Annotated in this window: 35 protein-coding genes (1 of these 35 running past the window's edge); 23 read left to right on the top strand and 12 right to left on the bottom strand. The window is 58.3% G+C overall.

Annotated elements, in window-relative coordinates:
- The 3 genes from E6C55_RS19600 to E6C55_RS19590 form a co-directional block, all read right to left on the bottom strand.
- On the bottom strand, positions 1 to 574 hold the 5' portion of the coding sequence (locus tag E6C55_RS19600) for an S-layer homology domain-containing protein (protein WP_136371510.1). The gene continues 2,039 nt to the left of window position 1, outside the view; the window shows 574 of its 2,613 coding nt (coding positions 1-574); its start codon is at positions 572 to 574; the stop codon falls past the left edge of the window.
- Entirely contained in the window at positions 571 to 2,592 is a 2,022-nt protein-coding gene (locus E6C55_RS19595) for a dockerin type I domain-containing protein (RefSeq protein WP_136371509.1), read from the bottom strand. Before E6C55_RS19595 ends, E6C55_RS19600 begins: the two co-directional genes overlap by 4 nt.
- 149 nt (positions 2,593 to 2,741) lie before the next feature.
- Positions 2,742 to 4,814 carry a sensor histidine kinase gene (locus tag E6C55_RS19590; RefSeq protein WP_136371508.1) on the bottom strand — a complete coding sequence of 691 codons (2,073 nt, stop codon included), beginning with the start codon at positions 4,812 to 4,814 and terminating at the stop codon, positions 2,742 to 2,744.
- Positions 4,815 to 4,919: 105 nt separating this feature from the next.
- On the opposite strand from E6C55_RS19590, the gene E6C55_RS19585 reads away from it, so the two are divergent.
- Positions 4,920 to 5,582 carry a response regulator transcription factor gene (locus E6C55_RS19585; RefSeq protein ID WP_168735755.1) on the top strand — a complete coding sequence of 221 codons (663 nt, stop codon included), beginning with the start codon at positions 4,920 to 4,922 and terminating at the stop codon, positions 5,580 to 5,582.
- 171 nt (positions 5,583 to 5,753) lie between these two features.
- Here the strand turns inward: E6C55_RS19585 and E6C55_RS19580 are convergent, their stop codons facing one another.
- From E6C55_RS19580 to E6C55_RS19565, 4 genes are read right to left on the bottom strand one after another with little or no spacing between them, the layout of a single operon-like run.
- Entirely contained in the window at positions 5,754 to 6,125 is a 372-nt protein-coding gene (locus E6C55_RS19580) for a LytTR family DNA-binding domain-containing protein (RefSeq protein WP_136371506.1), read from the bottom strand.
- 15 nt (positions 6,126 to 6,140) lie between these two features.
- Positions 6,141 to 6,263: a cyclic lactone autoinducer peptide gene (locus E6C55_RS19575; protein WP_136371505.1), complete on the bottom strand. Its 123-nt coding sequence runs from the start codon at positions 6,261 to 6,263 to the stop codon at positions 6,141 to 6,143.
- Positions 6,260 to 6,706 carry an accessory gene regulator B family protein gene (locus E6C55_RS35450; RefSeq protein WP_407923755.1) on the bottom strand — a complete coding sequence of 149 codons (447 nt, stop codon included), beginning with the start codon at positions 6,704 to 6,706 and terminating at the stop codon, positions 6,260 to 6,262. Before E6C55_RS35450 ends, E6C55_RS19575 begins: the two co-directional genes overlap by 4 nt.
- 37 nt (positions 6,707 to 6,743) lie before the next feature.
- On the bottom strand, positions 6,744 to 7,406 hold the full coding sequence (locus E6C55_RS19565; RefSeq protein WP_136371503.1) for a hypothetical protein: 663 nt from the start codon (positions 7,404 to 7,406) through the stop codon (positions 6,744 to 6,746).
- Positions 7,407 to 7,766: 360 nt separating this feature from the next.
- Between E6C55_RS19565 and E6C55_RS19560 the strand changes: the two genes are divergently transcribed.
- From E6C55_RS19560 to E6C55_RS19550, 3 genes are all read left to right on the top strand, one after another.
- The gene (locus tag E6C55_RS19560) at positions 7,767 to 8,996 is read left to right on the top strand and encodes a Fic family protein (RefSeq protein WP_136371502.1); all 1,230 of its coding nucleotides are present in this window, start codon (positions 7,767 to 7,769) and stop codon (positions 8,994 to 8,996) included.
- Positions 8,997 to 9,129: 133 nt separating this feature from the next.
- Positions 9,130 to 10,134: an ABC transporter substrate-binding protein gene (locus E6C55_RS19555; RefSeq protein ID WP_136371501.1), complete on the top strand. Its 1,005-nt coding sequence runs from the start codon at positions 9,130 to 9,132 to the stop codon at positions 10,132 to 10,134.
- On the top strand, positions 10,127 to 11,776 hold the full coding sequence (locus E6C55_RS19550) for an AraC family transcriptional regulator (protein ID WP_136371500.1): 1,650 nt from the start codon (positions 10,127 to 10,129) through the stop codon (positions 11,774 to 11,776). Before E6C55_RS19555 ends, E6C55_RS19550 begins: the two co-directional genes overlap by 8 nt.
- A gap of 27 nt (positions 11,777 to 11,803) precedes the next feature.
- On the opposite strand, the gene E6C55_RS19545 is transcribed toward E6C55_RS19550, so the two are convergent.
- Positions 11,804 to 12,700, bottom strand: coding sequence for a helix-turn-helix domain-containing protein (locus tag E6C55_RS19545; protein ID WP_136371499.1), 897 nt, complete (start codon positions 12,698 to 12,700; stop codon positions 11,804 to 11,806).
- A gap of 134 nt (positions 12,701 to 12,834) precedes the next feature.
- On the opposite strand from E6C55_RS19545, the gene E6C55_RS19540 reads away from it, so the two are divergent.
- From E6C55_RS19540 to E6C55_RS19470, 15 genes are all read left to right on the top strand, one after another.
- Complete coding sequence (locus tag E6C55_RS19540) at positions 12,835 to 14,811, top strand: beta-galactosidase trimerization domain-containing protein (RefSeq protein ID WP_136371498.1); 1,977 nt, start codon at positions 12,835 to 12,837, stop codon at positions 14,809 to 14,811.
- 178 nt (positions 14,812 to 14,989) lie between these two features.
- Entirely contained in the window at positions 14,990 to 17,341 is a 2,352-nt protein-coding gene (locus E6C55_RS19535; RefSeq protein WP_136371497.1) for an AraC family transcriptional regulator, read from the top strand.
- A gap of 114 nt (positions 17,342 to 17,455) precedes the next feature.
- Positions 17,456 to 23,239 carry an S-layer homology domain-containing protein gene (locus E6C55_RS19530; RefSeq protein ID WP_136371496.1) on the top strand — a complete coding sequence of 1,928 codons (5,784 nt, stop codon included), beginning with the start codon at positions 17,456 to 17,458 and terminating at the stop codon, positions 23,237 to 23,239.
- A gap of 96 nt (positions 23,240 to 23,335) precedes the next feature.
- Entirely contained in the window at positions 23,336 to 25,018 is a 1,683-nt protein-coding gene (locus E6C55_RS19525) for an extracellular solute-binding protein (RefSeq protein ID WP_136371495.1), read from the top strand.
- A gap of 69 nt (positions 25,019 to 25,087) precedes the next feature.
- Positions 25,088 to 26,002: an ABC transporter permease gene (locus E6C55_RS19520; RefSeq protein ID WP_136371494.1), complete on the top strand. Its 915-nt coding sequence runs from the start codon at positions 25,088 to 25,090 to the stop codon at positions 26,000 to 26,002.
- A gap of 10 nt (positions 26,003 to 26,012) precedes the next feature.
- Positions 26,013 to 26,894: a carbohydrate ABC transporter permease gene (locus E6C55_RS19515; protein ID WP_136371493.1), complete on the top strand. Its 882-nt coding sequence runs from the start codon at positions 26,013 to 26,015 to the stop codon at positions 26,892 to 26,894.
- A 22-nt stretch (positions 26,895 to 26,916) separates the two neighbouring features.
- Entirely contained in the window at positions 26,917 to 27,813 is an 897-nt protein-coding gene (locus E6C55_RS19510) for a nucleoside hydrolase (protein ID WP_136371492.1), read from the top strand.
- Between the two features lie 21 nt (positions 27,814 to 27,834).
- Positions 27,835 to 29,613: a sensor histidine kinase gene (locus E6C55_RS19505; RefSeq protein ID WP_136371491.1), complete on the top strand. Its 1,779-nt coding sequence runs from the start codon at positions 27,835 to 27,837 to the stop codon at positions 29,611 to 29,613.
- Positions 29,525 to 30,904 (top strand): response regulator, encoded by a 1,380-nt coding sequence (locus E6C55_RS33900; RefSeq protein WP_330999640.1) that lies wholly within the window; start codon positions 29,525 to 29,527, stop codon positions 30,902 to 30,904. The genes E6C55_RS19505 and E6C55_RS33900 overlap by 89 nt, the downstream gene beginning before the upstream one ends.
- A gap of 341 nt (positions 30,905 to 31,245) precedes the next feature.
- Positions 31,246 to 32,277, top strand: coding sequence for an ABC transporter permease (locus E6C55_RS19495; protein ID WP_136371489.1), 1,032 nt, complete (start codon positions 31,246 to 31,248; stop codon positions 32,275 to 32,277).
- 13 nt (positions 32,278 to 32,290) lie between these two features.
- On the top strand, positions 32,291 to 33,175 hold the full coding sequence (locus E6C55_RS19490; protein WP_136371488.1) for a carbohydrate ABC transporter permease: 885 nt from the start codon (positions 32,291 to 32,293) through the stop codon (positions 33,173 to 33,175).
- Positions 33,176 to 33,211: 36 nt separating this feature from the next.
- A complete protein-coding gene (locus E6C55_RS19485) occupies positions 33,212 to 34,738 on the top strand; it encodes an ABC transporter substrate-binding protein (RefSeq protein ID WP_136371487.1) in 1,527 nt (508 codons plus the stop codon).
- A gap of 109 nt (positions 34,739 to 34,847) precedes the next feature.
- Positions 34,848 to 38,663 carry an Ig-like domain-containing protein gene (locus E6C55_RS19480; protein WP_230986764.1) on the top strand — a complete coding sequence of 1,272 codons (3,816 nt, stop codon included), beginning with the start codon at positions 34,848 to 34,850 and terminating at the stop codon, positions 38,661 to 38,663.
- A 382-nt stretch (positions 38,664 to 39,045) separates the two neighbouring features.
- Entirely contained in the window at positions 39,046 to 39,771 is a 726-nt protein-coding gene (locus E6C55_RS19475) for a hypothetical protein (protein WP_230986763.1), read from the top strand.
- Positions 39,771 to 43,868 (top strand): glycoside hydrolase family 2 protein, encoded by a 4,098-nt coding sequence (locus E6C55_RS19470; protein WP_230986762.1) that lies wholly within the window; start codon positions 39,771 to 39,773, stop codon positions 43,866 to 43,868. The genes E6C55_RS19475 and E6C55_RS19470 overlap by 1 nt, the downstream gene beginning before the upstream one ends.
- Positions 43,869 to 43,926: 58 nt before the next feature.
- On the opposite strand, the gene E6C55_RS19465 is transcribed toward E6C55_RS19470, so the two are convergent.
- On the bottom strand, positions 43,927 to 44,784 hold the full coding sequence (locus tag E6C55_RS19465; RefSeq protein WP_168735753.1) for a helix-turn-helix transcriptional regulator: 858 nt from the start codon (positions 44,782 to 44,784) through the stop codon (positions 43,927 to 43,929).
- A 201-nt stretch (positions 44,785 to 44,985) separates the two neighbouring features.
- Here E6C55_RS19465 and E6C55_RS33895 point away from each other — a divergent pair, with 201 nt between their 5' ends.
- The 4 genes from E6C55_RS33895 to E6C55_RS19440 all read left to right on the top strand — a co-directional run bounded on the left by E6C55_RS33895 (position 44,986) and on the right by E6C55_RS19440 (position 52,022).
- A complete protein-coding gene (locus E6C55_RS33895; protein ID WP_168735752.1) occupies positions 44,986 to 45,978 on the top strand; it encodes an AraC family transcriptional regulator in 993 nt (330 codons plus the stop codon).
- A 173-nt stretch (positions 45,979 to 46,151) separates the two neighbouring features.
- Complete coding sequence (locus tag E6C55_RS19450; RefSeq protein ID WP_168735751.1) at positions 46,152 to 48,965, top strand: glycosyl hydrolase; 2,814 nt, start codon at positions 46,152 to 46,154, stop codon at positions 48,963 to 48,965.
- On the top strand, positions 48,958 to 51,306 hold the full coding sequence (locus E6C55_RS19445) for an alpha-L-rhamnosidase-related protein (protein ID WP_136371483.1): 2,349 nt from the start codon (positions 48,958 to 48,960) through the stop codon (positions 51,304 to 51,306). Before E6C55_RS19450 ends, E6C55_RS19445 begins: the two co-directional genes overlap by 8 nt.
- A 173-nt stretch (positions 51,307 to 51,479) precedes the next feature.
- Positions 51,480 to 52,022, top strand: coding sequence for a glutathione peroxidase (locus E6C55_RS19440; RefSeq protein WP_136371482.1), 543 nt, complete (start codon positions 51,480 to 51,482; stop codon positions 52,020 to 52,022).
- A 59-nt stretch (positions 52,023 to 52,081) separates the two neighbouring features.
- Here E6C55_RS19440 and E6C55_RS19435 read toward each other — a convergent pair whose 3' ends face one another.
- From E6C55_RS19435 to E6C55_RS19425, 3 genes are all read right to left on the bottom strand, one after another.
- The gene (locus tag E6C55_RS19435; protein WP_136371481.1) at positions 52,082 to 53,215 is read right to left on the bottom strand and encodes a glycoside hydrolase family 88 protein; all 1,134 of its coding nucleotides are present in this window, start codon (positions 53,213 to 53,215) and stop codon (positions 52,082 to 52,084) included.
- A gap of 144 nt (positions 53,216 to 53,359) precedes the next feature.
- Positions 53,360 to 54,859, bottom strand: a complete 1,500-nt coding sequence (locus E6C55_RS19430) for an NTTRR-F1 domain (protein WP_168735750.1) — start codon at positions 54,857 to 54,859, stop codon at positions 53,360 to 53,362.
- Between the two features lie 233 nt (positions 54,860 to 55,092).
- Entirely contained in the window at positions 55,093 to 57,531 is a 2,439-nt protein-coding gene (locus E6C55_RS19425) for a DUF7507 domain-containing protein (RefSeq protein WP_136371479.1), read from the bottom strand.
- Between the last annotated feature and the right edge of the window lie 140 nt (positions 57,532 to 57,671).

Genomic DNA, 57,671 nt, shown 5'->3' with positions numbered 1-57,671 from the left:
CGTTGGCGCTACCGACCGTGACGGTTGCACTCCCCGTCGTTGGCAACGTCGAGGTCACGGTAACGGATCCGGCCGTTAGAGCGGAAGACTCGAGGGAGATCGGGGCCGTGTCCTCCGTATAGGCGAAGTCGCGAATGGAGACGACGGAGTCTCCGGGCGCCGCACTCTCTTTGATTCGAAAGTGAATCGTGAACAGAGTTTGCGGGGAGGGTTCGAAGAACAAGGCATAGTGCGAATTCACGTATATCGTTCCTTCGCTATCCGTGTCCACATCGAAGGAGTCGGGCGTCCCGAGGCTGGTCACCGGACTGTTGGCCACCAGCTCAAGGATATTGGAGTCGTATTCAAGCTCCACAGCATATTTCCAGAAGTAGTTGTTTTGCGGGTCGAACGATACCTCTACATTGACCGTGTCACCCGGCGCTCCCGAGACGCTGCCGACTTCCGCCTTGGCGGACGAATACGGCTCCGCGAAGGTCGCCGTATGCCCGGAGAGAATGAGGCAGATGACCGCGAGCAGGACGAATGTCTTCTTGATGGCTTGCACGAGACGGCTCCTTGTTGCATTAATCATATGGAAACCCCCAAATAAATGTTCATGATCATCTGAACGTCTTCGGAATTAAGCTCGCCGTCGCCGTTCATATCCAAGACTTCAAACTGCTCGTCCGTCAGGTCGATTTTGCCTTGCATGTACTTCGTAATATACAGCGCATCCGCCGGAGTGACGAGGCCGTCATGGTTGATGTCTCCCTTCAGGGATCGCACGACCTGGGTCACCGTGAACGAGACGCTTGTCATGTGGTCGGCCGATACCGTTATGGTGGCGGTATAGGTACCTGCGGACAACCCGTCTGCCGCCCTCACGGTGAACCAAGTCGAAGGTGCTGCGTCGTCGAGCGCAGTCGCTTCGGGCGGCGCAACGACGAAGTCCTCTGCGTTCTGGCCGCTCAGTGCGACCGTCAAGTTAGTCAGGTCTCCCGTGCCCGTGCGGGTCAGCGTAATATATTTCTCTTCCTGCATTCCGCTTGTGTAGCCGACGCTCAAGGGGTTCGCGGTCTGGTTCGCGATCGGCTCGATCGTGTACGTATTTGAAGGTTGGGGTGTTCCCGCGCCGATCGTCGAGGCCTGCATGAAGAGCGGGCTGGCGCTCTCGAAGTAGGCGACGTACGGCTGGTTATCCGTCCCGATAGCCAGTCGGGCAAGGCTGACCGTATTGATGGCGAACGAGTTGTCTCCGATGATGCTCCACTCGTCATCCTGGTACTTCTCGACGTAGCTTTGCTGGTCGGCATTGCTCTTGACCACCGCATAGAGCGTGTCATCCGCTCCTAACCGGACGGAGATGTTCTCACTGGAGCCGACGGTGTCGAAGGATCCCGGTTGCGACCACTCGGTTCCGTCGAACTTGGCGATCTCGCTATAGCTGGGAGAATCGTAGTTGGTGTACGCCATATAAATAGCCCCGTTTGCGGTGGATACGGAGATCGGAGCCAAGTAGCTTACCTTGTTCGGCAAGAAGTCTTCGATGCCGTCGACCAGCTCCCAGCTATCTGAGGTGTCGTCATACGTCTTCAATTTTACCTTTAGCTCCTTGTCCCGATAGCCGAAGTAGAGCCGATCTTCGGGTCCGACCGCTAGTGAACTGTAATACAAATCACCTTCATAGACGCCATGTTCATCGCCAACGAGTACCCATTCGGATCCGTCGAAGCGTCTGACCTCCGTCTTGCTCGTGTAGCCGTAAGTTGTATAGTTAAACCCTGTATGAATGTACGACAGGTAAGGCGTGCCGTCCGACCCGATAGTCAGCGAATTGCTCGACAAGTTGGGGTAAGGAATTCCGTCTGATGATAGAGATTCCCATTCCCCGCTGGTTGGATCGTAAGTCTTCACTTGGAAGGAATTGTTGTAACTCAGGTAACTTAAATAAAGCTTGCCGTTCGGAGCGGTAATCAGACTAATATAAAGCCCGTTCTCGCTAATCGAGTCGAAGATGCTCACCCATTCTTCCCCGTCAAATTTGAGAACGTTCACCTTCAAGCTGCCCAAGTCGCGGAAGGCGACATACGGCGTCTCGTCGGCGCCCAGTACAAGCTGGAAGGAATCGGCTGAGCCCGTCAGCGTATAGCCTTCCGCGCCTAAGGATTCCCACAGCCCTCTGTCCAGCGGCGTAATCGTAAAGGTGAACGAATCCGACGCGCTGCCTTCTGCGCTGCCCTCGACTCCGCTGTAGACCGCCGTAACCGTGTGGTCGCCTTCGCTTAATTCCGAGACGTTGAAGGTAGCTGTCGGCGACAGCGATAACGAGACCGTGTCCAGTGTCACTCCATCTTCTACGAAGGCGACCGAGCCCAGATAATAGTTCATGGGAAAGCCATAGTTAATCGTTTGATAGGGAGCGTCCGTCACGGTCGCACTCAGATAGGCAGCCACCCCGGCCATGGACGAGGTCGGTCCGGTTAGTGCGGTTGAAGTGGCGGTCAATCCCTCCGCGTAGGCGGAGGTGTCCCCCTTATCCACCGGCAAGGGGAGAATCGTCAGCGCAAGCGCTATGCCTAATAAGAATTTGCCAATTACACTGGAAGTCACGTGTATAGCCTCCTTGTTGTCTTAGTCAGGCCTAATTATAAAGGCATGCTCTTCTGCGAATTAGTGACGAAAGGTCATATTGTGACGTTAAATGGAAAAAACCCGTTCTCCCATTAAGGAACGGGCCAATCCTATATACCTCATGGCGTCTATTCATGGCCCGGCGGCGCCGCCGGATATGCGGGAAGCGAGAAGAAGAACAAGCTTCCCTCCCCGGCGCGGCTTACGACACCGACACGGCCCCCATGCCGCTCGACGATCTCTCTGACGATGGTCAATCCCAGTCCGCTGCCGTTCGCATTCCCTTCCGCCTTGCGGTAGAAGCGATCGAATACATAGGGCAGATCCTCCTCCGCGATTCCCGGCCCGCAGTCCTGCACTTCGACGATAACGTCATAGGAGTGCGTTCCATGGGTATTCTCACTGGAAGCAATGCGACAATTGACGATGACTGCCGAACCGGGAACGCGGCTGAACTTGACCGCATTCTCGACATAGTTGTTAAGCGCCTGCATGATCCGCGTCGGGTCCGCCCGAACCCATGCCTCTTCGTCTTCCACCTTCGTGTCCATGACGCCAACTTGCAAGTCCGTGCCGAGTCCGACCAGGTTCGCCTTCAGCTTGCGAACGAGCTCGTCCATGCAGCCTCTCCATTCCATTCGCCTGAATCGAAAGCCAAGCTGTCCGGATTCAAGCAGGGACAATTCGAATAAGTCATCGTTCAGGCGCTTGATATATGCGGCTTTGTCCAGCATGGACTGGACGAACTCCGGCTGCTGATCTGCCTTCACCAGACCCTGCTTCATCAATTGCATGTTCATTTGAATTCCCGTTAACGGCGATCCCATATCGTGCGAGATATTCGCCAGCATCTCGGTGCGGCTGCGGTGCATCCGGGCCAGTTCCGCATTATTCCGGTTCAAATCCGCCGTTCGGTCTGCAACCTTGTGCTCCAAGGTTGAATTCAACAGCCGCAGGTCGTTGGACAACGCGACGTTCCGATCGAACAGCCGGGAATGCCGGTAAGAGACAAGGACCGCTTGAAGCAGAACGAACAGGAAGATCGCCTCGTACAGCATCTCCGTCGTTTGAATAACCCGCTGATACAGCAGCACATCGTTGATGCACGCGATCGCGATACCGATATAGCCGACGATATTGACCCAAGCGCCATCTCTTCGTCTGCGAGCGGCGAGGATGCAGACGTAACCGATCGTGTACAGAGAGAACAGAAACATGGTCGCGAACTGATAAGTAAGCGTCTTCGTGTAAACCTCGGCAGGTGTTGCCGCAATATAGAGAGCGAACAGCACTGTGAAGGCATGCGACAGGTTCGCCGCCATGCGATTCATCTCGCGAGGGAACATCTGCTTGATAATAAGCACCAGGATCAGGTAAGCGGCGTATCCGGTCATGTAATCGAGCTTGACAATCGATTCCCAACTCAAGAACGGCGCGACGAGATCAACGAGATACGTGTCCTTGATCCAGCCGCGCAGACCGATATCGACGGCGAACAGGCCTACGAATAGGGTCGAGAGGTCTCGTCTTCGGGTGCCGAATATGATCAAGTGATACAGTCCGATAACCAGAAGGCCTCCGATTGTGAGCGTTGCGGACAGCTTGTTCATGATCAAGCGATTCTCAAGATAATCGGCATCGCCGAACGTGACCGCCCGGAACGAGCCTTCGCTTCGGAATGTAAAATTCGAGAATTGGACGACTACGATCGCTTGGGTGCTCGACGGCTCGAAGAAGAGCAACTTCGTGCGGGACTGCGGGGTCTCTCCTTCCTTCGACGCGCCTACGGCGCCGATGCCTCCGAGCAGCTTGCCGTCGATCCATACCTTGTATGCGCTGGCGATATCGTCAATGTACAGCGCCTTCTGGCGTCCGATCTCGACGGGCAAGAGGGCAAGCTTCAAGGAATACGTCCCGTATTTGAAGCGGGACGCCTTCTCCTCGGGCACATGAATATAGCTCGGTTTGCCCGTCTGAAGGGCCAGTTGATCGGGATTCAGCAGCTCATTCGCGTACCATTCCCACTCTCCCTCAAGAGATACGGATTGGATGGGGGCGTCGGCGAAGGTCAAATCCGCCGTGCCATAACGGACGTACGAAGGCTGAGCGGAAGTCATCGGCACGCCGAGAACGGAGCAACAAGCGGCAAGCAAGAAGAGGAGGCAGAGAAGGAAGGGAGAGATACGTATGATGACGTTCACCTGCTATCTTTAGCGTAGAGTATCCATGATTTGCTCCGGGGTTCGTGCTATGATTGAAGGGTGCCGCGCAAGCGAGCGATACTTCAATCCGGAGGTTCCAGGGAATTGGCTGCTTACCGAATATTCATTATCGATGACGAACCACTCATCAGCCATGCGCTCCGAATCGTGATCGAGGCGGAAGCCGACATGGAAGTCGCGGGCGTTGCCGACAGTGGCATCGAAGGCTTGGCGGCGATCGATCGACTCCGGCCCGATCTTGTCCTGATGGACGTACGGATGCCGGCGATGGACGGGATCGAATGTACGCGAAGGATCAAGCTGCGTTACCCCGACATGCTTGTCCTCATTCTAACGACATATAACGAAGAGGCTTATATTATCGACGGTCTGGCACACGGCGCGAACGGCTATTTGCTTAAGGGACTAGACTTTGCATTGCTGGTATCCACCATCAGAAGCACACTCCGAGGGCAGTACGTGTTGCCGGCGGAAGTCGCGGCGAAGCTATCGGCCTACTTGATGAACAACAAGCCCGGCCTCCAGGAGTTAAACGCTCTTCCCGCATTCATCACCGAGCGCCATACCCTTACGAATCGCGAGAAGGATATTCTGCTGCTGCTGGGCAACCGCCTGTCGGTTCGCGAGATAGCCGCCGAATTGAATATCGGCGAAGGGACGACCAAGAATTATTTAACGATCATCTACGAGAAGCTGAACGTAGCCAACCGCTACGAGGCCATCGATCTGGTGCGCAACGGCCGCTGACGATCCTGCGCTCCGTTGAATTGCTCTCATTATAATACAGGGAAGCTCTTGCGGTAAGTGACGTTAAGTCATAGACCCGGGCCGCTGTGTCGACGAGTTGGCCGGTGGTCGGAACGTTCGTTTAACATCCGTGACATATAAGGAGAAGGGGCCCTGGGGGCCCCTTCTCCGTTAAAACAAAACAATTCCTTCATTGAACCCTGCAGCGAGCTTCTCTATTCTCTTATAATTTTGTTCCGACAGCTCAACCTTGATAGCTTTGGGTGTCAGAGCAAAATAGGCACAACAAAATGGCCTGCGCGACATGGATTTGATCTTCGAAATCTGTATAATCAGATTTCGATCTCCCCGTTCGAAGCCGTAAGCCTTTAATGCATCCGCCCAGAAATTCAGCGGACCGGGCAAGTAATATTTATCAATGTCGGTGAAGGCATATACCTTGCGGTCGCTTATATCGTGTTCGATATATAGCGTGTCCTCAACAGGTATATTAATCATGGAGTCAAGGCCCGTTGTTGTGCTTGTAACCGAAAGCCAAGCCATCAAGCCATCTCCTTCTTACTTCAAAAGTTCGGCCGGCGTTTCTTCTTGGTGGATGTAAATCCAGCTCGCCGTAGACACGATCGCCGTAGCAATGACTCCGAGACTTACGGCAATTCGGTAGGCAATCCTCTTTGTCATGTCCGTTCACCTCCTTTCATATGGATTAATGTTAATGCTTGTACGAAGAACGAGGCGACCAGCGGCGGCGAGTCGACAAGGAGTGCCGTACTGACAAGAAGCATGGCTGCGGCTCTCATAATAGGATAATGGTTCTTCTTGACTCGGGTAATCGTTACAAGGTAAGGTGCGAAAATAAGGATCAGGAGAAGACTGGCCACTGTTACGATTACTTCGATCCTATAGCTGAACTCTGCCAGAGACAATGCGGTTGCTCCGGCTGTCGACACTACGATACATAAAGTGCCTGATTTTAAATGGACACCGCCGGTAAGCTGTCTGAGTATCGCGTACGAGATAAGCACAATGACAGCCTCCGTGAATCTGCCAGTGAATACGGATATCATTAAGGTTATGCCGATAATAAAAAATGCATTTAGCAGGAAAGAGAGCGAGTAGCGCATAACTTCAATACTTGTGGGAGCCTCCGGCGCTGCCTTCTTAATACGAATCGCGAGCTTGTTCGCCAAGTGATGGATCATGCGCCTCAAGATCCTTTCGTAAGTAGTATGCAACAAGTAAAGCGGAAGACACAACGAAAATAATGAGGTTCGTAAATATGGATTCGAAGGAAATCATGAGTCCAAGGACAACAATTATAGCCGATATCAATGAGACGACGAAGATTCGTTCCCCTTTAAACCTCAGCTTTTCCAACTCGAACGTAAATCCTTTGCCCAGCTTATAAAATCCCCAGCCGATGGACATACCGATTAGACCGGAAAGGGCTTGGACGGTATATCCTTTCCAAGCTATGTCCTGAACTTCATGAAGAGAGAAGTACCCAAGTGAGGAATAAATGATTACAGTCTGGATGGCTCCGACATATAAAGCCCCGCTTAATGTTATTAGGATAGACCAAATGAGCGGAATGCGGAGGTAGGCAATGAAGAAAATCGTTGTCAGCACAACGTTAATAATTGTAGAGAGTCCGCTTAACGACAGCTCTTCCCGAATAAAGAAATTCTGAATGTTAATCAGGGTTGAAACAAGAACGACTACCCCCATGATCTTGAAAAGGTTGATCCGAAATAAAAAGAGAATGGAAAATACCGCGAAGCTCTCGATTAGTGAAAAGCTCATGTATCCCAAAAAATCTTCCACGTCTATAACCCCTCACCTTCAATATCGTACGCGGGCAAATCGGAGACAAGAGATCACGCGGGAATAATATATCCCGACTAGAAAAACGTGTCAATATAAGTTGAGAGGTTTAACTGCTTTTATATGTCCCCATAATGGGAGTATATAGGAGCGGTTCCTGGGAGGTTTAACGATGATCGTAGTCTGTCCTTCTTGCCACAAAGAAGTTAAAGTGAAGAGCAACGGGCATGCAGTGTGCGAATGTGGAGCTCGAATTAAAGTTGTAAATTAAAAAAAGGCCTTCGGATCTACACTTTCCCCTGGACTTGGGATACCCTATGTGTAAAAATTAGCTTAAATTATCACATAGGACGTGTTGGGATGAGGTATTTACATAAATATTATCATGATTTGAACACATCCGATTTCGAAGCGTTATATCAGGATCGGCTCTCATCCGATGTATCCGTTCGTCTGGGCTTGCATATACGCCCCATGAATCAAGCGCGGCACTATGAGCTTTATTTAGTGCCGACCCTCAAGATGATCTCGCTCACGAGTCGAATCTATCGAACATCTGCCCAATTTGAGAACGTTTTCCGTGGGCTTCCGCCCATCGCACAGAGACAATTCATCAACGAATGCATTGCAGAAGAATTGTTCCATACCAACGATTTGGAAGGGATAAAGAGCAACAAGGAGGAGCTTATCCGAAGTACTCGAGACATTTTCTTGAATAAGAACACGAAGAAGAGATTCGATAGCATGATTAAATCCTACTTCAGTCTGCTTAATCAGGATGTTGATTTTCCACGGAGCGCAAGCAATTATCGAGCAATTTATGACGACATCACCAAGGGAGAGATCGAAGCGGATGAACTGCCGGATGGCCGCTGGTTCCGCAAAGAGATCACCTACATTCTGAAGAAGTCCGGTACGGGGAAGGTCGTTCATCAGGGAATGACGCCCGAGAGTGCTATCATCGAAGCAATGGAGCGATTGTCCGAATTTATGGGCAATGAGGAAGACGGGGTGGAATCTCTTATCAAGGTTGCCGTCGGACATTATTTTTTCGGATATGTTCACCCCTTCTACGACGGCAATGGACGGACGTCAAGATTTATTAGCAGTCTGTATTTGTCCCGCAGTATCGGCACTATTCCGGCTCTCTCTCTATCCCGGGGATGCAACAAGTATCGAAACAACTATTTGAATTCCTTCGAGATCACGAATAGTCTCCGCAATTGCGGAGAGATGAATCTCTTTATCGAAGTGTTCCTGGGCATCATCAGTGACACACTGGAGTCGATGTTAAACGAACTGAAGGAGAAGAGTCAGCTTCTTAAACTTGCAAGCGACAAGCTCGCCGCGGATGACCGGCTCAGCGTTCAGGATCGGAAGGACATCATGTTCATTCTGGCGCAGAACCACTTCTTCGATGCGAACAGCGGGCTAACTGTCCAGGAGCTTGCCTCCATATGCGAGAAGTCTGAGGTTACCATCCGAAAAATAATGAAGGAACTCGTTGGACTGTCCGTAGTGGATTCCAGAGGGGAGCGTCCTATTTATTATTTGATTCACAAGCCATACTTAGAGAGCCTGGAATCCTAGGGCGCTCGCCTCCTTCGCGATAATGCGGCCCCTTGTTCCATAAACAGCACGATTCGTTATTCACTTTCGCGGCGAATCGCTCTATACTAACGTGGATAATGATAATCAATATCAATGTTAGGGGTTATTGCACATGTTAATCGTTAAACGCTTGTTGCCATTAGCGTCAATCGTGCTGCTTATGCTGCTGCTCGCCGCCTGCGGGAGCTCCGATAAGACAGAGAACGGGGCTTCCGCTTCCTCGCCGGCCGCGTCTTCCTCCGCAGAAGCTTCCGCGGACGCTTCTCCATCCTCGTCGCCGGCCGCATCCGCCGAATCGGGCGTCCGCACGTTGACCGATGCGATGGGGCATACCGTGGAGGTTCCGGCCCATCCGGAACGGATCATCGCGCCGTTCCTGGAGGACCCGCTTGCCGCGCTCGGCCTGAAGCCCGTTGCACAATGGGGCGCCGCCGGCCAGCCGCAGCAGTACCTGCAGGACAAGCTCGCCGACGTCCCGGTGCTGAATATGGACGAAGGGCTGACGGCGGAGGAGACGCTCTCCTATACGCCCGACCTGATCATCTTCGCTTCGCCGGCTTACATGGCGAAGATCGATTACGATCAATTCTCGAAGATTGCGCCGACGTACGTTCTTGCGGAAGACGGAGCGGACTGGCAGACAAGCCTCGAGAATCTCGGCGCTCTGCTGGGCGAAGAGGACGCCGTCAAGACGGCGCTCGAGCAATACGACAGCAAGCTCGAAGCGGCGAAGGCCCAGCTCGGCTCGCTGCCGTCCGAGAAGACGGCGGTTCTCCTGCTGCCGCAGGACGACAAGAGCTTCAAGCTGTTCGGGCCGAACTTCTACGGCGGCAAGATGCTCTATCAGACGCTCGGCTTCCAGCAGCCTGCGGTGCTTAATGGAGACTTCGAGGCTTATTCGATGGAATCGCTCGCCGACCTGAAGGACGTCGACTATATCTTCGTCATCTCCGGCACCGGCCGTCCGAAGCCGCCGACCGACAACGCCTTGTGGCAGGCGCTCGGAGCCGTGAAGGCCGGCCATGTCTTCGAAGCGGACTCCGGACACTGGTTCAACGACAACCTCGTCGCGAACGAATTGATCGTTCAGGACGTAGTGAGCGCCGTCCATGAATAGGAAGCGGCAAGACCCGGACCTGCGGCAGGATGCCGCGGGTCTTCTTGGATTTAAGCTGCAGGATGTGCGCGTGCTAAGGGATGCTCCCCGGGCCTCGCTTGCGGAGAGAGCCTTCCTCGAGGCCCGTTCCCATCTGCTCATCGTCGCGAATTGCCCCGGCGGCCGGCTGGTCGTCGACGGGCATCCGCACGTCCTCCGGCCGGGGCTGCTGCTCGTCTGCGCCCCGGGACAATTGATCGAATGGACGAATTACTCCGGTCATTCGCTGGAGCTGCTGCTGCTCGACTTCGCGACCTTCGCCGCAGCGCCTGCAATCGCCGAGTCCGCTTCGTCCCCCGCAGCCGCACCGCCGCAGCCGTCTCCGGCCGAGGCCGAATTCCCGTTCCGCGGGGAGGCGTCGCTGCCCTCCGGCATGTCCGCGGCCTCCCTCATCGCGGAGATGGCCGACGGATGGAGCCGGAATACGGCATCCGCCCGGCTGCGCTGCGAAGCTCGCCTGCTTGAGCTGCTGAGCGTTGCGCTCGACCACCAGGAGCGGCAGACGGAATTCGCGCTGGAGGCGTGCCGATTGGAGCTGGAGCGCCATTATGCTTCCGACATTACCGTCGATTCGCTGGCTTCCGTCGCGGGGCTCAGCCGCTTCCACTTCATGCGGCTGTTCAAGGAGCGGTTCGGCAAGGGAGCGATGGAATACCGGACCGAGCTGCGGCTGCAGGAAGCGAAGCGGCTGATGAGAGAAGGGGACCTGCCGCTCGCGGAGATCGTCTACCGGATCGGCTACTCAAGCGAGAGCTACTTCAGCACCTTGTTCAAGAAGCAGACAGGCATCGCGCCCGTCGTCTATCAGCGCAACCAGAGGCGGCGGATCGCAGCCTACAGTTGGGCCAACATCGGGCAACTGCTCGCGCTGCGAATGATCCCTTGCGCGGCTCCGCTGGACCAGTTCTGGACCGACCGCTACCGTTCCCGGTATTCGTACGAGATCGCGACTCCGCTCAGCCATCGCTACGACTTCAACCTGCAGGCGCTGAGCGAAGCCCGTCCCGACTTCATCCTCGGCTTCGACGGGCTCATTCCTGCCGAGGAGCAGGTCAAGCTGAGGGAGCTCGCGCCCTCCCTGTTCCTGAACTGGGAGGACGACTGGCGCGCGCACTTGCGGCAGACGGCCGCCTTCCTTGATCGCGAAGACGAGGCGGAAGAGTGGCTGAGCCATTACGAGGCGAGAGCCGCTTCCATTCGCGAGCGGATGGGGGCCGCGGCGATACGCGGCTCGCTGCTCGTCCTGCTCGTCGGTCGGGACCGGATCATGGTGCTGGGCCGGCGATCGGGCACGGTTCTGTACGACGATCTCGGCTTGGCGATGCCGAGAGGAGTCGGGGCGGCCCCATGGTTCCTTCCGGTCGAGGCTTCCGAGCTGGCGGCGATGGAAGCGGACCGGATGCTTGTCCATGTGGATCGGAACCCGGCGGCGGAGGCCCGGTGGACCGAATTGACCGAGACGCTCGGCTGGCGGCGGCTTCCCGCCGTGCAGGCGGGCAAGGTGAAGCTCGTCTCCGGCACCGACTTCATCGCGGCTCCCTGGAACGAGTACGCCGCGGAGCCGATTGGCCGCTTCCTCGAGAGCTGCGCGGAGCTGCTCTAGCGCGGTTCTCCGGCGGCCGCCTTCCTGCTAGAACCCGCCGCCGCGGCGAAGGCTCCGGTACTTCGTCGGCGATTGCCCGTGGAAGTCGGAGAATTGTTTGGAGAAGTAGTGGACGGTGTCGTAGCCGAGCTGCTCGGAGATTCGGGTGACCGATTGGTCGCTCTCGAGCAGAAGGGCTGCGGCTTTTTTCATTTTCAACCGGAGCTGGCAGGCCTTCGGCGTCATCCCCGTCGCGCTCTTGAACAGGGCGTAGAAGCGGGACTTCTCCAGTCCGCACTCCCGGCTCATCTCTTCATGGGAGAAGCGAGCTTCCGGCTCCCACTCCATCCTCTCGAGGAGGCGGGCGATGCGGCGGTCCGCCGAAGCCTCCGTCCGCAGCTCGCGATGCGCCTGCAGCAGCCAGGCCTTCATGAGGGTGGAGACGAGAGCTTCGGCGTTATCGTCCTCCTGGCCGTGCCAGCCGCAGATGCGGGCGAACCAGTCCGTCAGCGGCGAATGGGCCGGAATGCGGGCGTGCGCGGGCAGCTCGTCCAGCTCCGGACACTTCGCCTGCGGCGGCATAAGCTGCGGATCGGGCCGGTCCGTCTGGAAGGAGAAGCGGGAGAAGAGGGGCTCCGGCTTCCCCCACAGGTCGCAGTAAATATTGTAGGCTTCCAGCGGTGCGGAAGGGGCGGACAGATGGAACGAGTGGGGCTCGCCCGGACGGATGAATACGAGCGAACCGACGCCGACCGGATGCGGGTGTCCGTTCACCGCAATCGTGCCCTGTCCGCGGGCGACCAGATGGAACGCGTACGTATAGCCGACGCGGGTCTCCTCGTGGTAGCCGCCCCGATAGATGTAGCGATGGGCCTCCCGGACATAAATATCGGTCTCGGCCAGCCTTCCCGAAGTTGTCGCCAGCTCGCTTCTGTTTCGTAACATGCTCAACACCGCCGGAATATTCTATAAATGATGGAATGCCGTTTAAAGACGTTGCTCACACCTCATTATACACTAATGACAACGCTTAACAGAATAACGGGAACCGCAATTCCCCCGTAGAGGAGCCGAAGATCATGCGCTTCAGACAGGTCCATCTGGACTTCCACACCTCGGAAAAAATTCAAAGGATCGGCCAAAGCTTCTCCAAAGCCCAGTTCCAGGAGATGCTGAAGGTCGGCCATGTCGATTCGATCACGGTATTCGCCAAGTGCCACCACGGCTGGGCGTACTTCCCTTCGGAGGAGAACGAGATTCACCCGCATCTCGCCTTCGACCTGCTCGGAGCGCAGATCGAGGCCGCGCACGAGATCGGCGTCAAGACTCCGGTGTATCTGTCGGCCGGGCTGGACGAGCGGCTTGCCCGCCTGCATCCGGAATGGCTCATTCGCAGCGAAGATGACCGGATGAATTGGGTGAAGACGTTCATGGAGCCGGGTTACCACCAATTCTGCATGAACTCGCCCTATCTCGACGTCCTGATCCGCCAGATCGAGGAGGCGACGCGCAAGTACGATGCGGACGGCATCTTCCTCGATATCGTCGGCGTGCGGAAGTGCTACTGCCATACGTGCACCAATCAACTGCTCGGCGAAGGCAAGGACCCTCGGGATAAGAAGAACATTGCCGAGCTCGGGGAAAAGGTGTATGCGAACTATACGAGGAGGGTAGAGGAGGCCATTCATGCGATCAAGCCGGAGATGCCGATCTTCCACAACTCCGGCCATATTACCCGCGGGCGGCGCGACCTGGCGGCGATGAACACCCACCTCGAGCTGGAGTCGCTGCCGACCGGCGGCTGGGGATACGATCACTTCCCGCTCTCCGCCCGCTATGCCCAGCAGCTCGGCTATGACTTCCTTGGCATGACCGGCAAGTTCCACACGTCCTGGGGCGAGTTCGGCGGCTTCAAGCATCCGAACGCGCTGCGCTACGAGGCGGCGCTCAGCCTCGCCAACGGAGCGCGCTGCTCGATCGGCGACCAGTTGCATCCCGAGGGGCTGATGGACCCGGCCACTTACCGTCTGATCGGTGCGGCTTACGCGGAGGTCGAGCGGAAGGAAGCGTGGTGTGCGGGAACGAGCAACGTGGCGGATGTCGGCCTGCTGTCGGTCGAAGCGGCGCTCGGCGCGGCGGCGGCTCACGGCGGAGGCGGCGATTCCGACGCGGGAGCGGTGCGAATCCTGCTGGAGAATCATATTCTGTTCGACGTCTTGGACCTGGACTCCGACTTCTCCGCGTACAAGGTGCTGATCCTGCCGGATCGGGTGACCGTGGACGAGGCGCTCGCGGCGAAGCTGAACGAGTACGTGAAGAGCGGCGGCCGCCTGCTCGCGACCGGAGCGTCCGGCCTGAATCCGGAGCTGACGGCGTTCGCGATTGATCTCGGGGTTCGTTATGCCGGTCCGAATCCGTTCAAGCCGGATTACCTGAAGCCTTCGTTCGAGCTTCCGTCCCTCGGGGACGCGACCTTCGTGCTCTATGCGGACGGACAGCGGGTGGAACTGGCGATCGGAGGCGAAGAACTTGGACGCCGCGAGGACTCGTACTTCAATCGGGACGTCTACTCCTTCTGCTCGCACCAGCACACGCCGAACGATCCGGCGACCGGCTCGTCGGGCATCGTGAAGAGCGCAGCCGGCGTCTATATCGCCTGGAACGTCTTCGCGGATTACGCCGAGAAGGGGTCGATCACCGTCAAGGAGACGGTGGCCCATGCGCTGAACCTGCTGCTCGATCGTCCGTCGCTGGAGACGACGCTTCCGGCCCAGGGCGTGGCGACGCTGCAGCATCAAGCGGCGGAGAAGCGGTTCATTCAGCACTCTCTGTACGCAAGCCCGGTGCGCCGGGGGAAGAATGTCGAGGTCATCGAAGACATCGTGCCGCTGTACGATATCGACGTGACGGTGCGGCTGCCGGGCAAGGAGATCGCCCGCGTCTATCTGGCACCGGAGGGCGAGGATCTGGCTTACGAGACGGACGGCGACCAGGTTCGCTACCGACTCGGCAAGCTGCACAACCACCAGATGGTCGTGCTCGATTACAACAATTAACATAGGCAGCCCGCCACCAGGTGCTTCCCGAGAGGGGAGCGCCTTGTTGCCGCTGCGAGGTCGCTCGGGCGAGTCCGGAAGAACGCCGCGGCCCCTCTGCAATTGACTTTTTTTCCGCAGAGCCCTTATAGTAGAGGCACCAATCGGCAAGACGACCTGGACGACGGGAGGAATCGCCATGAATCTGTTACGGACCTTCCGGGGACGGAAGTATCTCCAGCGGACGCTGCTCAGCTTCATCCTCGTCGTGGTCCTGCTGGCGATCGCCTCCACCCTTCTGAACGCCAACGCCCGCGACAAAATGCTGCGTCTCCAGAACGAAGCCGATCTGAAGCTGCTGACGCAGATCAACTATAACATCGAGAACATGAACGGGATCGTGAAGAACCTGGCCGTGTCCCTCTATAACGACGACGAGCTGATCTCGCTGAAGGCCGGCGGGGACTACAAGCAAAGTCTTCTCAAGATTTACCGCCTGGATCGGACCGTCGCCGATTCCCCTTATCTCCATGCGATCGTGTTCTACAATCCGACCCAGAAGCGCTACTTCTCCTCGCTTAATCATAGCATGAACAGCGACTTGCTCTACTCGGAGCTCAGCCGGTACACGAACGAGCATCCGAACGTGCCGAAGCTGCAGCTCATCCCGCTCGATCTGGACGGCGGCGAAGGCATCGACGTGTTCGCGTTCTTCCTGTACGACGGTCCGACGCTCGGCTCGGTCAACGACAATGTGCTTATTCTGACGGTGAAGCCGGATTGGATGCTCGACAATGTGAAGGCGCTTAACAAGCTGGCCGAGAGGGAGAACGACGGCTTGTTCATCGCGGACGGGAACGGCAAGATTCTGATCTCAAGCGAGAATGCGGAGTCGGACGTGCTCGGGATGAAGAATGCGCTGCTCGGCCGCATCGGCGAATCGTCCAGCACGCTGGACGACTTCACGTACACCTACGAGGGCACGAAGTATAAGGTCACTTACCTGAGCAAGGGATTGAACAATTGGAAAATCGTCAGCGTAAGGGATTACGACGCCGTGCTCGGAGGCGTTCGGCAGTTGCAGGCGACGGAGCTTATCGTGACGGTATCGGTCGTTCTGCTCGCCGTTCTGCTGTCGGTCTTCTTCTCGCTGCGGCTGTATAAGCCGGTCGGCCAGCTGTACAGCCTCGTGCGACCGGACGGGCGGGAGCTGCCGAAGGCGAACGACGAGATGTCGGTGATCGCCGCCACGTACAAGGGAATGCTCGACAAGCTGTCGACGCTTGAGCAGGAGCAGGCATCGCAGGTCAACATCGCCAAGGCATATCAATTGAGGAGCCTGATCTCGGGAAGCGAGGGTGTGTCGGAGGGCGACCTGCAGCAGCTCCAGTCCCAGTACGGACTCAGCCTTGCCGTGCCGGGGGAGATCGTCGTCGCGGTGGCGAAGCTGGATGGGCTGGAGGCGCTTGTCGCGGAGCAGGGGGCGCAGGCCGAGTCGCTATACAGCTTCGCGATCGCGAACATCGGCCAGGAGCTGCTCGGCGGGGCGTATTGCTGCGAGGCGGCGGACATGCGCAGCGGCCATCTTGTCTTCCTTGTCAGCGGTGCGGAAAAGGCGGGTGCGAGTGCGGGCGCAGGCGCGGGAACGGGGGCGGGGATCGCGCTTGCGGGCCTGAAGGAACGGTTCGCCGAGCTTCAGCGGACGGTCGGGGATTATTACCGGGTCTCGTTCACGGTGGCGTTAAGCCGCCCGTTCTCCCGTTACCGGGAGATTACGCAGCACTACAAGCAAGCGCTCCGCCATGCCGACTACCGGCTGCTGCTCGGCAAGGGCTCGATTATCGAGCCGGAGGCGATCGCGGCGAACGAGCGCAACCCGGACTACCTCGTGCCGACGGAGCTGGAGCGCCAGCTGACGGAGGGGCTGCGGAGCGGCGACCGCGGACGGACGGAAGAAGCCTTGGCTCGTTGGAAGGCGGCCGTCGGCGGCTTCCGCTTCGAGAATATTTATGCGGCGGTGCTGCACCTGGCGATGACGCTGAGCAACACGCTCGGCGAGATGAACCAATACCACCTGAACCCGCTCTCGGTCGACTTGCAGGCGGTCAACCGCCGAATTCTCGGCGCGGAGACGCTGGACGACATCGCGGCCGTGCTGGCCGAGGTCATCGGCGAGACGATCGACCGGCGCCAGGCCGGCAAGGAGGACAAGAGCCAGCTCATCGCGGACACGATCAAGGAGATCATCGGCCGGCACTACGCCGACCCCGATCTCAACGTCCAACGGATCGCCGACATGCTGAAGATGAACCCGGTGTACCTCGGCCAGACGTTCAAGGCGCAGGCGGGCGACACGGTCGTCGACTGCATCAACTCGACCCGCCTCTCCCGCGCGCGGCAGTACCTCGAGCAGCAGGATCTCACGGTCGCCGAGATTATGGAGAAGGTCGGCTTCGGCAACGAGAGCTACTTCTACCGGCTGTTCAAGCGGCGCTACAGCGTCACCCCGAAGGAGTACCGCCTGAAGTTCTCGATTGATAAGCATACTTGAGTGTGCGAATGTGGTAAAGATATTGCTAGAAAGGCAATGTTATTTCTCTATTTCAAGCGAACTCCCCCTTTTATAATGTTCAGTGGAAGAGCATTTTGATAAGGGGGAGTTTGATTGATCTATCATCATCGTAAGATTGCGATCATGCTGTGTATGCTGTTGATGGCGCAAGGCTTGCTCAGCGGGCGACTACCGGAAGCCAATGCCAGCGAAGAAGTTTCTTCGACTGCGGAAGTCGTGTCCGTGATAGCGGCCACTTACTACGTCAGTCAGTCGACCGGCGAAGACAGCTATGACGGACTGGCGCCGGAATGGGACGGAACGCACGGCCCCTGGAAGACGCTGGAGAAGGTCTCGGATCAGACGTACTCGGAAGGGGATACGATCAGGTTAAAAAGCGGAGACGCTTGGAACGAGCAGGTGACGCTGCGCGGCAGCGGCACGGCGGAGGCTCCCATTACGCTGACTTCATACGGTGCCGGCAACAGACCCTATCTTTACAGGGACAATGGCATCGACGACGAGGTCATCCGAATTGACAATGGAGACGGCTATGTCGTACAAGGCTTGGAGATCGCGAATGCCCGCAGAGGAATTCGAATCATTGCGGACGGCAATACCAAGCCGCGGTTCGAGCATTACCGGATTCAGGACAATTATTTTCACAATATTCAGAATTTATATGGCAGCTCCCCCGGCGATGAAGGCACTGCGATCGATTTGGTTACCGTCCCCGGCGACAAGCCGGTCTTCGCCGATATTCAGATTCGCAACAATATATTTAGGCAGACGGAGATCGGCTACATTATGTGGAGCGATGGAAGCGCTCCCAGGCAGGAGGATGTTCTGATCGAGGGGTCCACCTTTATGGAGAACGGACGCAATCAGGTGTTCCAGTGGAGCGGCCAGAATGTGGACGTCATCAATAATTTATTCTACTACAATTATCCGACCAAATACTTCGGAGTCGGCCTGACCTCCGTGCTGACCGAGAGCCTGTCGGGGGAGGAAGGGGTATATAACGAGGTCGACGGCAACGAGTTCGGGTGGGCGGGGACGTATCCCGGCGATCACGATGGAACGGGTTATGACTTCGAGAAGTCGGGAGACTACATTCACTTCACGAACAATTTTATCCATGACTCCTACCGATACGGGGTTATGTTCATGGGCGGCCAGGTGTTCCATGATCTCGTATTCGACAATAACATCTTCCAGGGCAACACGCTGGGCACTAAGGATTCGCCGTTTAACGTGTGGCTGCGCGGAGATAATTCAGGGTCGGGACAGTTCTCGGGCAATCAGTTCTACAGCGATGACGGAGTGACCGGGTTCTATCAGAAGCCGGCGGGGTTTACCTATGCGAACAACACGGACCCGGCAGCGGAGCCCGGCTTCGCTGCAATGCCGATGGTTACGCAAGTCGTAACGGGGCCGGCGGAGCGGACGTATACGTTCGCAAGCGCAACATGGGGGGCCGAGCTCCGCTATACGCTCGACGGCAGCGTTCCCGTTGCGGACAGTCCGTTATATACGGGGCCGATTGCCGTCTCCGGCCAATCGACGGTTGTGAATGTCAAAGCGTTCATGACAGGTCTTCATCCGAGCAAAACCAATTCGATTATGGTCGACCTTCGGGAATCGGCGGAGGGAGACGGTCCCGCTCATTGGTGGAAGCTGGATGAGACGACAGGAGACCTGGCGGAAGACAGCGTTGGCGGAGCGGACGGCAGCTTGACGAACGGCGTCTGGACGGCGGGCGCGGTCGACGGCGCCTTGGAATTCAACGGAATTGGCAGCGCCGTCGATGTGAACGATGCTTCGCTCGTCGACATCGCATCGAACTTCACGATGTCGTTCTGGGTCAAGCCTCGTTCGGAGATTACGCTGCAGCCGGAGGCGGGCAACGGCATTACCGGCGATTCCGGTCAACGCTATGCCATCGCTCCCGCATATAGAGGCGGCGGCGCCAACTCGACGGATGCGGGCGCGGGGGTATCGATCGGAACGAACGGCATCAGCGTCGTGGAGCATTCCGACATGTACTTGCCGGCGGTGCTCGTAGATGACGGTGTGACGTTTGATCCGGAGAAGTGGACGCACGTTGCGGTCGTCTATAAGAAAAATCAGCCGTGGCTGTATATCAACGGCGTGTTCCGAAAGGCGGGCTACACAAGCGCTAAAACCGTTCATCCAAGCGCGGATATTGGAGGCTCGGGCCTCGGACGCTTCGACGGGCTTGTCGACGATGTGCGCATTTACGACCGGCCGTTGGGCATTCAGGAGCTGCAACAGATGAGTGTCCAAGCCCATGAGACGGAGATTCCTGCGTTCGCCGCACAGTGGGACTTGCTTAATGCTCCGGGATCGGGGACGGAGCACCCGACGGGCGTTGCCATGGACGATAACGCCATCGTGTTCTCGGGCGACGGCTACTATACCATCACGGAAGGCGAAGTAGCGGGCATTAACGGGGCCGTATTGAAGAGGCCTATAGACGCCGCCGGCTTCAACGTCGACTTCACCGTACAACAGATCTCTGGCGACCTGGCAGCCGAAGACGATTCCTGGGTGTCATTCAGTGTGCTGGACTCTCCGCAATTCTTCAACGTAGTGAAGCCGGAGCAAGCCCAGGGAATTGTCGTGCTGATGCGCCAATGGAACGGCAAGCTGAATGTGGAGCCTTATAAGCTTACCGATGCGGGATTCCAATCCCAAGGGGCGACAACGCTGGATACGTCGGCGTTGAATCACGCCTACGAATTAAGTCTGGAAGAATCCGGCGGCATATGGACGCTTATGATCGACGACACCGCGCTGAACGGAGACTACGGCGACCTGATCGGGACGGTGCTGGCGGGGCAAGCCTACGCGGCAGTCGGTCTCTCCGACAAGAACGGCGGATGGAACCGAGTCGCGATACGTGCCGTCAACGGGGAACAGGCCTATGGCTTGCTTCAGGCGCCGACCTGGCAGGACGGGTTCTTGAACGTCGGGAACGTCGGAGCCGATCAAGCGACGCTGAGTTGGGGAGGCGCGACGGACAGCAGCGGCATAACCGGGTACAGAATCTATCGGGACGGAGTCGAGATCGCACAAGTCGACGGCAGCAGCTCCAGCTACATCGCAACCGGACTGGCTCCTGCAACTTCGTACACGTTTAAAGTGGAAGCCGGCAACGGGAAGGGGCAATGGAGCGGGCGGGGACCGGGCGCTCATGTCACAACCGATTACGAGGTTCCGGACGATATGAGCTTTGCAGACGACTGGCAGTTGTATACAGGGCAGCAAGGAGGACAAGCTCTTCCGACGGAAGCGAGGCTCGGCTCCAACGGGATTGTATTTATGGGCTCCGGCTATTACACGGTAGCGGGCGGCGAGGTTGTGCCGGCTAACGGAGCGGTGTTCAAGCAGCCGGTAGACGCCGATCAATGGTTTGTCCGGTTTACGCCGGAGCAACTATCGGGCAGCTTGTCGGCGAATGAGGACTCGTGGCTGGCGATCAGCTTGATGAGCACCGTCAATTACTTCGATGTGCTCGATTCGTCCAAGGGACAAGGTATTGTGGTTCTGCTGCGGGATACGGGCGGGAAGCTTACCGTCCAGCCGCACAAACTGACGGCAGCCTCAGGCTTCGCAGCGATGCCTGAGATCACACTGGACGCGCAGACGCTTCAGCAGCATGAATTGAGGCTCGTCAACGACGGCGGCCTGTGGCGGCTCTCGGTGGACAATGTACTGCTCGACGGGGATTATTCGGACATGGTTAACGATACGTTAGGGTCGAACGCTTACGTTCAGATCGGCTTGTCCGACAAGCTGAATAAACAAAATCGAATTCGGATTCATACGGTCAACGGGTACGCCGCTTATTTGCCGGATCAGACCGAGCGGGCGATGTCTCCCTTCTGGCAAGGAGATACGATGTACGATGAATCATTGTTGATGGTATCGGCCGATGGGGCGATGCCGGAAGCCTCGTTGCTGTTCGAGCCGACGGACATTCTGTCTGTTCGCAGCGCCCGGCTGGACAAGACCTTCGTCGAAGGCGAGGATTGGGAATATTCGGAGGGGAAGCTGCGTCTGCTTCCCGGCTCGAGCATTCCTTACATGACGGAAGCCGAGCTTTACCCGGTCCAGCCTGCTCCTAACGAGAGCGTCGACAAGAGGGGCGGAGGAGCCGTCTTGCTGAAGGAGGGATCGTTCTTCCACGATCGGCAGATCGTTGTAACCTACAAGCATGCGGAAGGCGAATGGGAAGGCCCGACGCCTTCGCCGGCAACGGAGGCGCTTCCGCGCACATTGGCCAAGCTGGATGCCGGTCAGCCGCTTAAGCTGTTGGTTCTCGGCGACAGCATCGGGACCGGGGCCAATGCGAGCGGCATTATCAATGCCCCGCCTTACTTGGCCGATTGGGCGACGCTGCTTCAGAGGACGCTGGAGAGCCGCTATGGGGCGGATATTACGCTAATCAACTATTCGCAGCCGGGCACGACCACTCTCTGGGGGATTGAGGAAGCGGAGATCGCTGCGGCGGAGCAGCCCGATACGGTTATTCTGGAGTTCGGCGGGAACGATGGAGTCGGAAGCGACGAGCTGTATTCGCCGCCGTTATTCCGTGCCAACATGGAGACCATGATGAGCTTGTTCCGGGAAGAGAATCCCAACGTTGAGTTTATTCTCGTAGGCCCGAGTCTGGCCAACCCGGAAACTTACTTTGACGGGAAGCAGCGGCTTTATCCCGCCGAGCTGGAGCAGTTGGCCGAAGAACAGGAAGGAGCGGCTGCTGTCGACATGATAGCCGTTCATGAGGAACTGCTGCGGCACAAAGCGTTCCGCGATATGACGGGCAATAATGTGAATCACCCCAACGATTTCCTGGTCAGGTGGTATGCTCAGATGCTTGCCGGAACGTTAATTTCTTCTTCGGACGATGCGAACGAGCCTGGCGGCGAGGGGACGCCGACGAATCCGAACCAGAACCCGAATCCGCAGCCTGGCGATTCAAGCGCGACGGAAGGTGCCGCGACATCCGCTGTTCAGGAGGCAAGCCGGGAACAGATTGCCCAATGGGTCCGCGAGGCATCGCATTCTTCCTACGTCAAGCTGACGCCTGCGGGACAGGCGGTTGACGTACAGATTGCTCTATCGGAAGGATTGCCGGTCGGGATGGAGTTGACGTTAAGTGTCGATTCATTCGCTAATCCGGACTGGATCGGGATCTATCGCTGGGACCAGGAGCAATCGGAGTGGATTTATGTCGGCGGGACGCTTGATGCGAGCGGTCGGCTTAGCGCGACAATCGATCGCAGCGGCGTCTATGCCGTACTTGCTTATGAGCGCTTATTCTCGGACGTCCCATCCGGCCATTGGGCGGAAGGAGCGATCAAGCGGCTCGCTGCCGCGCATATTGTCGAGGGAATCAGCGAAGCCCGATTCGAACCGAATCGACAAGTGACGAGGGGCGAGTTCGCTGCGCTGCTGGCAAGAGCGCTGCAATTGACGGCAGACGGAGCAAGTCCGTTCATCGATGTCCCGGAAGAAGAGTGGTACGCCCAAGCGGTTGCCGCCAGCTTCGAAGCCGGCATCGTGAGGGGGATCTCCCCCGATTCGTTCGGTCCGGACAGTCCGATCTCCCGGGAAGAGATGGCTGTCATGCTCATGAGGGCATACGATCGGAATCGGAAGCCGATAATCGCCCAAGATTCTGGAACGTTGTCCTACTCGGATAAGGAAGATGTCTCCGTATGGGCTCGCGCCGACATTGCCCGCGCAACGGAGAAAGGGTTTATGCAGGGGGTAGGGCAGTCCCGGTTTGCACCGGAGCTTGGCGCGTCCAGAGCGCAAGCCGTCGTTGCGTTGTCGAGGCTGCTGTCCTCGATAAGAAGTAGTCAATAATTTATCCCGAAGGTAAAAATGTTTGTCTAATCTCCGTCCGATACCGTAGCTACAATGAGAGGGTAAACCATCATTCGCAAGCCAGGGGGGCTAACATTGTTTAGAAAACAAATTGGTAAGGCATCGCTCTTGACGGGAACGATCTCCGCGATGCTGCTTGCTTCGGCATGTTCTTCGGGCGGCAATTCGGAGAGCTCGCCAACCGCTTCGACAGCATCCGCGCCGGCCAGCGCCGCGTCGGAGAGTGCTGCACCCGCCCAATCGGACATTAATCTGCTTGCCTATTCGGAACCGGTGACGGTCACGATGGGCGCTACGATCGGGTCCGGTATTAATTATGCCGAGGGAGAAAGTGTCGACGATAACATCCATACGAGATTAAACAAGGAAATTCTCAATATCGAGTACCAAAATAAATTCGTTGTCGAAGCGTCCAAGTTCACGGAGAAGATCAACTTGGCGATCGCAAGCAATGACCTGCCGGATGTTCTGCTTGTGGGTGCGGAACAAATGCAGAAGATGATTAAGAACGATCAGCTTGCGGATCTGACGGAAATTTACGGCGACTATGCCTCTGCCGAGCTGAAGCGCAATCTCGAGTACCAGAACAAGGTATCGTTTATCCCGGCCGAAGTCGATGGCAAGCTCTACGGGATACCGGCGCCCAAGGATTACGGCAACTCCATTCCGATCATGTACATTCGACAAGACTGGTTGGACAATCTCGGACTCAAGGTGCCCGCCACAATCGACGAACTGACGGCGGTGGCCAAAGCCTTCGTAGAGAACGACCCCGATCAGAATGGCAAGAAGGATACGTACGCGATTTCCTTGGAGAGCGGTTCAAACACGCTGGCCATGGATGCGATCGCTTCTGCTTACGGCGCTTACCCGAGCATTATGGTGGAAGACCAAGACGGCAAGATTGTATACGGCAGCACCCAGCCGGCCATGAAGGAAGCGTTGCAGAAGATGCAGGAGCTCTACGCGCTGGGGGCGTTCGATCCGGAATTCGGGATCAAGGACGCTGCGGTCACCGCCGAGAAGGTAATGGCCGGCAAGGTGGGAATCATGTTCGGAGCATTCTGGAATCCGTTATACCCGCTGAAGCAGAATCTGGAGAACGAACCGAACGCCCAGTGGAGCGCCTTCCCGATCCCGACATTGGATGGCGGCGAGGCGGTGCCGAAGGCGTTGCCGTTCACCAATGAATGGATTGTTGTCCGCAAGGGATTCGAGCACCCGGAAGCCATCGTCAAGTCGATGAATCTGTGGACGGACATGGCGATCAGCTCGGAGCCGGAGCTGTTCCCGGAAGCGCAGGTTCGTTGGTACGAGGCGCTGGCAACGACGCATAAAGGTCTGGAGGCGCATAACTACGCCAAGCCGTTCTTCTTCGATTCGCCGTTCGGCAATTTGGAAGTCGGCAGAGAGCTTCGGGCGTACAAAGAGTCCGGGGACGAATCGAAGCTTGTATCGGCCAAAGCCAAGGATGTGCTGGCTAACCAAATCCAACCGGGCGGACTTCAAGGCTGGGCTATGGAGAAGATGTACTATGAAGCCGAAGCGGTGTTGGACGGCTATAAGAATCTGGTCTACCCCGCTTATGTCGGCGCTTCAACCCCGAGCATGCTGTCCAAGGGACCGACGCTAGGCAAGCTTGAAGTGGAGACGTTCACGAACATCATCATGGGAGCCTCGATCGATACGTTCGACGACTTTGTCGCGAAGTATCACAAGTTGGGCGGAGATCAAATATTGGAAGAGATCAATCCATAACCAATAAGGCTTGAAGCATCGGGCTTTGCCGCAAGCAAAGCCCGATTGCATGCTTGGGGGGAGATTGGAATGCCTTATATCCGAATAAAGCCGTTAAAGTGGAGAAGAAGCTGGCCGCTGCATCTCATGCTGCTGCCGGGAATGGCCCTGTTATTTTTGTTTCAGTACATTCCCATGATCGGGATCGTCATTGCCTTCCAGGACTTCGTTCCGACGAAGGGATTCTTCGGATCGGAGTGGGTCGGATTGCAACATTTCGACTATATGCTCAGCCTGCCGGATACGACCGAGATTATCGTGAATACGTTAACGATTGCCATTATGAAGATTGTCCTCGGGCTGCTTGTTCCGATTATATTCGCCCTATTGTTAAATGAAATCAGGCAAAGCGGCATCAAGCGCTCCGTTCAGACCATGGTGTACTTCCCGCACTTCCTATCCTGGGTTATTCTGGGCGGAATTCTGATTGATGTATTGTCCATGAATGGAGGAGCCGTTAACCGGATCTTGGGATGGTTCGGCCTCGGCCCCTACTTCTTCTTGGGAGACCCCGGCTTGTTCCGCGGAGTTGTCGTACTTACGGATGTGTGGAAGGAATTCGGCTTCTCCACCATTATCTATCTGGCGGCGCTAAGCGGCATCAACCCGGTGCTGTACGAGGCTGCGGTTATGGATGGCGCCGGTCGCTGGAGACAATTGATCAACATTACGCTTCCCGGGATTGCGCCCATTGCCATTCTTATGGCGACGCTCAGCATCGGGGGAATCCTGAACGCCGGGTTCGACCAGATCTTCAACCTGTACAGCCCGCTGGTATATAAGACCAGCGATATTATCGATACCTGGGTTTATCGTGCCGGATTAATTGATATGCAATACGGCTTGGCCACCGCGGTCGGACTGCTTAAATCCTTCGTCGGGATGGTGCTAATCTCAATCTCCTATTGGGCAGCCTCGCGTTTCGCTAATTATCGGATATTCTAGGAGGTCCACTTTGAGAAGATACGACTCGATCGCTTATAAATGGTTTTCTGCAGGGAATCTGGTCTTTGTCATTGGTGTGGCATTGGTCTGCGTCCTCCCGCTTGTGCATCTCATGGCGGTCTCGCTTAGCGAGAAGGGGGCTGCCAATGCCAATTTGGTCGGGCTCTGGCCAGTCGGGTTTAACTTCGAAGCGTATAAAGAGGCTTTGGCTAACGAGAGGTTCTACGCTGCCCTTATTGTCACGGTAAAAAGACTGCTTCTCGGCGCGAGCGTGAACATGCTGATTACGTTTCTGATGGCCTATCCGTTGTCCAAGGAGGAACATGCCTTTCCATATCGGAATGTCTATGTGTGGCTAATCGTATTTACGATGCTGTTCAGCGGAGGCCTTATTCCGGGATATATGCTGGTCTCCCAGTTGCACCTGATCGATTCGGTATGGGCGCTTGTTCTGCCCAGTGCGGTTCAGACCTTTCACGTTATTCTTCTGCTGAACTTTTTCCGCCAGCTTCCGCGGGAGATGGAGGAGGCCTCTTTTATCGACGGGGGAGGTCACATCGTAACACTGTTTAAAGTTTATTTGCCGCTGTCTATGCCCGCAGTAGCAACCATCATTTTATTTACCATGGTGATGCATTGGAACGAATGGTTTACAGGGCTGATTTATATGAACAAGGTAGAGCTGTACCCGTTGCAGACTTATCTGCAGGCATTGCTGGATCAGACGAAGAAGGCGGTCACGATTGACGATGCGCGAAACGCAGCCGAGTCCGCACGCCGCTCCTTGTATTCGGCCCAGATTTTTATGGCGATGGTTCCCATTCTGCTCGTGTATCCTTTCTTGCAGAAACATTTCACCAAAGGAATTGTACTGGGCTCGATCAAGGAGTAAATTTGGAGGAGGTCAACGATAGATGAAGCCTGTAAATATTATATTGGATACGGACATCGGTCCCGATTGCGACGATGCCGGAGCCGTTGCCGTTCTTCATTCCCTGGCAGCCCGGCAAGAAGCCAACATTGTTGCGATGATGCATTGCACTTCGAGCAAGTGGGGGGCAGGCTGTCTGGATGCCCTCAATACCTATTACGGCCGTCCCGATATCCCTGTCGGCGCGTTGCGGCAATCGGGATTTCTGGATAAGACGGAGTATGAGACCTTCAACAAAGCGCTGGCTCTTGAATATCCCAATCGCTTCCGGGGAGACATTCCGGCTCCGGACGCAACCATTCTCTATAGGCAGATGTTAGCCGATGCGCCGGATCAGTCCATTGTCGTCGTAGCCATTGGTCCATTAACGAATTTGGCGGATGTACTGTCCTCTTCCCCGGATGAGACAAGCCCATTGTCCGGGAAGCAGCTTATTACGGATAAAGTGAAGCATCTTGTCGTTATGGGAGGCACGTTCCCGAGCGGCAAGGAATGGAACTTCGAGATGGCGCCTTTATCCGCCCAGAAGATCGCCTCGAGTTGGCCGACGCCTATCTTCTATACGGGATTCGAAGTGGGAAGCAGACTGATGACGGGAGCGCGCTTGTTGAAGGAGGCTCCTCCCCGCCATCCCGTCCGGCTGGCCTACGAGAGATTCGGCCTTGCAGACGGCGTGCGACCAAGCTGGGATTTGACCGCCGTATTGTTCGCCGTAAGAGGGGTGCAAAGCGGGTGGACCCTGTCGGAACGCGGAGCTATTGAAGTGTCGGCGGATGGTTCTAACGGATGGAAGCCGGGAGATGGCCTTCATCATTATCTTATTCTGAATAGATCGCCCTCGGAGATGGAGAGTTTGCTGGAGGAGCTAATGATCAGCTAGAGGTGGCAGGGAGGATGCCGTTTGTTTGCTAACCGGATACCGCGCACTCGCGTGTTTACGAAGATCGTCATCGTTTTCTTGCTGGTGACCATCCCTTTGATGATGTTTGCTCTGATTACGATCCAGATCGGCAAGAGCGCTGCAACGGAGCGGGCCGAGGCATCGTCCCGGGCGCAGATGAACCTGTTTATGAAGGTATTGGAGGATGAACTCCGCAATATCGGGCAGATGCTGATTGTCTTGAGCAACGATGCCGATCTCCCCGCCTTTTACCTGCAGCAGCAGGAGAAATTCAGCTTCAGCAACGTCTCCATCTATCAGAACCTGAAGACCAAGATGAGTCTGTTAAGCTACTCGAACAATTATATCGCCGATGTCTTCGTGATCTATCCCGAGTTGAACGAATCCATCTCGTTCCGCGACGGACTGAGGGAGATCGACTCCAGGGAGCGGGAGATCCTCTCGGCCGTTGCGCAGCAGAGCACGACGTACAACCGGTATCTGGATCGTCAGTTTCTGACATATACGATTGAATTCTCAGGTCTCGGGCCCGACCCGCAGACCATTTCCTACTATATCGGAGTAAATATTTATAAGAATCGAATCGTCGATGCCTTAAAGGCGATCGAGGAAGACAGCGCCTTCCATGTATTCCTGGTCGAGACGGCCGGCAATCAGTTCATTGAAGGCACCTCTTCGTCCGATCTCGATGAGGGGATCTATGCGGCCATGAATAATGATGCTCCGAATATTCCCTCTCAATACAATGTCCAGGTAGGCAACAGTCATTATGTGATTCTGACGGAGCCTTCCGCAGACAATTTGTTCAGCATCATCGCTTATGCCAACGAACGCGAATTGCTGAGACCGATGCACCAGTTGCGCCAGTGGTCGGGCTGGCTGTGGGTTATAACGGGAGTCATTATTACGCTGTTCCTGATCTTTATCTACAAGCAGATCCATTCGCCGCTGCAGACCCTTATTGCTTCGATGAGGGCCGTGGAGAAGGGCAACTACGGCACGAGGCTTTCCCATGCGCAAGGGGACGAGTTCGGTTACGTTTATAAGCAGTTCAACAGCATGACGGAGCAGATACAAGTTCTTGTTCAAGAGATGCTGATTAAGAAGATCCAGTTGCAAGAAGCGCAGCTAAAGCAGCTTCAATCCCAAATCAATCCCCACTTTCTGTTTAACTGTCTATACCAAGGATATCGAATGGCTAAGTCGGGAGAGACGGACAATGCATCCAGATTGTTTAAATATTTGGGCGACTACTTCCGGTTTGTTACCCAGCACTCCATGTCGGAGTATGTTCGCCTTCGAGACGAAGTGGAATTTACACGCACCTATCTGGAGATACAAACCCTAAGATTCTCCAATAAGCTGACTTACCGCATGGATATCCAAGAAGAGTTGGGCGATCTGCTTATCCCCATGCTGTTGCTGCAGCCGCTTGTCGAGAATAGCATCCTGCATGGGCTTGAAGAGAAAGAAGGAGTTGGGCACATTGAGGTCAAGATTACCGGAACAGCGGAGATGGCGCAAGCCATTGTGAGCGACAATGGGGTGGGAATGACCGAACAGCGAATGCAGGAGGTTGTCCAATTGCTCAGCAGTCCTGTCTATGACCAGGCGCATTGCGGACTGTGGAATGTCCACCAACGATTGCTGCGCAGCTACGAATCGTCGCGAGGCCTGCACATCCAAAGCGATGAACGGGGAACCCGGGTCTCTTTTGTTTTCCATAGACCTGCACAATCGAGCAACGATCCGAGGCAAGGAGATGATTCGTATGTATAGGCTGCTGATTGTCGACGATGAACCGTCCATTGTCGAAGGCTTGGCGCAGATGATCTCATCCCATGAACTCCCCTTGAAGGAGATACGCTTCGCTTATTCTGCCGGCGAAGCGCAAGAGTATATGGAGCGGGCCCTGTTCGACATCGTATTGGCCGATATTCGGATGCCCAGAATAAGCGGTTTGGAATGGATAGAGTCGGTCAGGAAGGCGGGCTGGAAGTGCAAGGTGATATTCCTGACGGGGCATTCGGACTTTGAATATACCAAGAAAGCCATACAATTGGGCGTTAACGATTACCTGCTTAAACCGGTCGACGATGAAGAGATCATCGGAAGCTTGCAACGGGCCATTCATGAGCTCGATCAAAGCCTGGACGAGATGATGTCCATCAGCAAGGCGCGGCAGAAGCTCCAAGTATCCAATGACAACCTGAAGAATCAAATTCTTGGCGATTTATTGCTGCAGCCCAGAAACATACCGCCCGGCGGCTCTATAAAGTCCACATTGGGATTGTTGGAAGTGTCGCTCGACGAGCAAGGCGACGTATTCCTTGCGTTAATGCGAATCGATTATTGGGGAGAACGATTCCAGGCTGCGGATGCAGCGCTGATTCGTTTCGCAATACACAATATGACCGAAGAGATGCTGGAACACGGTTTTCATCTGGAGACCATAAGCCTGGAGAACCGTTTAATCGGTATGCTTGTGCAATCGGATTCTCCTTCTCCTCGCGATACGGATAAGATTGCCTTTATTATGGAAAGTGTACAGAATACCGTGTTCCGGCTGTTGGGAGTCTCGTTGTCGGTCGTATTTCGTTCTGTTCCAATCAACTGGGGAGAGCTTGGACCTTATTACCGCCTCATGAACGAACAATTGCTGCATTCGACCGGAACGGGAATATGGATGGATATGGGGGGGCGAGAGCACGCTGCACCGTCGGCAACCCGGAGCGAGGAGCCCGCAGGCTCTGTCCTGATCGAGCAATTGAAGAGTTATGTCATTCATCATTTAAGCGAGGATTTGTCGTTGGACATCCTGGCCAGGCGGTTCCATGTTAATCCGACTTATCTGTCCCGGTTGTTCAAACAGACTACAGACGAAGTGCTCAGTCATTACATAACGAAGGAGAAAATGAATGCGGCGCGTCAGCTGCTGCTTCAGGATGGAATGAAAGTGAGCGAAGCGGCCAGACGCGTAGGTTATCATAACCCGAATTACTTCGCCAAGGTATTCCGCAATTTGTTCGGGATGTCCCCGCAGGAGTTCAAGGCCAAGATGTTTCTCTAACGGAGTTGAGGTCTGCAAGAACCAGACGGACGAAGCTAAACGAAGCCTCCATCATGAGATGGGGGCTGTTGGCGTTCCCGGGATTCCGCTTCCCCGCCCATCGCCGCTTGATCGCCCCAAGATGAGTAACCACGACGCAAGCGCATCGCCACTACACCCTTCTAAGCTCTGTACAGCCTCGCAAGCCGCGCCGCTACAGATTTCCTGCACACGTACAGCCGCGCTTTACAGGAATCCTGCATATGTACAGTACCGTCTTCCGGGGGCTCTGAGCTATCGTTAAACCTGCAAGCCGGACCCGATCCGGCGGCGAGTATGACGGCAAGGAAGGAGCACTCGCGATGACGAACCCAAGCGCGCACCCTGCACACAACGAATCCGCAAGCGCCGCTCAAGCACCATCACGCACCCCATTAAAGCCCGTCGCAGGTCCCGAGCCCAAGCCTAAGCCCAAGTCGTTCCTCGGCCGGGAGCTGAAGCACCTGAAGACGAACCGCGAGCTGCTGCTGCTGTCGGTTCCGGGCATTCTGTACAAGCTGATCTTCGCTTACTTCCCGATGGTGGGCCTTATCATTGCCTTCAAGAACTACCGGTATGATCTCGGGATGTTCGGCAGCAAGTGGGTCGGCCTCGACAACTTCCGGTTCCTGTTCACGACGGACACCGCCTGGCGAATTACCCGCAACACGGTGCTGTACAATCTCGGTTACATGGTGTTCACGACGATCGGGGCGCTGCTGCTGGCGGTGCTGCTGAACGAGCTGAAGGCGAGGTATACGAGGTTCTACCAGACGGCGCTGTTCCTGCCCCACTTCCTGTCGTGGGTGCTCGTCGGCTACATCGCTTATGCGTTCCTGAACCATTCCGACGGCTTCATCAACCGGACACTCGAGTCGCTGGGCATGAATCCGATCAGTTGGTACCGGGATTCCGCGCCGTGGCCGTTCATTCTGATCCTGGTGCATCTATGGAAGGCGATCGGGTTCACGACCTTGATCTACTTCGCCGGCATCATGGGCATCAGCGGCGATTATTACGAGGCGGCCCGGATCGACGGCGCGACCAAGCGCCAGATGGCGCTCAAGATTACCGTTCCGCTGCTGACGCCGCTCATCATCATCATGAGCATTCTGTCGATCGGCAGCATGTTCCGCGGCGACTTCGGCCTGCACTACTTCATTCCGAACAATTCCGGCTTCCTCTACTCCTCCACGGACATCATCGATACCTATGTGTACCGGGCGCTCCGCGAGGTCGGGAACGTGAGCATGTCGGCCGCGGTCGGGTTCTATCAATCCGTCGTCGGGTTTATCCTGGTGCTGCTGGCTAACGGCATCGTTAGGAAAATAAACCCGGAACACTCGATGTGGTAAGGAGGGCAAGAGGATGGAAGCGAAATATTCGGTTGCGAAGCTGCTCAATCACACGTTCTTTACGATTCTGTCGATTCTTGTTGTCCTGCCGTTTCTCCTCGTCATCGCGGTGTCCCTGACGGACGAACAATCGCTCACGCAGCACGGCTATCAGTTTATTCCCCGCGACTTCAGCCTGAATGCGTACCGCTACATGCTCGATTCGCCGGATATTCTGTTCCGGGCATACGGGGTGACGATATTCGTCACCATCGCGGGAACGCTCGTCAGCCTGCTCATCACCGCGATGACCGCTTACGTCATCTCCCGGCCGGATTATCGCTATAGCCGGGCCACCACGTTCTATGTGTTCTTCACCATGCTGTTCAGCGGGGGACTCGTTCCTTCTTATATTCTGATTACGCAATACTTGCACCTGAAGGACAGCCTGCTGGCGCTGATTCTGCCGATTCTGCTGTCGCCGTTCAATATCATGGTCATGAAGGGCTTCCTGTCCAAGATTCCGCTCGAGGTCATCGAGTCGGCCAAGATCGACGGGGCGAAGGAGTATCGGATCTTCTTCCGGATTATCCTGCCGCTGGCGACTCCGGCACTCGCTACGCTGGGCCTGCTCATCGCCTTCGCTTATTGGAACGAGTGGTTTAACGCCATGCTGTACATCGACGATCCGAACAAGGTGCCCCTGCAGCTTCTGCTTGTGAGAACGCTCAACAGCATCGAGTTCATTACGACGAATTCGGAATTCTCGCAGCAGCTTGGCATCGACCTGGCCGACTTCCCGAACAATTCCGCGCGAATGGCGATTGCCGTGCTGGCGGGAGGGCCGATGCTCGTTATTTTCCCCTTCTTCCAACGCTTCTTTATCCGAGGACTTACGGTTGGCTCCCTCAAGGGTTAACATAATAAACAACAGAAAATGTAGGAGGTCGCACGCATGTTGAAGAGAAAGCTAGGCCTGTCCGCACTGACCATGGTCGCTGCCGCATCGCTTGTCGCCGGCTGCGCATCAAGCAACAACAACGGCAAGAATGCTGCCGGGACGAGCGAGGCTCCGTCTTCTTCGGGCGCCGCATCGCCGTCCGCGTCGAGCGCCGAGCTGAAGCCGGTTGAACTGAGCTGGTATTATCCGCTCAGCCAACTGCAGCCGGACCAGCAGAAGGTGGAAGACGCCGTCAACAAGATTCTCAAAGAGAAGATCAACACGACGGTGAAGCTGAAGCCGGTCTCGATCGGGGACTACGTGCAGAAGATGAACACCGTTCTGGCTGCCGGAGAAGAATTCGACATCATGTGGACCGGCTACCTGATCAAGCCGGAGGAGCTCGTTCGCAAGGGGGCGCTGCTTCCGCTTGACGACCTGCTCGACCAATACGCTCCGACGCTGAAGGCGGATATGCCGCAGTACATGTGGGACGGCCTGACCGTCGACGGCAAGATCTACGGCATCGCGAACCAGCAGATCAACGGTTCCCGCTACGGCTTCATTATCCAGAAGCGGTTCGCCGACAAGTACAATCTCGACACGGCCTCCATCAAGACGATGGCCGACATCGAGCCGTTCCTCGAGCAGCTTAAGCAAGGCGAGCCGGATATTATTCCGTTCAACGGCTTCTATGTTCCGATCACCCACGACGATACCTTCTGGGGCGTTCCCGGCCTGGACGATCACTTCTACATCAAGACGGACGACCCGACGTACCAATTGTATCGCTATCCGGAGGAAGAGCTGGACACCTACCGCCTCATGAGCAAGTGGTATAAGGAAGGCTACATCTACAAGGATGCGGCCACGGCCAAGATGAACGATTACCAGGCCAAGGGGCAGCTCGCCGTCGAGTTCAACAACGTCCTGAAGCCGGGCGTCGAAGCGGAGGTCAAGGCCAAGAACGGCGGCAACGATGTCATTGTTGTCCCGATCAGCGACTGGTTCACGAACGGCTACTCGGCCACGACGAACCAATCGATCAGCCGCACGTCCAAGAACCCGGATCGCGCGATGATGCTGCTTGACCTGGTCAACAGCGATCCCGAACTGTATAACCTGATCATCAACGGCATCGAGGGCGAGCATTACACGAAGGACGCGGACGGCTATATCACGCCGGTGGCGGATACGAAGTATCGCCCGAACATGGACTGGGTATTCGGAAGCGTATTCAACTCCTACCTGAAGGAAGGCCAACCGAAGGATGTCTGGGAGCAGACGAAGAAGATCAACGAGGCGGCCGAACTCAATCCGATCGGCGGCTTCAAGTTCAACTCCGAACCGGTCGTGACCGAGATCGCCAACCTGAACGCAGTATGGGGCGAGTACAAGAAAGGGCTGACGACCGGTACGCTCGACTTCGACGAGACATGGCCGAGCTTCTACAAGAAGCTGCAGGAAGCCGGCGAAGACAAGTACGTCGCCGAAGTGACGAAGCAATTCGAAGCGTACCTGAAGGAAGCGGGACTGAAGTAAGATCTGCCCAAGGACGAATTCGCAGGGCGTAAGTTGCGCGCGGAGGTCCGCCGCTCAAGGCGAGCCGGCGGGCCTTCGCGCGTTAATCTTATAAATGAGAGGAAGGGAAATGATGATTCGTAAGAGCTTCATCTCTATGCTTCTTGTAAGCCTGTTGCTGTCGCTTCCGCAAGTGTTCTCACCCGTCTACGCCGGGGCCGGGGGCAATGACCCGCAAGCGGGCATGCTCGGCAAGGCTCTTTATGTAGCGCCGAATGGAAGCGATTCCAATCTGGGGACGATCAACCACCCGTTTAAGACGCTGGAGAAGGCGCGCGATGTCATTCGCGGGCTGAAGACCCATGGCAAGGGAGGCCTTCCGACGGGCGGCATTACCGTCATCTTAAGGGAAGGCGTATACGAGCGCACGTCCAGCTTCGAGCTGGGCGAGGCGGATTCGGGCGAGGCCGGCAAGCCGATCGTCTACAAGGCGTATCCCGGCGAGACCGTCCGGCTGACGGGCGGTCATAACCTCGAGAAGAACGGCTTCGTTCCCGTGACCGACACGGATGTGCTCAGCCGCATCATCGACCCGGATGCGCGCGGGAAGGTGCTTGTCTATGACCTCGCCGCCCATGGCCTGACCGATTACGGCGTCATCAGCCGCCACGGCTATTACCTGGCGAACGACCTCAGTCAGGTGCCGCCGATGGAGCTGTATGTCGAAGGCCAGGGGATGACGCTCGCCCGCTGGCCGAACGATTCCACGGTGCAGATGGACGAGATTCTCGACCCCGGCCCGACGAAGAAGGACGCGGACCTGCAGGATCGCGGCGGCACGTTCACGTATACGTACGATCGCCCGCAGTACTGGACGCAGGCGGACGACATCTGGCTGGACGGCATCTTCGGCTACAGTTGGGAATGGTCGTACAACAAGATCGAGTCCATCGACACGACGAACAAGACGATTACCTTGCGCTACGGCGAGATGAGCGGCATCTTCAAGAACTGGTACCCGGACTTCCACTTCGCATCGAACCTGCTTGAGGAGATCGACATGCCGGGCGAGTATTACATCGACCGCGATAACGGCAAGCTGTATTACCTGCCGAATGCGGAATTCCTGGCCAGCGCAAGCCCGGAGATCACCGTCACGATGCTGAAGACGCCGATGATCAACGCGCTTAACGCGTCCTACATCACCTTCGACGGGCTGATTCTCGAGAACGGCCGGGATTCGGCCGCCGTCATCGCGGGAGGAAGCCACACCACCATCGAGAACAGCGAGATTCGCAACTTCACGAACAGCGGCGTGCTGATCAACACGCAGAGCCGCTTCTTCTACAGCGAGATCGTTCCCGGCGCAGGCACTTACAACGGCGTGCGGAACACGCACATTCACCATATCGGCGGAACGGCGGTTACGCTGACCGGCGGCAATCGGACAACGCTCGAGCCCGGCAACAACTTCGTCGAGAATTCGCACATTCACGACTTCGCCTACTACCACAAGGCGTACAATCCCGGCGTCCACCTGTCCGGGGTCGGGAACCGGATGTCGCACAACGAGCTGCACGATGCGCCCCATCCGGGCGTGCTGATCTTCGGCAACGATCATCTGGTGGAGTACAACGAGATCTACGACGTGTGCAAAATGTTCTCGGACCTCGGGGCGATCTACATGAACGAAGGGGAGAAGCCGCAGAGCCGCGGCACGCTGATCTACCGCAACTACTTCCACAACATCGGGGAGAGCAAGGCGGGCGTGCAGGGCATTTACCCCGACAACTTCACGATGGGAATTACGATTCAGGAGAATATTTTCTACAAGATGGGCAATTCGGCCATTCTCAACAACGGCGGGTCGCACATCCGGACGAAGAACAACATCATTGTCGACGCCAAGGTGCCCTACGACTACTCCGATCTGTATCTGGGGGACAGCCCGGACGGCCAGATCGCGAAGAATTACATGCCGAAGTGGCAGGCGCTGTTCGCGGCGAACAACGATTGGGTCGGCACGCCGTATCTGACGAAGTACCCGGAGCTGGCGGACTTCTTCACGGAGAACCGCTATTACCCCGACACCAACACCTTGCAGGGCAACGTAGTCTACAATCCGACGGTGACGCGCAGCTCCACGACGAACGCGAATGGCGCGTACGACAAGTACAATCTGGTTCAATATGCGGACAACTGGGTGACGACGACCGACCCGGGCTTCGTCGATCTGGCGAACGGAGACCTGTCGCTGGCGCCGAGTGCGGCCGTCTTCACGGCGATTCCCGGCTTCCCGGACATCCCGTTCGGCGAGATGGGGACGGAAGGCAAGGTCGGGCCGGCGACAAGCCCGGATTCGTACCCGGTTCAGGATGTTGTCGTGTATAACGACGAGATCACGGTGGACCGTTGGCACAGCGTCAAGCTGCAGACGGCGCTCCTTCCCTGGAATGCGACCAATCAAATCTTGAGCTTCGTCTCCGCGGATACGGCGATCGCGACGGTCGACGCGGCGGGAGTCGTCACCGGCGTTGCGGTGGGGGATACGACGGTGACCGTAACCTCGCAGGACAATCCGGCGGCGACGGCAACGGTTGTGGTGCACGTGGCGCAGGGCGACGGCGTTATGGACCGGACCGACTTCGAGAACGGAGCCAACGGGTGGCCGCAGGATGCCAACCGCAGCATCGTCACCGAGAACGGGAACCACTGGTACAAGCTGCTGAACGGGGCGTCGGCCATCAAGGAGAAGGCCTTCTCCGATTACGAGCTGACGTTCAAGATCCGGACTCCGGCCACGATGGGGGACAACGCTACTCTGTATATTTTCGACCGGCAGAATACGAACCAACCCGGCCGCATCGGCTATCGGAACCGACCGGACGGCACGTCCTCCTGGCTGCTCTACAACGCCGCATGGGCGACCGTCAAGGAGGTCAAGCTGCCGGACCGCGATCTGCTGCCGGACACGGAATACGAGGTGAAGGTTATCGCGAGGGGCGGCGACATCAGCGTCTATCTGGACGGCCAGCCGCGGCTGAAGACAACGAATCCGACGTTCAACGCCTCCGGCAAGGTCGGCTTCTACATCAGCGATATGCCGAGCCTGCTCATCGACGATATTCAGTTCAAGGAGCCGACGACACAGCTCGCCGGGATTCTGCCGAATGAGAGCAGCGTGCTCCTGACGGCGGGCGAGCAGAAGACGCTTGCGGTTGCGCTCGATCCGTCCGATACGCCGGACACGGCGCTGCTCTGGGAATCGGCCGACCCGGCGATTGCGACGGTTGACGCGAACGGAACGGTCAGCGCGGTCGGCTTGGGCGAGACGACGATCTCCGTAACCTCGGCGGTGTACTCGAACATTTCGGCGCAGATCCATATCACGGTCTCGAGCGTCATGCACTTCACGGACTTCGAATCCGGCGGCAACGGCTGGCCGGTCGATCCGAACCGCAGCGTCGCGGCGGACGTGTACGGCAACCGCTGGTACAAAATTCTGAACGGCGCGACGGGCCTTCTGGACAAGACGTTCACGGATTACCAGCTTGAGTTCAAGCTGAAGACGCCGGAGACGATGCCGGAGAACGGCACGCTGTACATCTTCGACAAGCAGGATTCGGTCGGCTCGACCCGGATCGGCTACAAGAGCAAGGCGGACGGAACGTCGTCCTGGATTCTGTACAATACGAGCTGGCTGAGCTTGAAGACCGTTGACCAGCCGGAACAGGACTTCGCGGCGGACACCGTCTACAACATCAAGGTCGTGGTTGAGGGCGCAAGCTACAAGGTGTATGTCGACGGCGTTCTGAAGCTGGAAGGCACGGACCCGAACCATCGGCCGTCCGGCAAGGTCGGCTTCTACGCCAGCGGCTTCAGCTACTTGATGTTCGACGACGTGAAGTTCTCCCTGGTCGAACCGGAGGAGGAGACGGAGGCTTAGGCTGCGGAATCGGGGCACGGGTCGCCCCGCCGATACTGCCTGGTGTCGGAGATTTATGTGAAATTTCGCATTCGTGCAGCTTGGCGGCGGGCGGTTTGAGCGGTTTTATGTGAAAAACAGCATATATGGAGGGAATCTCGGTTCGAGCAGTCGCATGTATGTCAAAAATCGCATAAAAGGGTCGCGATGCCCGCCAATTCCCGTCGGCGAATGTGAAAAAACGCATAAAATCGCAAATTGCCGGCGTTAAATCGAAGGCAGCGAATCGCGATGGCAGCGGCGATCCTCCCCTCGGGAGGGTCGCCTTAACGATTTTGCGTCTGAATTATACCTGGATTCATACCTAGATTCACACCTACAAGATTCGCGAGGAGAGACAGCCATGAGACGTTGCATGTACCGAGCGCAATGCCGGCCGGGAACGGAGCCGGAAGCCTGCCTGAAGGCTCTGAAGCGGGACGCCGAGGGGTGGAGGAGCCGATTCGGATTCGCCGTGGACAATGCGAGTCTGTTCGCATACGGAGACGAGTGGTTCTTCTATTGCGAGAGTGAGAGCGAGGAGGAGGAGCTAACGCCGGATTCGCTGTTCGCCGAGGCAAGCGAGTGGCTGGCGGCTTGGCCGGGAGGAGCGGGCGGCGGGGCGCTCGGCGAGCGGGCCGGAGGCGAACGCGAAGAGACGCGCGGAGTTCGCCATTGGGCTCCGATGACGGATATTTTCCACTATCAGCGGCCGGTGTCGCGGGAGCATTGGCAGCGCCGCAATCCGGAGCGGACACCGTTCGGGCGGATGGCCGTGCTGAAGCCGGAGGAGATTGCCAGCTACGTCTATTACCACTACCAGTACCAGGAGGAGCGGCCGGGGGATGGCGACAAGTACGGCATCATCGGTCTGCATGAGAACGTGCTGTTCTTCTATTCCGAGCTGCCGGCCACGGTTGAGCCCGCCCCGTACGAAGGGAAGCTGAAGACGAAGCTGCGCCCGGACGACTGGCAGGCGGTCATGGACCCCCACTTCGTCCTGTGGGAGGGGGCGAAGCCGGAGGAACGCGTCTGGCGCCGGCTGACGCTCGTCCTCGAGACGCGGGGAGAAGAAGGGAGGCGGAGCTGATGGCGGAACGAATGAAGGAACAGCAATCGGTGACGGCGGAACGACAAGAGGTGATCTTAAACGGCGACTGGGACTTCATGCCGCTGTACGATGAGCCGCAGCGGCGCGAGCTGCCGGAGCGGCTTGTCTACGAGGAGCGGAAGGTGCGGGTGCCTTCGAGCTGGAAGAGCTCCTTCATCAACGCGCGGGGGAAGCTGTTCGGCGCCATTCCCGAACACGGCTACGCTCCGCTGGACCTCTACGGTTATCCGCAGGAGTGGAACGATGCCGAAGCGGGCGTGCTGCACCGCCGCTTCCGGGTTCCGGCGGAGATGGCCGGACAGAGGATTGTCCTGCGGCTGGACGGCGTTATGGAGAAGGCGGTTATCTATCTCGACGGGGAGCGGATCGCGAGCTGGGAGGACGGCTACCTGCCGCTTCGGCTGGATATTACGGAGCGGGCCGTGCCGGGGAGCGAGCATGAGTTGCATGTCGTCATCGGCCGCTTCGACCGGGTGACGATCGCCTCCGGTCAGCAGAAGATCACCGGGCTGGCCGGCTCCTGGTTCAGCTATGTCAGTCGCGGCATCTGGCAGGATGTCCGGCTCGAGAGCTGCCCGAAGACGGCGTTGGCGGACGTCGTCATTCGCACCTCCGTTCGGCAAGGGACCCTTGAGGTGCTGGCCTCGGTCGAATCGGTTGCCGAACGCGGCCCCGGCCGCCAGAGGCTTGCGGCGGTGCTGCGGGTGCGGGAGCGGGGAAACGCGAAGGATAGCGAATATATTCTCCAAGCCGAGGCGGAAGCGGAAGAGGTGTCGGCAGAGGGGGATTCGCCGGAAGGGACGAACGGACGCCTCTGCGAGAACGACGCGGCCGGGCTTCGGACCTGGCAGGCCGTCTTCCGTCTGGACTGGAAGAGCGCCAAGCTCTGGAGTCCGGATTGCCCGGTTCTCTACGAGGCGGAGCTGGAGCTTCGCCTGGACGGCGAGAGGGTGGACTCCCGCACGGAGACGTTCGGCTTCCGGGAGTTCTGGGCCGAGGGGCCGCAGTTCATGCTGAACGGCGTGCCGATCAACCTGCGCGGCGATTCGTGGCACTTCCAGGGCGCCTTGCAGATGACGGACGCCTACATCCGCAACTGGTACCGGATGTGCAAGGAGGTCGGGATCAACAGCATCCGACTCCATGCGGAGCCGTACCCGTCCCGTTATCTGGACCTCGCCGACGAGGAAGGAATGCTCATTGTCGACGAGACGGCGATCTACGGCTCGGGCAAAACAATGCAGGCGGACCATCCCGACTATATCGCGAATTGCACCGCGCATATCCGGCGGCTGCTGCGCCGGGACAAGAACCATCCTTCCGTCGTGATGTGGAGCCTCCAGAACGAGATGCGCTGGGTCGACGGCCGGGACGGCTTCAAGCTTCATATGCCCGGCTGGATCGCGATGATGAAGGAGCTTGATCCGACACGCCTCGTCATCGCCGAGGGAGACAATCGGCTGCTGGCGAAGGAAGCGACCGAGGTGGAGAGCCGCCACTACAACATCGACGGCACGGTCGCGCAGTGGGACCGCTCCGTCCCGCTTGTCTTCGGCGAGCACGGCGGCTGGTGGTACATCTGTCCGCAGAATGCCAGCCCCTATGCGGGGTTATCGGTCTATCGCGGCACCGACGAGAGCGCGCTCGGCCTTGCCGAGAAGGAGCGGCTGTTCGTCGAATACGCCCGCCGCGAGGGCGTCTCCGGCATCAGCACGTTCAACTTCGCCCATTACTTCATGCGGGCGATGCCGGACGAAAACGTGATTCTGACGGAGGGCGTCTCAGGTACGCCGATCGGCCGCATTCCGGCCTATTCGCTGACGCTGAACAACGGGCTGCTGCCGGAGGAATACCCGGCTTATCGCCCGAACCCGGCGTTCGCCGTCATGGCGGCGGCGTTCAAGGCGGCGACGATCATTCCGCGCGAATACAACCGATCGTTCTATGACGACGAGCCGATCGTCCGTCGTCTCGACGTGTACAACGACACGCTTCAGGCTCGCGATGCCGTTGTCCATTGCCGGATCGTCCAGGACGGCAAGCTTGTCCATGACGAGACGTTCCGCTTCCGCCACGAGCCCGCGGAACGCCGGACCGTCGAGCTTCGCTGGACGCCGGACAAGACGGCGGGAACGCTGGAGGGCGCGGTATCCGGCGCCGCTTGCGCCGCCGTGGCTGAGCTCGCGGCCGTTCTGACGCACGACGGCGAGCGGGTTCACGAGCTGACCGTCCGCTGCAAGGTTTATTCGAGCCGGCTGCGGGAGGAACCCGTGGCGGTCGCGCGCCCGGTCGCCTATGTCGGCGGCGATTCCGACTACGTCCTTCTCCGCCGCCTGATTCCGGCGTGCGAGAGAATCGCGGAGCCGGACATCGGCAAGCGGAGCGGCGGCAGCCTGCTGATCGTCGGAAGCGGCGCAGCCGATCCGGACGGAAGCCTCGAGCGCAGCCTGCAGCGGTTCGTCGCGGCGGGCGGGCGTCTGCTTCTGCTGGAGCAGCGGCAGCTCTCGCTCGGCAAGCTGGCGCTGTCCCGCCGCAGCTTCATGCGCGCGCACGCGGGCAGCTATGCTCATCCGGTTCTGGCGGGGATAAGCGACGACGACCTGATGTTCTGGCGCGAGGCTTCCGGCGAGGAGGGACCCGACCCGATCATCGGCGCCGCGTTCTTCAAGCCGGCCGCCGGCAACTACACGCTGCTGCTCGAATGCGGCGCCGGCGACTTCGGCGACGGCGGCGACCTGTGGACTCCGCTTCTGGAATATCGCAGCGGTGCGGGCTTGTTCCTCGCGAATCAACTCGACGTGATGAGCCATGCGGACCGAGTGCCGCAAGCGATGCTGCTGCTGCGCAACATGCTCGCGTACGTCGGCCTTCCGGCGGCAGGAGGCCAAGACGCTTCCCGGACGGCGGCGTTCGTCGCGCCCGGAAGCGAGGCGGAGCGCCTGCTCGCAGGGCTCAAGCTGGCGTATGAGCCGCTTGGCCGGCTGGGCGACGCGGAGCTGGAAGGGCGCAGGCTGCTCGTCGCCGAAGCCGCGAGGCTCCGCGAGCCGGGGGCGGCCGAAGCGGCCCGGCGCTTCGCGGAAGCCGGAGGCCGGGTTGTCGTCCTGCCCGCGGACAAGGACGACGAGGAAGCGCTTGGCCGATTGCTGGGCCGGCCGGTCAAGGTCGACGCGCACGAATCGTATCACCTCGAGGCCGATTATTCGTACCCGGAGGTCAGCGGCTTCAGCCCGGTCGACCTGTTCGGCTGCGACAAGGTGTTCTTGTCCCCGAGAGACACGATGAACCGGATTCTGGCCTCCCGCCGCTTGGAGGCGGAAGGGACGGCGGCTCTGGGCGTCAGCGTCGAGGGAACGGCATGGCAGGATTACTTCGTCGCAGGACTTACGGCGGAGTACAGCCGGCTCGCGCTTGTCGAACTCAATCGGAAGAAGGCGAGGAAGCCCGGGACATTCCTGCTTAAGGCGGAGCTTGGCCGCGGCTCGGCGATCTGCTCGCAGTTGCTTCCGGATGCCGGAGACGATAAGCTTATCCGGCTCTACACGGCGCTTCTCCGCAATCTGGGGGCCGCGTTCGCGGACGGCGAGCTGGAGGGCGTCAAGGGGGATGCGGAGACCGCAGTCGAAGCGATTATGGCGCTGCCTTGCCCGCCCCATGTTCCGCTCGACGAGATGCGCGCCTATTATGCCGACCCGGAATTCTCCTTGAACAACCTGGGGGAAGGGCTGTACGGCTGGATGCTGAAGCGGGAGCGGGACCCGCAGGACGGCCGGTTCCGCATTCCGTCCCCGAACGGGCAGCCGTGGCTGTTCAGTTGCTTTGTTTATTCGCCCGAAGCCGGTCGGGTCGGGACGCTAAGGGCCGAGTGCAACGATCCGTACGAGCTGATCTGGAACGGAACGCCGGTCGCCCTGCCGGGCAACCGGATTGTTCTCCGCGAAGGAATCAACCGGCTCATTGTCGTCGTTCTCTGCGGAGAAGCTCCTTGTTCGCTTGGACTTTTTTTCCACAATGCGGATGGTACGGCAATGAACGATCTCGAATATCGGCTGACGATAGGCGAGGTCGAACCGAAATAGATCGAATGAACTCGATCGAATACAGAAGGAAGGCGTATCGCCGGACGGACCGAAGAGGCTAACGAATGCTTCTTCGGTACTGCTCCGGCGATACGCCTTTGGCGCGCTTGAACATCTGGCAGAAGTAGGAGGCGGACAGCCCGCCGAGCTCCGAGGCGATCTCCTGAATGGACCTGGATGTGTTGGCGAGCAGGGAGCACGCCTCCCGGACGCGCCTGCGGATGACATAGTCGGACAGCGTAAGCCCTTCGGACTTCTTGAAGACGTGGGAGACGTGATAGGGAGACAGGTGAAGGCTCTCCGCCAGCTCCTCCAGCTTGAAGGGCTCCTTGTAGTGCTCCTCCAGCCATTCGGTAATCTTCTCCGCATGGGAATGGGCCCGCGAAGGAATGCTCGATGCGGCGTCCGCCTCCGCCTTGAACAGGTTGCTCTGCAGCCATTGGATCAGATTCAGCAGCAGCAGCCCGACCTCCTCCTCCTTGCCGGGAGCGTTCGTTCCCTGCGCCAGATGCATTCGCTCGAGCAGCGCCGGAACGGGCGAATGCTGCATGGCGGGGAAGAACGGCCGGTGCAGATGCCCCTTCCACAGCGTTCGGTAGAACCTCTCCAGCAGGGGGAACGGCGCCAGATAGCGCTCGAGCAGATGCGGATCGAACGTCAGGTTGGTGCGCGTGTAGGCCAGTCCCGATTGAAGGGGGACGGCAACCCGGTGCAACTGATAAGGCTGGAACCAGACAAGCGAATGATTCTCGATCGGATAGGTCTGGTTGTCGACCATGATCTCGCCATGGCCTTCGTAGATGTAGAGCAATTCGATTCCGCGGTGGGCGTGGTGATAGTAGGATTCTGTGTTCTGCCGCTTGTACGAGAATAGAATCGGGTCGGACCCGCCGCCATGATAGGTCGAGTTGTTCATTGCAGATGAACGCTCCTCAGGAGGAAGTGGCATGCTACTCCCATTATAATGAGCGGCGTTCGCCGTGAACATCCCTTCAGCCGGATCAGTTTGATAGGGGGGGTGTTGTGTGATAAGATCCGAACAACAGCAGGTTTCGCGATTATGCAAGAGCAGTGGACAATGTTGAGTCCGCTTACATCGGATAGGAGATTGCCCCCGATGCTTCCATTCATCCATCTTCTGCGCTTTCGCGACATTCATCCGCGGGTTCGGCTCGCGCATTATACGACGGCACCGCTCCGGGTACCGTCCCGCTATATTCTCGATCATGAGCTGATTCTTGTCGACCGGGGTTGGGGCACCGTCTACACCGAGCAGGGGGAGTTCGATTATCGGGAAGGCTGCCTGCTGCTCATTCCGCCGGGAACGCCGCATTCATTCCGCGACAAGCAAGGGGAAGGCGCAACGGAGGGGAAATCGGGTGAAGACGTTCAGCCGTTCGGCCATTGGGCAATCCACTTTGATTGGGATGACGGGGGCAGCGGCGGTCCGATTCGCATTATCGGCGATGAGGATGGGCCGATCGATCCCGAGTTTGAGCCGGAAGAGGATGCGGTTCGCCAATCGATATGGCTGCCCGATCTCGTTCTGATATCTCCGGTGCCCGGCGACATCCGCGAGAAGCTGGCGGCGGTCGTCCGTGCGTTCGGCGACGAAGCCGATCCCCTGCGGCGGCTGCGCTTGCAAGCGGACATGCTCGCGCTGCTCCTTGGCTTGTCGCGCGCCATCTGCGACAGCCGTGTCGGCTGCACGCTGCTTACCGATCGCCACCGCGCGCCGAACTGGCTGCAGCAAGAACGGACGGAGATGACGCGTTACATTGTCCGAATGCACGAGGCGGTGTCCGAGAGTCCCGTATCCGACGCTATTCTGAACGAGTGGCATCGCACGATCCACTTCAGCTATTCGCACTTCCATCGATTGTTCAAGGAACAAACGGGATTTGCTCCTCACATCTACTTCACGAATCTGAGAATGGAGAAGGCCGCGCAACTGCTGCTGCGAACGGACCTGCCCGTGCAGGAGGTCGCTTACCGGTGCGGCTATGACGACGCGAAGTACTTCAGCCGCCAGTTCCGCAAGTCGCAGGGGATGAGCCCGACCGCATTCCGCGAGCGGATTCGCACCGGACGCCTGGATGATTCGGAATGATCCTGAACGATCCTGAACGATCCTGAATGATCCTGAATGATCCTGAACGATTTGAGTGATTCCGAAATGATTAAATCGTCCACCTCGATTGAACGCCGCGTTATCCTGAACGCCCAAGCTCCGATGCTACAATGACGAGGAAGATGAGTCGTCGAGTCGAGGAGTGGGTAGAATTGTCCAATTACAATAATCTGCGGGAGGCATTCTCGGCAGAGCATCCGCCGCGCAGCCTGTTTCCCCTGCTGTGGCTGCACGGCGACGAGCGTGAGACCGAAGAGACGATCCGCCGCGAGATCGCGGCTATGGACGAGGGAGGGGCAGGCGGCTTCATCATCGAGTCGCGGCCGCACGAGGATTACCTTGGACCTCGCTGGTGGCGCGACGTGATCTGGTGCCTTGACGAAGCCGAGCGCCGGGGCATGGAAGTATGGCTGTTCGACGAGAAATATTATCCGTCGGGCATCGCCGGAGGCCGTGTGCTCGAAGGCCATCCGGAATATCGGATGAAGGTGCTTGTCCGCGAAGACGAGGGCGGCAAGGGCGGCAAGGGCGACGAGCCGACAGAGGCAGGAGATACAGGAGATACAGGAGATACAGCAGATACAGCAGATACGGGAGATACGGGAGATACAGGAGATACAGGAGAGACGGGAGATACGGGAGATACGGGTATCCGTCCGATCGAGACGTTGCTGACGATAATCGGCGTAAGCGGCTCGCCTTCGGAAGGGCGTCAGAGAATCTCGTTTCGCTCCGAAGCGGAGTTGGCCGACTGGAAGGATTCGCACAAGAGCGAAGGGTGGACATTCCGGAGGATTGGCCTGACACCGTCTTGGAGCGGACGAATGTTCGACCAGATGGTCGACTACCTCGATCCCGCGGTGACGGACCGCTTCATCGCCATCACCTACGAAGAATCCAAGAAGCGGCTCGCCCCGTACTGGGGCACGACGCTGAAGGGCTTCTTCGGCGATGAGACTAGCTTCGAGAATTTTGATTCGTACGATGTGTTGTTCGGAGAAGACACGCCTTGTTTGCCATGGACGAGACGGCTTGCGGAGAAGTTCCGGGAGGAATACGGCTACGACCTGCTCGATTGGGCGGATTTGCTCTGGAGCGAAGGTGCCGCAGCGGACACAGAGGGCTGGCCGCCGGTGCGCTACGATTACATGAACCTGCTGACGCGGCTATTCTCGGAAGGCTTCTTCGGCCGCATCCAGGCATGGTGCCATAAGAACGGAGTCTCGTTTATCGGACACGTCATCGAGGACAATAGGGCGCACATGCACCACGGGTATGGCGTTGGTCATTTTTTCCGCGCGACCCGGCACTTCGATATGGGCGGTTACGACTTTGTCCTGCGCCAGCTCGATTCGGAGCAGAAGCGAACGCCGTATGAGGAGCGATATCCGCAATTCAAGATATATCGGGACGAGCCTTATCCGACATTCTTCCACTTCACGCTGCCGAAGCTGGCGCAATCTGCCGCCCATCTGGAGCTCGGAACCGATCTGGTGATGTGCGAGAACTTCGGAGCCTACGGCTGGGATCTTGGGCTTCGCGAGATGAAGTGGCTGACCGACTGGATGACCGCGCGGGGGACGAATTGGTATGTACCGCACGCATTCTCGCCGCTATTCCCGGACCCGGACTGCCCGCCGCACTTCTACGCGAACGGCCGCAATCCGCAATGGCCTTATTTCCGTCTGTGGGCCGATTACGCCAACCGGTCGTGCCTCCTGCTCAAGGACGCCGTCCACGTCGCGCCGATCGCCGTGCTCTACCCCGCCGAATCGCACTGGTGCGGCGATCGGGACCTGCTTGACGAGACGTGTCGTGCGCTGACGGAGCATCAATACGATTACGACATTCTATCTTGCGACTTGCTCGCGGACAGCGCTCGATGCCTGATCGAAGACGGGGAGCTGCGCATCGGAAGGGAGTCGTTCCGGGCGATCGTGCTGCCGGGTGTCGAGACGCTGCCGCTGGCGGCGGCAAGACGGCTCGCCGAATTCGCGAGCGCCGGAGGCATCGTGCTGGAGGTGGGTGCGCACGTCGCCAAGGAATGCCGCGGCTTACAGGAAGAACTGAAGGCGACGCTGCCCGTGCTCGATGCCGTCACGCTGGAAGAGCTGCCGGACGCGCTGAGCGAGCGCGGCATCGAGCCGACCGCTGTCAGAAGCGGCGACCAACCATATCCTGATCTGCGCATCTGCCGGTATCGGCACGGCGATTGCGACGTGTTGTTCTTCAGCAACGAAGGAGTAGAGTCGGCTCTCGTCGACGAGTGGCTTGTTCCTGAGGGGGTAGTCGCCGAGCTGTGGCATCCGATGGATGGCCGGATCGAAGCGGCACGGCTCCATTCTGCGGGAGCGGACGGGAGCGGCAGGGTGCTGCCGCTGCGGCTCGAGCCGTACGAAGCGGTATTCGTTGTGCTGCGGCACAGCCCTGCTGATCCTGCTGACCGTGCTGATCGTGCTGCCGTTGTCGGCGCGAAGCAAAACGACGTTGGAGTGCTCCTCGGCGGAACAGCCGAAGAGACGCGGTTGTTGACGGATTGGCGCATGACAGGCGTGAGTTCTCCTCTGAAGAATGCGGAAGAGCTGGCTCGCCTTCATCTGGCGGCCAGCGGCATCGGCATGGGCAATTGGTTAAACAATCCCGAATTGGCCGACTTCTCGGGCACCGTCGTGTACGAGACGGAGCTCGAGCTTGAGCCGGGAATCGCCTATACGCTCGATCTCGGCGATGTCGGGGAGATCGCCGACGTCAGCGTAGGCGGCGAGCCGCTTGCCCCGCGTATTTGCCCGCCGTATCGGTGGGAGCTGCCGTCGCTTCCGGCAGGCAACGTCCGCATCCGCGTCGCGGTGACGAACACGCTGGGCGCAGCCTTGCGCGACGAAGCGTTCCGCCGATCGACGCCGGCTCCGTCCGGCTTGCTCGGCCCGGTCAACCTTACGATCAGGGGGCTTGTTGGACATGCTTAACGCACCTTGCCTGCAGCATCCCGCCTTATCCCGCGAAGTCAACGTCTACGTGCTGTTCCAGGGGCGGTTCCGTCTGGATCAAGCCGGCCGCTGCAAGATCCGGTTGTTCTCCTGCGGACCATATCGACTCTATATGAACGGCGAAGAAATCGGCGAAGGGCCGGCCCGCTTCACCGTCGATCATCCGGAATACGACACGTACGAGCCGATGCTTGAGGCCGGCGAGCAGACGGTGTCCGCAGTCGTCCATCATTACGGCATCGACAACCGGATGTTCATCCCTGATCTTCCGCATTTTCTGCAATGCGAGGCCTCGGACGATTCCGGTTCGCTGACGGTGAGCTGGCGAGCGCTTGAGCTGGACGCCTATCGGCATCTGGGGCGCCGGGTCAACGGCCAGCTCGGCTGGGCAGAATGCTGCGACACGAACCGGCTGCCGGACTTGAGCCGCCCGCTTGACGACGCCGTCGCCGCTGTTGTCGAGCCCGTCGTCGTTCGGCATCCGTTGGGCGAAGGGACGCGCACCCTTCCCAAGCAAATCCGCGATTGTCTGCAACTGCCCGTTGCATCCGTCGTCATCGGCCAAGGCGTCTACGCCAACCGGTTCGGCTACGAGGATGACGACCCGCCGGTGAGATTTCTCAGTCGCGACTTGCGTCCCGAGCTGCCGGCCGACGGAATCTGGATGCGATTCGACCTCGGCCGCATCGGGCTCCACCGCCCGCGCATCGTCATAGAGGCTCCCCGTGGCGCGATCATCGAAGCCGGCTATGCAGAATCGCTGACGGATGGCCGGGTATATCCGCTTATTCCGCTGTCGGCGAGCTCATCGTGCCATCTGGACCGGTGGGTGGCGAGCGGCGGCAGGCAGACGCTGCGCACGTTCTCTCCGCGCGGATTCCGCTTCATGGAAGTCCACATCGCGTTCATCGCGGCGGGAACGGCAGGCGCGCGAATCGTCCATGCGGATGCGGAGCTGCGCACGCTGTACGACCGGCCGCTCGGTTCCTTCGACAGCGATGATGCGCTGCTGAACCGCATCTGGGAGCTGGGGGCGGATACGGTACGCGCTTGCTGCGAAGACGCGCTGATCGATACGCCCACGCGCGAACGCGGCCAGTGGATCGGGGATGCGGCGGTCATCGGGCTCGAAGCGCTTGGCGTGACGTTCGGCGATACGTCGCTCATTCGGCGCGCGCTTGAGCAAGCTTCTGCGTGCAGGAGGGCAGACGGGCCGGCGGCAGGGTTATGTCCGGGGCAGGATACGTATCTGACGACCTATTCGCTCTACTGGGTTCAGAGCTGCTTGCGCGAAGCTAGTCTGACGGGCGATCGTCGGCTGCTCCATGAAGGTCTGGAGACGGCGGAGCGGACAATCGATTACTTCTGGCGCCATTGGACGCCGCGCGGGATCGCAGGCCTCGATATTTGGGATTTCCTTGATTGGGGCCATCTTGTCGGCGACGGCGAAGTCAATGTCAGCTTGAACTTAGTGCTGCTGAACGCGCTCAGAGACTTGATCGACTGGGAGCGGGAGCTTGGACGAGGGGATCTTGCGGAGCAGCGAGAGCGGCAGGCCGCAGAGCTGCAGGGCGTCATCTGCGAGCACTATCGAACCGAGGACGGCTTGCTCGCGAAGTCGGTTCCTCTGGCAGGCGGCAATGCGATCTCGGCGCGCAAGCCCGGTTATCACGCGACTGTTCTCGGTCTTCTGAACGGCTGCTGCGACGACCGCGACTGTGCCGTTGCATTCGTTAAGGCGCATATGCTTCGTTGCTTCCCGAACGATGCCGCCGCTCCGCGGCTGGCGCATCCGGGCGCGAACAACGACCGGCTGATCACGCCGAGCTTCGCCCATTTCTCCCTGCAAGCATTATGGGAGGCAGGAGAAGCGGAGTTCGCGCTTGAGCAGTACCGGACGTGCTGGGGGTGGATGCTCGATCAAGGGCTTACGACGCTGGCGGAGGTGTTCGATGTCCGGTGGAGCCACTGCCACGCGTGGTCAGCCGCGCCGACATGGCAACTGTCGCGCTATGCGCTTGGCCTGCTGCCCGAGCCGGAGCGGGGGGCGAATTGCTTCCGGTTGCTGCTGCAGCCGGGTTCGCTGGAGCGCGCTGCGGGAACGGTGCCGCTGCTCGGGGGCGATGCCGCCGATGCCGTTCGCATCGCCTGGTCGCGGCAGGCGGACGGATCGGTGCGCTGCGAGCTGACGACCGATCGGGCGATCCGTGTGCGGTTGCAGCCGTCGGCGAATCAGCAAGTCGACAGTGCCTCGACCATGAACGGGGAGGGCTGGGACGTTCCGGCAGGAGGCAAGCTGGAGCTGAACTTCCGATTCTAACCCGCGTTAGCCGAGGCCAGTCAGAGAGGAAGAGAGCGGAGGGCCGGCCTCCGCCTCTCTTGCTTATTGGTCGAGTCTATATAATTGATAGGAATTATATATTTCAATTATAAGGAGGCAGAGAATAGGATGGACAGGAAGGACACGGCATTGGAATAGAGGAGGAATGGCTTCTGTCCATTTATGACTACCGGGCCGCCGCCGTCTGCGGCACACAAGTGGACCTGTCGAGCTATCGGGGCAAGGTGCTGCTCATCGTCAATACCGCCAGCCAGTGCGCGTATTCCCGCCAGTTCGAAGGATTGCAGGATCTTTACGGGAAGCGAAGAGGGAAGGAATTCGAGATTCTGGGTTTCCCTTGCAACCAATTCAACGGAAGAGAGCCCGGGGACAATTCGGAGATCGCGAGGGCTTGTGCGAGCAAGGGAGTGGAGTTTCCGCTGTTCGGGAAAATACAGGTTCGCGGACGGGACGCCCATCCGCTCTATCAATACCTGACTGCCGAGGCTCCGTTCCGAGGATTCGATCTTCGAACGGAGGGCGGCGCATGGATGGATCGATTCCTGAAGGAGAAGCATCCGGAGATTTACGAGGGAGACGGAATCAAGTGGAACTTCACCAAGTTCCTGATCGACCGCGCAGGCCGGATCAGAGGGAGGTTCGAGACTCCCGTGGAACCGCGAGAGCTTGAGGCCCTTATCGACGTGCTGCTGTAAACGGAATGCCGAACAGGAAGCGGCGCAGGGAACGATCCCCGCGCCGCTTCCTGTTGCTGTTATCCGCGTTCGTACCAGTACCCAGGCGCTCCTTGGTGAAGACGAAGCAGCGCTTCGAGGTAGAAGTAGTCTCCCCAGATGACGAAGTCGTCCGGAGACGCTCCGCTGCGCACCGAATAGGAACCGTGGCGCAGGAAGCCTTCCTCGGTCCCGTCGCCGGCGGTGAAGTAGTTGTTCGTCAGCGATTCCATCGACTGTTCGACCGAGCGGCGCAGCGCCTCACGCTCCGGATCGCCTTCGGGCAGATGCTCCAGGAGCTCGAGAATGCCGCAGACGGCGATGGCCGATGCGGAGCTGTCCCGCTCCGTTCCTTCCTTCTGCGGAACATCGAAGTCCCAGTAGGCGACATGATCTTCCGGCAGATGGGCGATGAAGTAGCGGGCCAGCCGCTTCGAGGTCTCCAGATAGACCGGGTCCCGGAAGTAGCGGTAGGCGAGGGCGAAGCCGTAGATGCCCCAGGCTTGCCCGCGCGTCCAGGTGGAGCCGTCCCGGAAGCCTTGGTGCGTGCCGCCGCGAACGGCGTCCCCCGTCATCTGATCGAAGTAGAAGGTATGGTAGGAGGAGTCGTCTCCCCGCACGAGGAACCGCCGGCTTTTGTCCGCGTGAATTCGGGCTCTCTCGGCATATTCCGGGTTGCCGGTCTGCTCGGCCGCCCAATAGAGCAGCGGGAGATTCATGAGGCAGTCGATGATGATCCGTCCGCCGTTCTCGGGATCTCCCTCGGGACCCCATGCCTGGAGCAACTGCGAGTCCGTCCGCCAGCGCTTCATGAGCACGTCCGCCGCTTCAAGCGCGATCGCCTTCGCTTGCTCGTCCTGCTCCAGAATCCATTGCGCCTTGGCGGAGAGCGAGAACAGGAAGCCGATGTCGTGATGATCCAACTGTTGATTCCGTTCCAGCCTGCTCTTGAACGAGGCGACGCTCTTCGCAGCCGCTTCGCGAATGGCCGAATCCTTGTTGTACTCGTAGGACAGCCACAGAATGCCGGTCCAGAAGCCTTCCGTCCAGGATTCTTGGTCGAGCAGGTGATAGTGAACGCCGTCCTCGCTTACGATGGGGAACTTGTCGCCGAAGCGGGCGATGTTGGCCTTGGTCGTGCGGATCGATTGTTCGATTGCGGTTTGCCAGTTCATAGCGATGAAGGGCCTCCTAATCCGAATGGATGGGTTGATGCCCTCATTATAGGTCAACGGGCAGCCCGATTTGTTGTGCAAGTATATCGCTATGTTGCGAATCGAGCGGTACCGGCGGGAGGAATTCCATATCGGATTCCGCGGCTAGGTGATGTTATAAAGGACGGTCTTCGTGCCTGTCATGATAGATCCGCTCGCGACGAAGAAGTAGTTGGAGGAGGTGTCCAGGTTCAGCGTTCCCGTCCAGGTGATCCCGTTCGTTCCGTCGCCGAAGCTGGTGTTGAACACCCCTATGGGGGGCGCGTCTCCGAAGGTCGGAACATCTCCGGCATTCGCCGTCACATCGGCTTGCAGGGCGCAATTCGTTATCATGGCGTAAGCATCCACGACAATCGCTCCGTTCGAGTGGCAATCGACCATTCGCTGGATTCGGCCGCCGGGATTGTTCATCGTGTTGATTCGGCTGTTGTACAGGTAGGTGTTCGTTATCCCCTGGTGGGGGTCCCCCGCATCGGGCGCGATGGTTCCGACCACGCGTGCGTTCAGCAACTGGAATTCGATTGTTGTGAAGGGATCGACCGAGTCGGTATTCTGGAAAATAACATCTCCGCTAATAATGGCCCCGTCAGTGTAATTGGTATGCGTTCCGATCGACGTCCCATTGTCGAATGTGCCGACAACGGTGACCGGCCGGGCATTGAAGGCGGGGCCTTGATTCAAGTAGACATCCTCGGCCGCTTGATTGGTCTGGATAATGATGCTGCGCGGCGTCGTGGAAGCGAAGTTGGCGAGCGCTGCATCGCCGAGAACCCATGGGCCAAGGCCGAGCAGTTGCACATGCCGGGCCGGAGGTATTGTGATGTCCTCGTCGAAGGCGGAATTCGCGGCAATCAGAATGATGATGCGCGCTCTCATTCCGTACGTGGCGGCGAGAGCTCCCGTCGTCGCCGCGGTAACGGCAGCCTGCAAGGAGCTGCAAGGGTCGGACGGCGTTCCGGTGCCCGGTCCGGCGGCGCCGGAGTCGGCCCAGACGACGGTCTCCTCGCCCCACAGGAAGAGTCCGGGTCCATCTGGTCCCGTCGGTCCTGTGGGTCCAGTCGGACCGGTCAGCCCTGTGGGTCCAGTCGGACCGGTCGGCCCTGTGGGTCCGGTCGGCCCCGTTGGGCCGGTGCCGACTCCCGTCACCGAGACGAGCGACACGTCGTCCACAAGCAGGCTGGCTCCGCCGACGACCGGGAGGGTCTGAATGAAGACATTCGCGAAGGCGGTATTAACGGGAGCCATCGACGTCGTGAAGATCAAGGGTATCCAGTTGCTCGTCGAGACAAGCGGAATGTCGGTCGATATCGCGACCGCCAGTCCCGTGCCGATCACAACAAGCGAAGCGTCCAGGAAGTTCACTCGGACAACGACATTCGGCCCCGGGGCGGATGTCAGCTTCGAGAGTGCGGCGTTGAATTCGAAGGAGTCCCCCGGGGAAGCGGGGACAACCTGCGCCAGGAACGAAGTCGTCGTTCCATTCAGAATGGCGCTGTAGACACCGGTGTGACTATACGAATTGGCGGCAACGGCATTCGATTGAACCCAGGGAGAGATCGCCCCGGTCTCGAAGCCGCCGTTCACGATAAGATTGTTGAACGCCATGCCGTTCCTCCTCTCCCGACCTAAAGAACTTGTCCGGAATAATGTATGAAGTCGGCGGCATATCGGTCCGTTCGTACGCCCGGGAGAGCATGCGCATTGCATAAATCAAACGCGCCAGGCAAGGAAACAGGCTTGTCCATGCGCAGGCAGGAGCGCTTCGAGCGATCCGGACCGCCATCGGGAACAGCGCAGGCCGCAAGCTTCGCGCCGGAGGCTTGCGGCCTTGCTCCCGTCTATTCCTCCTCTTCCGTCACCCGGATCTCCACCGTGTTCGAGGGAACGGTGAAGAGCGGACCGGACAACGCGACCCGGAAGGTGACGGAGGCTTGATTCGCGATCCTCTCGTCAGCGGGCATGCTTCGGAGCCGTGCCTGGAAGACGATCCGCACCGCAGCGCCGGAAGGGAGCGTTCCGAGCGCGAGTCCGTCGGGAACGGCTCCCGGCTTCGCGTGACCGTTCACCTTGAGCGTGTCCGGGATAAACTCCAACGGCTCGGGCAGAACATCGACCAGGGCAACGTCGAGAAGCGGAACCGGGCCGATGTTCGTTGCGATAATGGTAAAGGAGAGGCGGCCGTCGAGCGACACTTCCTCTGAGGAGGAGGATTTCGCAGCCATAAGAGGGGCGGCGACCGTTATCTCGTTCATCGAGATTTGCGGCGGGACGTCGACGGCGACGACCGTCGCGACGTTGGAGATCGACGAGCCGTTCTCTGCGTTCAGCGGCACGCTGAACGAGTGCTGCAGACGGACGACTTGCCCTTGCGGAAGCGAAGGAATCGTCTCGACGAGCCCCAGCAGCGAGTCGGTTATGTGCACGTCGTTTAACGGCGCGTTGCCGGTATTCGTCACCGCGATCGTATAGACGATCGTATCGCCCGGGAAGGCGGTCGTCCGGTCCGCCGTCTTCCGCACGGCGAAGCCCGGCACCGGCAGCACTGTCACGATGGCCGTTCCGGACACGGGGCCGACTTGGTCCGAGACGGCGTCCGCCGTATTCACGAGTCTCGTATTCGCGGCGGTGCCGAGGGGAACAACGGACGTCACCTCGAATGTCCGCGACTCATCCGAAGGAAGGAACGGAATCACTTGCTCGAACTGCAGCGCGGGATCGGTCACCCGGACATTCGTCAGCGGCGCGTTGGACAGGTTCGTCACTGTAAGGGTATAGCGGATGCTCTCCCCGGGCGCGACCGTCGTCCGGTCCGCCGTCTTCGCGATCGCGATGGTGTAATCGGGAGGCAGCACGGGCGTTACGACGGCGTTGGACGGGATGCCGCCGGTGTTGATCTCCCCGCCCGGCACGCTCTGGTATTGGAAGACGACCTCGGCCCGATTCGAGATAAGTCCGTCTTCCGGGAACGAGACGACAAGCGCCCGATACGTCACGACGATGGATTCGCCGGGAGGCAGCGTACCGAGCGGGATTCCGGCAACGGGGTCCCCCGGAACACCGCTTCCGTTTACCGTAACGCTGCCTTCGACGAATTCCGTATCGTTAGGCAAGCCGTCAAGAAGGAACATGGCGTTCGCCGATACGGTGCCGTTGTTCGTAATGATGACCGTATAGGTCAGAACTTGCCCAATCTCGGCAACTTCGGCATCGACGCTCTTCAACACGCCGATCAGCGGCGCGTTGATGTCGATATAGATGCCTATCGCAAGCACCGAGTAGCCGTCGTTGGTCGTGCGAAGCTGGAATACGGCCGACGTCTGGTTGTTCGCCAGCGTCCGGGAGATATCCACGTTCGTGATATCCCAGCTCTGCCGCCCGCCCACAATCTGCGTGCCCGGCTGTCCGTTGATCTGGTTGCGATCGCCGAATGTGCCTGACGTATCCAGGTTGCCGCTGTCGTCGTTGATCTGGGAGGCGAAGAAGTTGTTCAGGAAGTTGTTCGGCCCCGACAGGTTCATCAGGTCGGCTTCGGTCGGGCCGAACAGCACCTGATCGCCGGTCTTGTTGGCATCCCCGTCCTGGGCGCACAGCGCCATGCGGCCGTTGACCGGGCCTTCGGTCGGCGTTGCGAAGCCGGTGATCGTCGTTGTGACCGAAGGGTCGCTGCCGACGGCGATCTCTACTATGCCTACATTGAGGCTTAGATTGCGGAAGGGCAATGCCGGGTTGTCATAGACGACGCACAACGTCCATCCGGCGCTGTTGGCGGTGCTGTTGCCCAGGTCGATGTTGCCGACGACTCCGCCTACCGTATACGGTCCGGCCCCGCCGTTCCGGACTTGCTCGGTCACGTTCGCGGAGCGAAAGTAATTGTATGTGGCATTCCGATAGGAGAGCTGGGCGGTTGCAGGATCGGGAGCGATGGCGAAGGTCGCTGCGGCTGGCGTCGTCATCGCTACCGACTTGTCGATATAGTCGATGTAATTGTTCGTCCCGCCGCTGACGCGGTATGTTCCCGCCCACACGAGCTCCGCGTACAGCACCTCGCTGCCTTCGGGCAGCCGCAGGAACGCGGTTGCGCTGTTCAGTAAGAAGTCGCCCGTCGTGCCGGGCGGATAGCTCCCGAATTGCATGGCCGTATCTACCGTCGTGAACGCCCCGATATAATCGCGGGTCCCCGGCACTCCTTCGTCGCCGGAGCGGCTTAAGCCCAGCGTGTTGCCGGTGAACGTGATCGCTCCGGTATTATTGGCATTGTAACGCAAAATAAAAGCCACTGCTTCTCCTCCGCTCGTATAATCGTACTTGTAAGATCATTTTGTTCTTTTTCCAGTTGATCCGGACGACTGAAAAGGAACGAAGTGAATTTCCAGTAGGTGACCGGGTGGAGGGCGTAGCCGAACCCGTACCGCAGCCC

The sequence above is a fragment of the Cohnella fermenti genome, assembly GCF_004801405.1.
Taxonomy (GTDB): domain Bacteria; phylum Bacillota; class Bacilli; order Paenibacillales; family Paenibacillaceae; genus Cohnella; species Cohnella fermenti.
The sequence above is the reverse complement of the archived record's forward strand: the minus strand, read 5'-3'. Positions and strand labels throughout refer to the sequence as shown.

Coding starts and splice junctions, on each gene's coding strand:
- E6C55_RS19520 (WP_136371494.1), top strand. CDS start 25,088: ATGCCTTATATCCGAATAAAGCCGTTAAAGTGGAGAAGAAGCTGGCCG.
- E6C55_RS33900 (WP_330999640.1), top strand. CDS start 29,525: ATGAACGGGGAACCCGGGTCTCTTTTGTTTTCCATAGACCTGCACAAT.
- E6C55_RS19575 (WP_136371505.1), bottom strand. CDS start 6,263: ATGACAAAGAGGATTGCCTACCGAATTGCCGTAAGTCTCGGAGTCATT.
- E6C55_RS19445 (WP_136371483.1), top strand. CDS start 48,958: ATGCTTAACGCACCTTGCCTGCAGCATCCCGCCTTATCCCGCGAAGTC.
- E6C55_RS19465 (WP_168735753.1), bottom strand. CDS start 44,784: ATGAACAACTCGACCTATCATGGCGGCGGGTCCGACCCGATTCTATTC.
- E6C55_RS19485 (WP_136371487.1), top strand. CDS start 33,212: ATGTTGAAGAGAAAGCTAGGCCTGTCCGCACTGACCATGGTCGCTGCC.
- E6C55_RS19560 (WP_136371502.1), top strand. CDS start 7,767: ATGAGGTATTTACATAAATATTATCATGATTTGAACACATCCGATTTC.
- E6C55_RS19540 (WP_136371498.1), top strand. CDS start 12,835: ATGCGCTTCAGACAGGTCCATCTGGACTTCCACACCTCGGAAAAAATT.
- E6C55_RS35450 (WP_407923755.1), bottom strand. CDS start 6,706: ATGCGCTACTCGCTCTCTTTCCTGCTAAATGCATTTTTTATTATCGGC.
- E6C55_RS19470 (WP_230986762.1), top strand. CDS start 39,771: ATGGCGGAACGAATGAAGGAACAGCAATCGGTGACGGCGGAACGACAA.
- E6C55_RS19550 (WP_136371500.1), top strand. CDS start 10,127: ATGAATAGGAAGCGGCAAGACCCGGACCTGCGGCAGGATGCCGCGGGT.
- E6C55_RS19490 (WP_136371488.1), top strand. CDS start 32,291: ATGGAAGCGAAATATTCGGTTGCGAAGCTGCTCAATCACACGTTCTTT.
- E6C55_RS19545 (WP_136371499.1), bottom strand. CDS start 12,700: ATGTTACGAAACAGAAGCGAGCTGGCGACAACTTCGGGAAGGCTGGCC.
- E6C55_RS19475 (WP_230986763.1), top strand. CDS start 39,046: ATGAGACGTTGCATGTACCGAGCGCAATGCCGGCCGGGAACGGAGCCG.
- E6C55_RS19430 (WP_168735750.1), bottom strand. CDS start 54,859: ATGGCGTTCAACAATCTTATCGTGAACGGCGGCTTCGAGACCGGGGCG.
- E6C55_RS19435 (WP_136371481.1), bottom strand. CDS start 53,215: ATGAACTGGCAAACCGCAATCGAACAATCGATCCGCACGACCAAGGCC.
- E6C55_RS19480 (WP_230986764.1), top strand. CDS start 34,848: ATGATGATTCGTAAGAGCTTCATCTCTATGCTTCTTGTAAGCCTGTTG.
- E6C55_RS33895 (WP_168735752.1), top strand. CDS start 44,986: ATGCTTCCATTCATCCATCTTCTGCGCTTTCGCGACATTCATCCGCGG.
- E6C55_RS19555 (WP_136371501.1), top strand. CDS start 9,130: ATGTTAATCGTTAAACGCTTGTTGCCATTAGCGTCAATCGTGCTGCTT.
- E6C55_RS19510 (WP_136371492.1), top strand. CDS start 26,917: ATGAAGCCTGTAAATATTATATTGGATACGGACATCGGTCCCGATTGC.
- E6C55_RS19535 (WP_136371497.1), top strand. CDS start 14,990: ATGAATCTGTTACGGACCTTCCGGGGACGGAAGTATCTCCAGCGGACG.
- E6C55_RS19495 (WP_136371489.1), top strand. CDS start 31,246: ATGACGAACCCAAGCGCGCACCCTGCACACAACGAATCCGCAAGCGCC.
- E6C55_RS19580 (WP_136371506.1), bottom strand. CDS start 6,125: ATGGCTTGGCTTTCGGTTACAAGCACAACAACGGGCCTTGACTCCATG.